This window comes from Gemmatimonadota bacterium, assembly GCA_026706345.1.
GTDB lineage: Bacteria > JAAXHH01 > JAAXHH01 > JAAXHH01 > JAAXHH01 > JAAXHH01.
The window spans coordinates 9,788-55,658 of sequence record JAPOYX010000041.1 but is presented as its reverse complement, the minus strand read 5'-3'; the positions used below and the strand labels follow the sequence as shown (position 1 = coordinate 55,658).

The window sequence follows — 45,871 nt, the reverse complement described above, 5'->3', positions numbered from 1 at the left end:
GGGTATTTGGTACAGAATCGACTGCGGGATCGAGTATGCAGGCAAAATCGACTTCAAAACACGTACATTCGCCGTGAGGGTCATTTTCGATTGCGATCCAGTAGTTTCGCGCAGCCGGTCCGAGGTGAATGACGCCAACGGGTTTCCGGTCGCGCTTTGACTTGATGACAAAAGTCCCCAGGCCCTCATCCCTGCCTGAAAAGCCTTCGCGTATCCTTGATCCGGTGGGACATTCATGGACGAGGAGCAGTTCACCGCATACCATTTCATATGTATGCATATGACCAAAGGTCCGAGCGGCATCCGGCGCATTCCGGACAATACGATCAATCGCCTCACAATCCTCCAATTCGAGGCCGCGGATATAGTACTGATTGGTTTCGAAGGGAGGCTCGATCAATTCCTTACGCTTTATAGGTAAAGTTGACCGACCGTGTAACGATTGCCGATCGCGTCCTGATGGATGCGATGTACCGGGGAAGGCTGGATTCTGCAGTACACCGGCGATGCCTTCATATTCCGGGTGTACGTTTCTTTGCATACGGAATCCCAGCCGCTTGAGCAGCTTCTGGGACGGTTCATTGTCCGCGTCGGCCGGTGTGACTATCCTGGGAATATGCAGCGTACGGAATGCGTAATCTATTACCGCCCGTGCGGCTTCTGAAGCATAGCCCCGTCCCCGGTAGGTTTTTGCAACCGCATAACCTATCTCCGTATCGAGCGGGACGAACGGGCTGTTCCGTTCCTCCTCCAGGACGGTGTAATAGGTCCGGTCAGGTCTGCCCAGGTTGATGCGTCCTATCAATCCGGCGTCCTCTTTGCGTAAGATCGCCCAGGAACCCCATCCCTGGGTTCCGCAATGCCGGTTCAACCATGCGCTGTGCATCACGATGTCGCGTGTTTCTTCGAGGGTCTGTACCTCGCCGGCGTAGAAGGAAGCCACGTCCGGATCAGCATAAATGACCCGGTGCAGTGCGTCGACATGATCCATGTTAATCGGTCGCAAGATCAGCCGGTTTGTCTGAAGCGAGGTGAGCGATGCCTGGGGTAGGTTTATACTGGAAACCATAATGTACTTTTTACCATAGACCCGTGAACAATCCCCATAAATACGAGACTATTCACATAATTTTGACAATAACAAGTGAATGATCTAATTTAACCATATGGCTACCACGCGCCCAATGAAAAACCGCATCCATTCGCTGAAACGTGAATACGACACCCTGCGAAAAGGCAGGGATTCGCTCCTGTCCATGATCGACGAGGTAGAGATAGCCGAGAGCGTATATAACTCGAACGCCATCGAGAATTCCACGCTGTCGCTTGAGGAAACAGAACGGATCCTTCTGGAACAGATGTTGTCCCGGAACGTATCCATCCGCGAAGTCTACGAGGCGAAGAACCTTGCCAGGGTCATGGAATACAAGCGTACCAGGGCGAAAGACAGCGAGTTGAGCGAGACCCTTATCCTGGAGTTTCATCGGATGCTGATGGGCGGCATCGATGATTCCATCGCCGGACGATTCCGAAAGAAGGGCGAATACGTTCGAGTGGGGACGCATATTGCGCCCGAGCGCGTGGAACGCATGATGGAAAACATCCTTATCGATTACGTCAGCGATCTGGATGCTTACTTCCTGGACAAGATCGCGCTGTTTCATCTGGATTTCGAGTACATACATCCCTTCTGTGACGGAAACGGCAGACTGGGACGGGTCATCATGAATTTCCAGCTTCTGCAACTCGGTCTGCCCCGTATCATCATACGCAATGCTGAGAAGGAAAGGTATTACCAGGCGTTCAGGGAATATGGGGATAACGCATCGACTAAGGCTATGGAAAATATCGTATTCCTTGGGCTTACGGAATCGCTGCACAAACGGCTGAGCTACTTGAAAGGCGCAGAAATCATCCGGCTTTCGGACTACATCAGGCAGAACGACCTGTCGCCGCCGGCCGTCACAAACGCCGCCCGGCGGCAGTCCATTCCCGCGTTTCGCGAAAAAGGCGTCTGGAAGATCGGGAGGGAATTCGATTACCGGGGTTAGGATCGGCCGCGAAGCACGCCCACGGATCGAAGATTGGGAAATACCGGGCAGTTATAGGCCGCGGCAGGCCGGAGAGGGTCAAGAAACAACTATTTACTGTCGACAGGTTATTTATCATGTTGGTATTTGTGAATACTCGGGATGTCGACACCTTCGATGACCATGCTGGAGAAGGGATGTATAACTATGTTAACATGGTATTTTACTAAAACCTCGTTGTCGATACGACGTTTCCGCGTCCTGTTCCCGCTGCTTGCGGCGTTGCTCTTCTGTACAACCGCCGCTCCGCGGGTTTTCGCTCAATCTTTCGCCCCGGCCAGTCCTGAGGATGCAGGTGTCTCTTCCGAACGGCTTGCGCGCATCGATGCGGTGCTTGAAAAGTATGTCGAGGAAGAACGGCTGCCGGGCGCCGCGCTCGTGATAGGGCGGCGCGGGCACGTGATCTACGCCAGGGCCTTCGGCTATCGGGACCGCGAGGCGGGGGAACCGCTCGAGATCACGGACCTGTTCCGCATCGCGTCGCAGACCAAGGCGGTCATATCGGTGGGCGTGATGATGCTGCAGGAGCAGGGGCGCCTGCTGATCGACCAGGACCTGGGTGATTTTATCCCCGAATTCGATAGCACGACCGTCGCGGTTAAAACCGAAGATGAGGGCTTTGAGGTCGTTCCCGCCAGCCGTAAAATCACCGTGCGCGACCTGCTCAGCCACACCGCCGGCATCGGGTACGGGTGGGGACCCGGCGCCGAGCGCTGGGAAGAGGCCGGCATCGTAGGCTGGTATTTCGCGGACCGCGACGAACCGATTGCCGACACCGTCGAGCGCATGGGCGAACTGCCCATGGACACCCACCCGGGCGAAGCGTTCGTATACGGCTACGCCACAGACATTCTTGGCGTGGTGATCGAGCGGGCTTCCGGCATGCCGCTGGACGAATTCCTCCGGGTCGAGATCCTCGAGCCGCTGGGCATGGTGGATACACACTTCTACGTGCCGCCGGACAAAGCGGACCGACTCACCGTCGTATACTCGGTGACGGAAGAAAAGGGGATGGAGCGCGCGGCCGATCCGGGGCACATGGTCGGACAGGGCATGTATCTCGAGGGACCGCGCAAGAGCTTCTCAGGAGGCGCGGGGCTCGTCTCCACGCCGATGGATTACGCCCGATTTCTTGAAGCGCTCCGGCGAGGGGGCATACTGGACGGGGCGCGCATCCTGTCGCCCAAGACCGTGCAGCTCATGACCGTCGATCATGTCCACGATGCGTGGCAGGGCGACGGCGGCGGGTTTGGCCTGGGGTTCGGTATTACGAAGGAGATCGGCTGGAGCGGATTGCCGGGTTCTCCGGGGGCATACGCCTGGGGAGGAGCTTATCACTCCACGTACTGGGTCGATCCGGCCGAAGAACTGGTGGTTTCGTATATGACGCAGGTCATCCCCGCCCAGGGCCTCGACGACCATCAGCGCATCCGGGCACTCGTCTATCAGGCGCTGGTGGACTGAAGCGGACGTGGAGGATGGTGCTGGAAGTGAGGCTTTTTGGCGCGGAATGTCACCAACGTCGCCGTAACTTAGCTACACCTCGAACACCTTCTCCAGCCGGGTCAGGTTGACACACCCGTTTTCCGTAACGACCACATTGTCCTCGATCCGCACGCCACCGCCGAGGTCGGGGTAGTACAGGCCCGGTTCCACGGTCACGACGTGACCGGCAACGAGGGTCTGCGACACCTTCGAAATGCGCGGCGGTTCGTGGATTTCCAGGCCGAAGCCGTGGCCCGTGCCGTGAAAGAAGCCCTGCATGCGTCCGTTCTTCGCGCCCGTCTCGTAGCCCCTGCTTTCGAACAGCCGTTCCACTTCTCCGTGGATCTCCCGGCCGTCGATCCCGGCATGTACCCGCGAGAGCGCGGTTTCCTGCCCTTCCAGCACCGTATCGTACAGCCGCCGGAACGTGTCGGAAACCGGACCCTTCGCCACGGTGCGGGTAATGTCGGCGAAGTATCCGGTCTTCGTAGACTTGGGGAACAGGTCGAATATGATCGGTTCGCCCGCGCGCAACGGACCGGAGCCCCCGTTGTGGGGGTCGCAGCCCTGGACGCCCCCGGCGATGATCGTGTGCTGGGCGATGCAGTCCCGTTCCAGCAGGTATACGTGGATCCGCTTCCGGATGTATTCAGAGGTCAGCGCTCCCTCCGGACCGTACAGAATCCCATCTTCAACGGTAGCCTCCGCGAGTATGCCGAAGGCCATGCGCAGGGCGTCTTCCGTATGGCGGGACACCGCCGAGATGGCGGCCACCTCGTCGTCGGTTTTAACCGGTCGCTGGTCCCAGAATGGATCCTCTTTCGGCACCACCTCGAATCCTCGCTCCCGAAGCCGGTCGGCGTAGCCCAGGGGAAAGCTGTTCGGTACGCTGATGCCCTGTACATCCCGCTCGCGGAGCAGTACGGACACGGCGTCAATGAGTCCCGGTTCCGCACTGCCATTCGCCTTCGCACGATCCGAATAATCTGTGAGTGACACCACCTCGTCGACCTTCGACTGGGCCCGTGCACGGTCGATTTCCAGGTCGCTCATCATGATGGTCGTCCGATCGTTCACCTGAAGGAAGGTGAAGGGGTCCGGCACGAACAGCCCTGCGGCGTACAGCATGTCGGCGTCGCGCTCGCTGTCCGCGATGAGCAGGACGGCCTTGTTACCGGGTGATGCGGTCATACGGGTGCCTCTCGTTTTGGATCGGTACTGTCGTATACTTTGTGTCATCGTGCTCACAATGCTGACACTTGCGACTGGATATTGTACAATTGTACATGTCGTGATCTGTTAAATCGGCATCTCACGCGTCAATCGTACGTGTAGAACCCCTGGCCGGCCTTACGTCCGTTCATCCCGGCGGCGACCATCTGGCGCAGCAGGGGCGGGGCGGCATACCGATCGGTGCGGAAGGCCTCGTGGAGCACCTCCACGATGTACAGCGTGGTGTCCAGCCCTATGAAATCGAGCAGCTTGAGGGGCCCGAGCGGATGACTGCACCCCAGGACCATGCCCGCGTCGATGTCCTCCTTCGTGGCCACACCCGATTCGACCAGGCGCACCGCGTCCAGCAGGTAGGGGATGAGGAGGTAGTTGACGATGAAACCGGGCGTGTCCTTGACCTGGATCACCTGCTTGCCCAGCGATTCGCCGAACTGCCGGGCGGCTTCCACGGTTTCCGCGCTGGTCTGCAGCCCGATGACCATCTCGATGAGCTTCATCACGGGCACGGGGTTGAAGAAATGAAGGCCCAGCACCTGCTCCGGCCGGTTCGTAGCCGAAGCCAACTCGGTAATGGATATAGATGAAGTGTTGCTGGCCAGGATGGCCCCAGGCGGCGCGATACCGTCCAATGTCCTGAAGACTTCCTGCTTGGTCTCGAGATTCTCGGTGACCGCCTCGATCACCAGGTCGCACGCGGAGAGATCATCGAAGTCCGTCGTTCCCGTGATGCGTCCGAGCACGGACGACTTCTCGTCTTCAGTCATCTTCCCTTTGGACACATTCCGCGACAGGAGGCCTTCGATACGGCCAATGCCTCCGCTAACCAACTCGTCGGACGCCTCGCGGACGATTGTCCGGTAACCTGCCTCGGCGCATACCTGCGTGATGCCCGATCCCATCAGCCCACATCCGATGACGCCAACGGTTTCAATGGCCATGCCTGGTCCTCCGGAATTCGTCAAGTCAGGTTGCCAGTACAAACAGTACGTAACGGTACTTCAATCGTGTCGTCCAGCAGGCGTCCCTGCCCTGCTACTTACGTTAGTTACGTGAGCGCCGCCACCTAATTCAGCGCGTCCACGGCTTCCTTGAATCGCTGACCGCGTTCCTCGAAATTGGTGAACATGTCGTAACTGGCGCAGCCGGGCGACAACACCACCACGTCTCCGGGCCGCGCCAACCTGGCGCTTTGCCGGACGGCATCATCGAGCGTGTCGGAACGGGCGACAACAGGCGCGGTCGTTGCCCCGTTTTTCCGTATCGCGCGATCTATCGCGTCCGCCGTGGCGCCGATCAAAACGGCAGCCCTGGCGCGCCGGACGAGTTCAAACGCCATGTCGTCGAAGGCCGTCCCCTTATCGTACCCGCCCGCGATCAGGACGACCGGTGCGTCGAAAGCGCGGAGCGCCGTGACCGTAGACGCCGGCGTGGTGCAGGCCGAATCGTTATAGTAGCCGACACCGTTGATAACAGCCACCTCTTCCAGCCGATGTTCCACGCCGCGGAATGCCTCGATCGCATACCGGATGACCGATGCCGGGATCCCGCCAAGACACGCGGCCGTCACGGCGGCGAGCAGGTTGGCCACGTTATGCGATCCCGGCAACCGAAGGGCGTCCACCGAACACACGGCACGTTCTCCTGGCGGGCCGGATTCGCCCACTAAATCGCGTTCGCCTGATGGGCCGCGTTCACCCGTCGAATCGCATTCTCCCGAGGCATCGCGAAATACCACCTGTCCGTCCCGCAGGCAACATCCAGTATCGACGGGTCCCTCCATGCTGAACCAGGCGACCCGTCCCGGACAGATAGCCGCCCAATCGCGCAGCCGCTCGTCATCGGCGTTCAGGACGACCGCGTCCTCCGGCGACTGGTAGTGCACGATGTGCCGCTTGGCCTGCTCGTAGGCATCAAAAGTCCCGTGCCAGTCCAGATGATTGGGAGACAGGTTCGTCACCACGGCCAGCCCGGGGCTTCGCCGGATCCAGGCCAGCCGGTGCAACTGGAAGCTGGACAACTCGAGGATCACGGGACTGCCGGCGGTCTGGACGGCCCCAGCTTCTTCGGTGCCGGGCGCTCCGCCAGGCTCACTGCCGGCCGCCCCACCAGGACCTGCGCCGCCGCCACAATCCGCGAGCTCGTTGAGCACGGCCCGGCCGATGTTCCCGCCCACCAGCGCCTCCGGGGCCACCGCCTGGTACAGCGCGCCGATAAGGCGGGTCGTGGTGGTCTTGCCGTTGCTGCCCGTGATGCCGATGATCGGCCGGCGGCAGGTCTCGAAGACCAGGTTCGTTTCAGTGGTCAGCGGGACGCCCCGTTCCCGGGCCAGCTGCAGGAACGGACTGTCGTCCCGGACACCGGGTCCGACGACCACGAGGTCCGCGCCGGAGATGTCCTCCTCGCGGTGCTCCCCGAGCACGTAGCGGACCGGCCAGCAGGCGAGGGCGTCGACAGACTTTCGAAGCGCTTCCTCCGGCAAAAGATCCGTGACGGTGACGTCCGCTCCCCGCGCGGCGAAATACCTCGCCGAAGCGACCCCGCCGGAGAACACGCCGAGACCCATCACAGTAACCCGTTTGCCGGTGAAATCCCTTGACACCCGAAGCCCGCCCGGTTTAATATACGGCGTTGATTCGCGGGTTCAATCCGCGAAGTCCAGTCGTTCGTCGAGCGCCGTCAGAAAGGCATTGGTTTCCGGCGCTTCCACGGTTTCGGGACCGCGCATCAACTGCAGCAGGTCTTCGATCGTATCGATGTCCAGCAGACGGTACTCGTCGAGCACCTCGTGGGTGATCCGACGCTGCCGAAGCAGGGCGACGGTCTCCTCGAGTTCCGATCCCGAACTCCAGCGCGATATATCGAATATCCTGTGCGGCCTGCGCATGCCGATAAGATTGTACGCGCCGTCCTGGGCCGGGACAAGCACAATATCGTGGGATGAGAGGGACGCGCGGACCCGCTCGATGACCGTTTCGTCCAGGCGCGGCAGGTCGCTGCCCGAGATCAGCACGTACGTGTATCGTCCGAGCAGATCCTCGAAGATCCCAAGCATCATCTCGCCCAGGCTGGCGCCGGATACGAAGTGATACCTGATATCCGGTCCGGTAATCGAACCAAAGGCCTCGGCATAGTCGGGCTGGGAGGTGGCCAGCCAGAGGTCGTAGTCCCGTCCCCGGTGCGCCGCGAACCGGTCCACCAGGAACGCGCGGTACATTCCGGCCGCCAGGCGGTAGGCTTCGTCCTGGCCGACAGCCCGGCCTGACCGGTCGCGGACGTCCTTGAGACCGGCGTGACCGTTCTCCTCCGTACCATGGACCAGCCGGGTCTTGACGCTGCCTGGTTCGGGGTACTTGGCCAGCAGGACGAGTGCTGTGGGCGGTTTCGGGGTCATTGGCCGGAAGGGCATGGCTTGGCGCGACGGGGATCGCGCAATGATGACGCCACTTTGGTCATGAACATTGACAAAGATAATGTAGCGGAGTACGTACACACAAGACAACTTTTGCCCCTGCCGCCTGACGGATCCTGCACGGTGGAAGGGCTGGGCGGCGGGTTTCTGAATACCGTGCTGCGGGTCTCCGCCGGCGAACGGTCGGTCGTGGTGAAACAGGCGCTGGACGCGTTGCGGCTTTTTCCGGACCTCAAGGTCACCACCGACCGGATCGTCTACGAGACGAAGGCCCTGCGGGTACTGGATGGCCTGTTCCCCGCGGGAACCGTCCCGTCCGTGCTCCATTTCGATGACGCACATCGCATCCTGGTCATGTCGGACCTGGGAAAGCGTCCGTCCCTGGAAACCGAATTGGAGCGGGGGCACATCGACCTGTCCGTGGCATGCAAACTCGGCCGGTTCCTCTCGATCCTGCACCATCGGACCTGGGACGACCCGGCGTTGCGCGAGCAGTTCGACAACGAGGCCATGCAGGGCCTCAGGTACGAGTATTGTTTCTATTTCGTCGAAGATCCGGAACTGAACCGCGTCGCCCGCCGGTTGGCCGGGACGTTCACGGGGACGAAACAGGCACTGCTCCACGGCGATTTCTGGACGGCCAGCGTCATCGCGGCAGAGGAGCGGATCCATACCTTCGACCTGGAATTCGTCAACTACGGACACCCGGCCCAGGACGCGGGCTTCATCATGGCCCACTACCTGCTGCACGCGTACAACGATCCAAGGATCGCGGCCGGGATCTTCGACGCCGTTGAACGGCTCTGGAGCACCTATGCCGACGGTATGGGCGATCTGTTGCAGGACGACACGGAGACGACGGCCCTGCGACAGGCGGGTCTCGAAATGCTCTTCCGCATCGACGGGATCAACCAGGTCAAGTACATCACCGACGACGGTGTCAAGGCCCGAATCCGGCAGGCCGCCCGTCCCATGATGCTGGACGACGGGATAGCCGTGCCCGGACTGAGGCAAGTCTAAGATGAAGACAAAATCGAAAAAGCACCGGGGCAAAGAGACCTTCGGCAGCGAAAAACACTGACGGAAACACTACGGCGATAAACACAAACGAAAAGCACTAAGGCGAAATCGATCAAAACAGGACCGATCCGGGGACAAAGGGGTTCTGTGATTCCGCGAAGCGTCCCCAACACAACGGGCAAGGAGCGATATTTTGAGTAGATTCCGATCATTGCTGTTCATCGTAGTAATCGCCGCGCTGGCCGCATGGATCCTGAGTGGATTCTGGGCCAGTATCTTCGTCGAAATGCTCTGGTTCGATCAACTGGGTTTCGACGACGTGTTCTGGACGACGATCGTCGCCAAGTTCGTCACGGGACTGGTCTTCGGCCTGATCGCGCTGGTCGGCCTCGGAGTGAACGTCTACCTGGCTCGGTACTTCTCCACGCGCCTTACCGAGCTGCACCTGTTCAACGAGGAAATGTCGGAACTCGAACAGCTTTTTTCCTCCTCGAAGCTGATCGAGGTGGTGACGATCATCGGCATCCTGGTCATATCCGCCATCATGGGGCTGATCGGCCTGGCCAACTGGGACGGCATGCTCCGGTATTTCAACCAGGAGGCCTTCGGGGCCGCGGACCCGATCTTCAATCTCGACATCGGATTCTTCGTCTTCTCGCTCCCGATCCTGCATTTCGTCCGGTTCTGGCTGCTGCTCCTGGTCGTGGCCTCGGCAATCGCCGTAACCCTGTACTACCTCTACCGCGGCGCCGTCACCATTGAGGAGCGCGGCATCCAGATTCGCTCCTATGCACGCAATCACATCTGCGTCCTGGGCGCCATCGTCTTCCTGCTCATGGCCTGGGGCTACCGGCTGGACATGTACCGCCTGCTGTACTCCGAATCGGGTTTCGCTTTCGGCGCGGGGTATACCGATCTGCACGCCCGGATGTATACCCTGTGGATCCTGCTTTTCGTGGCCGTTGCCTGCGCCGGGCTGTTCGTGATGACGCTACGCTCGCAGCGCCGCAACCTGCCGTTCATCGCCATCGGCGGCATGATCGCCTCGTCTCTGATCGTCGGATCGGTATATCCGGGGCTGGTCCAGTATTTCGTGGTGGCGCCCAACGAATACGACCGGGAGGCGCCGTATATCCAGCATAACATCGACTATACGCTGCAGGCTTACGGACTGGACGGCGTCGACGAGGTGCCGTTCCAGATCCAGGAGAATCTCGCGGCGGGGGACATCCAGAACAACATCACGACCATCAACAACCTGAAGATCCAGGACAAGCGTCCGCTGCGCCGGACCTACCAGCAGCTCCAGGAGATCAGGACGTATTACGATTTCTCCAACGTGGACGAGGACCGGTACCTGATCGACGGGCAGTACCGGCAGGTCATGCTGGCCGCCCGGGAGTTGTCCTACAACCAGATCCCGTCGCCGACCTGGCAGAATCGCCACCTGTTCTACACCCACGGCTACGGGCTGTGCCTGAGCCCGGTGAACACGGCCACGCCCGAAGGATTGCCGGACCTCTACGTCAAGGACATCCCGCCCGTTTCGATCAGCGACGACCTCACCATTCGCCGGCCGGAACTGTACTTCGGCGAGAACATGGACGCGTACGCGGTCGTTAAGACGACGCAGGAGGAGTTCGACTATCCGGAAGGCGACCAGAACAAGTTCAGCCGGTACCAGGACGACGGCGGGGTGGAACTCAACTCCTATTTCCGCCGCCTGGCCTTCGCCCGGTATTTCAGCGAGGTCAATTTCGTCATCAGCCCGCTGATCGTCGACGAGAGCCAGGTGATGTTCTACCGCCGCCTGCAGAGCCGGGTGGAGAACATCGCACCGTTCCTGGACTATGACCACGATCCGTACCTGGTCATCGCCGGCGGCAAGCTGTACTGGATGATCGACGCCTATACCACCACGGGGTCTTATCCCTACTCACAGCGTTTCAGCGGACTTCTGCAGATGCCGGACACGGGCGACCTGGGCACCGGGCCGCAGTCGGACATCCCCGGGCTGAACCAGCCGCCCCAGCGACGGTTCGTCCAGGACCAGCCCACGCTGCAGAACATCAACTACATCCGCAACTCGGTGAAGGTGGTCGTCGACGCCTACACGGGGGAGACCGATTTCTACCTGGTGGACGAGGAAGACCCGCTGGTGCGGACCTACCAGAAGATCTTCCCTACGCTGTTCAGGCCGCTGAGCGAGATGCCGCAGACGCTGAAAGACCACATCCGCTATCCGCGCGACCTGTTCGCCATCCAGGCTGCCATGTACCGCATCTATCACATGCGCAACCCCCAGGTGTTCTACAACAAGGAAGACATGTGGGCGGTGCCCCAGCAGGTCTACGCCGAGCAGGAACAGCAGGTGTACCCGTACTATGCCGTGATGAAGACGGCCCAGATGGACAAGGAAGAACTGCTCCTCCTGCTGCCCTTCACGCCGGCCGGCAAGGAGAACATGATCGGCTGGATGGCCGCCCACTGCGACGCGCCCCTCTACGGCCGCATCCAGGTATACAACTTCCCTAAGCAGGAACTGGTCTTCGGTCCCATGCAGATCGAGGCGAGGATCACCCAGGACGCCGACATCGCGAAGGAGCTCACCCTCTGGAACCAGGAGGGCTCCCAGGTGATCCGGGGCGACATCATCGTCGTGCCGATCCAGGAATCGCTGCTCTACATCGAGCCGCTGTACCTGCGGCAGCGGTCCACGCGGGGCGGCCTGCCCGAGCTCAAGCGGGTGATCGTCGCCTACGGCAACCGCATCGCCATGCAGGAGACCCTGGATCAGGCCCTGGCGTCCATTTTCGCGCTCGACGGCGCGACCCTGGCCCTGGAGACGACGGAAACGAGCGACGGTCAGATCGTGACGCAGCCGCGGCGGGTCACGTTGAACGACCTGGCCCGGCGGGCGGTGACCCATTTCGACGAGGCACAGGACCATCTCCAGGCAGGCGACTGGTCCGAATACGGGGCCTCGCTGCAGCAGCTGGAGAACGTCCTCAAGCGCCTTTCGGACGAGGCCGCCCAGCTGGAGTAGGAACGGGTCAACCGCGGACCGGGGACTGCCATGCCCGTTCAGACGCTCAGCTTTCCCAGCGACCACGGCGACCTGCTTGCCGCGCGGCTCAGCCTGCCGCCCGACGGGAGGCCGGTCGCCTACGCGCTCTTCGCCCACTGTTTCACCTGCAACCGGAACCTGAACGCCGTCCGGCGCATCAGCCAGGAGATGTCCGACCATGGCCTGGCCGTATTGCAGTTCGATTTCACCGGTCTGGGCGACAGCGAGGGAGACTTCTCCGAAACCGGCTTCGCGTCCAACGTGGACGACCTGGTCGCCGCGGCGAAGTATCTCGAGTCCCACCACGAAGCGCCCCAGGTCCTGATCGGGCATTCCCTGGGTGGCGCTGCGGTGCTCAAGGCGGCGGGCTCCATCCCTTCCTGTAACGCGGTCGTGACCATCGGCGCGCCGGCCGAGCCGAAGCACGTAGCCCACCTGATCGAGGACGCCCGGGAGACCATCGAGCAGACGGGCCAGGCGACCGTCACGCTCGCCGGCCGCTCCTTCCTGATCAAGAAACAGTTCCTCGACGACCTGGATGAGACGCGGATGGAGGACACGATCCGTAGACTGCGCCGCGCCCTGCTGGTGTGCCATTCGCCCGTCGACCAGACGGTCGGTATCGAGAACGCCGCCCGGATCTTCCAGGCCGCCATGCATCCCAAGAGCTTCCTCTCCCTCGACAAGGCGGATCACCTGCTGTCCAACGAGGCCGATGCCTTCTACGTCGGCCGCGCCGCGGCGGCGTGGGCGACGCGGTACCTGGACGCGCCCGCCGCGGAGGACGGCGGACCGGAAGCGGCGGGATGCCAGGTGGTGGTGCGCACGGGCCGCGAACACTACTATACCGAGGTCGTCGCGTCGGGCCATCGCCTGACCGTGGACGAACCCGAATCGGTCGGGGGCACGGACCGCGGCGGGACGCCCTACGACCTGTTGCTCGGCGCGCTGGGCTCCTGCACGTCCATCACCCTGCGGATGTACGCCGACCGGAAATCGTGGCTGCTGGAGGAGATCGTCGTCCGGCTCAGTCACGCGAAAGTCCACGCCAGCCAATGCGAGACCTGCGAAACCGCCGAGGGGAAGGTGGACCGCATCGAACGGGAGATCGAATTGATCGGCGATCTGTCCGATGAGCAGCGGGCGCGCCTGCTCGAAATCGCCGACCGGTGTCCCGTGCACCGGACCCTGCATTCGGAGATTCTGGTGGAGACCCGGCTCTACGACCCATAAGCTCACGACCTTACGACCGATCGGTCCATGGCTACACGGTCCATAAGTGCGCGGTTGTCCGACGCGTGAACGCACGACGCCACAACCCATGAACTACCTCGCCCATCTGTATTTCGCCGAAGACTCGCCCGAATCCCGCGTGGGGAACCTGATGGTGGATTTCGTGCAGGGTCCCGTGGACCGGCAGCCCTACAACGGCGCCGTCATGCGGGGCATGCTAAGCCACGTGGCGGTAGACCGGTTTACCGACAGCCACGACGTGGTACGCGAGAGCAAGGCGCTCATAAGCCGCCCCCGGCGCCGGTTCGCCGGGATCATCGTCGACATCTGCTACGACCATTACCTGGCCCGGCACTGGACCGACTTCTCGGATGTGCCGCTGTCCGTGTTCATCGAGCGGACCTATGGGTCCCTCTGCGCCTACCGCGGCGATATGCCGCCGGTCCTGTCGCGGGTAATCCGGCACATGGTGAAACACGACTGGCTGCGGGGCTACCGGGAACTCTCGGGTATCGGCCGGGCGCTGGACGGCCTGTCCACGCGCATCCGGCGTTCCAACACGCTGGCGGGATCGGTAGAGGAACTAAAGGGAAATTACGGGGAGATGGAAGAACAGTTCCTGCGATTCTTCCCGGACCTGGTCCGGCACATGAAGACTGGTCCTGCCCGGACCCATGAGGAGGCGGGGTTAAGACTGGCTGGCACCGTGCATGAGGAGGCGGCGGAACGATGAAGAACCACTACGACGTCATCGTGGTGGGCCTGGGCGCCATGGGCTCGGCCACCTGCTACCACCTGGCCTCCCGGGGAGCGAAGGTCCTCGGGCTAGAGCGCTTCGACCTGCCCCACGCCCAGGGCAGTTCCCATGGGTACTCCCGCCACACGAAGACGGTGGTATACGTGGATACGCCCTTCGAACCTTTCATCGGGCGGTCCTTCGAGCTCTGGCGGCTGCTCGAGGGCGAGACTAGCCAGCAGATCCTGGTGACGACGGGCTACCTGCTCATGGCGGACACCGGCTCGTGGGACCATTTACGGGGCAAGGTCCGGCACGAGGTCCTGTCCGCCGACGAACTGGCCTACCGGTATCCTCAGTTCACGCTCGAGTCCGACTACCACGGCCTGTACGATCCGGTCGGCGGACTCCTGCGTCCTGAACTGGGCATCGCGAGCCACCTCATCCAGGCGCTGCGGCGCGGCGCCGAAATCCACGGACGGGAAGCCGTGACCGGGTGGAAGGAGACGACCCATAGCGTGGAGGTCGAGACCGAGCACGACCGTTACAGCACGGACCAGGTAGTCTTCACTGGCGGTTCCTGGACCGACCGGCTGGTTGCGGACCTGGGCATCACCCTGACCGTCTCCCGGCAACCCCTGGCCTGGGTGTGGCCCGCGCGGAACGCGGCGTCCTTCGACGTCGGATCGCTGCCCATCTGGCAGATCCCCGCGCCGGAATACGACGGCGAGTACTATGGTTTCCCCATGATGCCGGACCATCCGGGGTTCAAGCTGGCCCTCCACACCTTTGGAGAGACGTCCGATCCGGACGAACTGGACCGCAACGCCCGTCCCGGGGACGAAGAGGAGGTACGGGCGTGCCTGCGCCGGTTCATTCCCGATGCCGACGGTCCGCTCACGGCCATGCGGATCTGCATGTATACCCGCACGGCGGACGAACTGCCCGTGCTCGACCGCCATCCGGCCTGTGACCGGGTGACCGTGGGCTGCGGCTTCAGCGGGAGCGGCTTCAAGTTCTCCTGCGCCTTCGGCGAATGGCTGGCCGAAACGGCCCTCGGGCAGCCCAACACGATCGTCAATGAATCCTTTCGATTCGATCGACTGCTCGCGTCCACGAACGCGACAGGTCCCGGACCTCATCCAGGTTCGGTACACCATCTGAAACGGAACGCGACCTGACACGGAATGCGGCCTGAAATGCGACACAACCTGACTCATATCCGCGACCCCTATCCCGACAAACAGGAGCGACCATCATGAATGCCCGGATCACAGAGGACCAGTGGGCGGTATTCGAACGGCAGGGCTACCTCCGTCTCGGCAGCGTGATGGCGCCGGGCGAACTCGAGCGGCTCCGGGAGCGCATCGACGACATCATGCTGGGCCGGGCCGACATCGACTACGGCCGGGTCATGATGCAGCTCGACCGCGACCCGGAGCGCGGGGGCGACAAGCCCGGTCCCCAGTCCAGAGGACACAAAGGGGCCACGCTATGCTACCGGAAGATCCAGGACCTGGAACTGGATCCCGTCTATCTCTCCTTCATGCGGAAACCAGTCTTCGAGGAGATATGCGAGCGGGTCTACGGCCCCGGTACGCCGGTGGCCTGCTATCGGGCGATGTTCATGAACAAGCCCAGCGGGGAAGGCACGCCGCTCGTATGGCACCAGGACCGGTGGACCGACCTCGACCGGGATCCCCTCGTCACGCTGTGGACGGCGCTGGACGACGCCGTCGAGGCGAATGGCTGTGTGAAGATCATTCCGGGTTCCCATCGCCGGCTCATCAACCCGAGCCACGGGTCCGGGTTCCTTACGGATGAACAGGCGGCGGACGTCGTGGCGGAAAACAAACCTGTCAACATGGAGATCGGGTGCGGCGAGACCGTGCTCATGCACAACTGGATGCTGCACAGCTCAGGCACGAACAGCACCGAAACGGCGCGGCGCGCCTTCAGCGTGTGTTTCATGGACGCGGCGACCCGATCCCAGGCCGGGCACACCTATCCCGTCATTTTCGGCGAGGGGGCGCTGAGCCCCGCGCTGTAGAGCAGTTGCGCGAAATCCTGTGTTTTCTGGTGATCTGAGCGTAAAGGCGGTGATTTTACACCACGGAACGAGAGAGGATTCCATACCATGGCTTTCAAGCGCAAGTACAAACTGGCCGCCGTCTTCATAACCGCCCTGATCGTTTCGGGCTGCGGATCCGCGTCGGAATCTTCCCGCCCAAGCCTGCTCGATCAGATCAAACAGCGGGGAACGATTCGCGTCGGCGTATCGACCTTCGTCCCCTGGGCCATGCGCAACAAGCAAGGGGAACTGGTGGGATTCGAAGTCGACGTGGCCAGCCGCCTGGCGGCCGACGCCGGCCTGGAAATCGAGTTCATTCCCACGGCATGGGACGGAATCATCCCCGGACTCCTGGCCGGCAAGTTCGACGTGATCATCGCCGGCATGTCCATCACCCCCGCGCGTAACCTGAGCGTCAACTTTACCCGGCCCTACTCTCATTCGGAGCTTTTGCTGGCCGCCAGCATAGAAAAGGCGGGAAACCTGGTCCAAAAGGAGGACTACGACAGCGCCGACGTGACCATCGCGGTGCGCCGCGGCTCGACCTCGGTCCAGGCGGCGCGGAAGAACTTCCCCAGCGCAACCATACAGCAGTTCGACGACGACATCCTCGCCTTCCAGGAAGTGCTGAACGGCAACGCCGAAGCCGTCATCGCTTCCTCGCCCAAACCGGAACACGAGGTGCTGCGCAACAGCGACCGGCTGTTCATCCCCTTCGACGATCCCTTGGACCGCGGCGCCGAGGCCATCGCGATCCGCCAGGGAGAAACGGACGCCCTGAATTTCTTCGACAACTGGATCCTGCTGCGGACCGAGGACGGATGGCTGAAGGAACGGCGGGATTACTGGTTCAAGACGCTGGACTGGGAGGAGAATGTGGCGCCGGACCAGTAGGTTTACCGCTTGACATCGACCGCCCTCCTGCGTATCTGGTACAAACTCGAATCGACCGTGTAGCGCGTTCCACCGGAGCTCTGTTTCATGCCCCTCGTCCTGTACGACACCTACACCCGCAGTCTGCGTGAATTCGAACCGCTGTCCCCGGAAGAAGTGGGTGTCTACGCCTGCGGCCCCACGGTCTACGATTTCCCCCACATCGGCAACATGCGCACCTACGTGTTCGGCGACCTGCTGCGTCGCGCACTGGTTTTCAACGGGTACAAGGTACGCCACGTGATGAACATTACGGACGTGGGTCACCTGACCTCCGACGCGGACACCGGCGAGGACAAGATGGAGGAAGGCGCGCGCCGCGCCGGGAAGACGGCCTGGGAGATCGCCGAGTTCTACACCGGGGTCTTCAAGGAAGACATGCGGCGGCTCAACGTCCTCGAGCCGGATACCTGGTGCCGGGCGACCGACCATATCGCCGAGCAGATCCGGGAGATCCAGTGCATCGAGCAGAAAGGGTTCACGTACCGCACTTCCGATGGGATCTACTTCGACACCTCGAAGCAGCCGGATTACGGGTACCTCGCCCGGCTGGACGTGGAGGGACTGGAGGCCGGCGCCCGGGTCGACATGGCGGAGAAGCGCAGCATCACCGACTTCGCGTTGTGGAAGTTCAGCCCGCCGGATGAGCAACGGCAGATGGAATGGGACAGCCCCTGGGGCGTCGGGTTCCCGGGATGGCACATCGAGTGCTCGGCCATGTCCGCCAAGTTCCTCGGGCCCTATTTCGATATCCACCTGGGCGGCGAAGACCACATCTCGGTGCACCACGCCAACGAGATCGCCCAGACCGAGGCCTGTCACGGCACGCGCCTGGCCAACTTCTGGATGCACGGCTACTTCCTGCAACTGGGAGACGCCAAGATGGCGAAATCCGCAGGCGGGTTCCTGCGGGTACAGACGCTGATCGACCGGGGATACGATCCCCTCGTCTACCGGTTGTTCTGCCTCAGCGCGAGTTACCGCTCCAAGCTCAACTTCAAGTGGGAGAGCATAGAAGGCGCCGCGCGGCAGCTGAACCGGCTTCGGCTGGCCGTGCACGCCTGGGGTGAGCCCGCCACTGAAGCGGACGAGGCCTACATGCAGCGCTTTACCGAAGTCGTGAACAACGACCTGAACATGCCCCGCGCCATGTCCGTCACCTGGGACCTGGTCCGCAGCGATCTGCCGGACGGCCTGAAGAAGGCCACGATCATGCGGTTCGACGAAATACTGGGGCTGAGCCTGGTCGAGTGGGAACCGGAAGAGACGGCCGTGCCGGATCACATCACGGACCTGGCCGAACAGCGGCGCCAGGCCCGCGCGGAAAAAAGGTACGCCGACGCCGACTCCCTTCGCGACCAGATCATCAGCGCCGGTTTCGATATCAAGGACACGCCGAAGGGACCGGAAATCACCCCCAGGGCCGTCGCGACCGAGGCGGCGAACTGACAAGACCTTCTGCCATGAACCTGCTGCTGGTCGGCGGTTCCGGTCTCGTCGGGACGGCCATCACGCCCTACCTCCAGCCACACCACAACCTGCGGGTGCTGGACCTCAACGCTCCCCAACACGATGACGTCGAGTACGTGGAAGGATCCATCGCCGATCCCGAAGCGGTGCGCCGCGCCCTGGACGGCATGGACGGATTCATCACCATGGCGATGAAAGGCGGCCAGGGCGGCCACGACCGGCACCACACCATCGAGCAGGTGATCGACAACTACACCGTCAATTGCCTGGGCCATCACGTGCTGCTGCTGACCGCCTTCGAAATGGGGATCACGCGGGGGATATACACCGGCACCATGAGCGTCCACAACCGGCACCGGACCTGGTACCCCTCCGAGGAGGAGGTGCCCCTGGACGGCCCCAACGTGTACGGCCTGACCAAGGGCTTGACGGAGGAGATCTGCCGGTACTTCGCCCGCGAGTACGACATGAGCCTGCTCGTCTACCGCATAACCGGACCCTGCAACCGGGCCATGTTCATCGACCGGATCAAAAACCCGCCCGGCGGGCCGAAGCTCTACTACACCGACGAGGAGGACATCGCCGAGGCCTACCTGGCCGGCTTGAGATTCCTCGACCAGTCCGGCAAAGGCCGCTGCGAGGTGTTCTTCATATCAGGGGATGAGCGGCAAGAGGAGATGAACATGGCCAAGGCCCGCGAACTTCTGGGGTGGGCGCCGTCCGCGCGGAAAAAGCTGGGGATTTGAGGGAAGGGCCGTGGCCTTACCCACGCGCGTTACGCACCCGAGGTCTTCGTACATGTAAGTGATGCCCTTCGGTGTTGGGATGATGCTTGCTGACCAGGCGGCCGAAGGAGTCATAGACGCTGGTGGTCGCCACACCCTTTTCATCGTCGACGGTCACATGGGACAGGCCCAGGCCGGACCCGGCGGCCCAGTTGCCGTAGCGGGCGTCCACGGCCGAGTTGTCGTCGTGGCCGGGCGGGACGACGCTGGAGACCCTCAGCAGCGGGTCGTCGTCGTAGCTGGTCGTCGTGACGCGGCCACCCGCGGCGGTCTCGGCCAGGGCGCGGTTGGCGTATGAGGGCGACTGATGCACGGGACCGAGCAAGTGTTCGGACTGTGACTGGTATCCACGAGTTGCGAACCATACAGGTAGCGCTTGTGGCAATCATTGCTTTAGTGTCAAATAAAGTCGTCCACAACCCGAGTATCTGCATGCCCAGTCAAAAAGAGTCTTTGATTAAATTCGATTGTCCCAACCCGGTCAAGGGTCAGCACTTTGTCTGATGGATACGACTGTAGTGTACAGAGAACCCTCAGCTTTTCGCGATTTTGTAAATACATCATACTACATGACCGGCACTATCGCATTTATAGGAAAGCTAGGAATCAAATACGCCGATTAGACGAAGTAAGCAAAACAAGTTCACAATACAAAGACCGAACATATAAGTAACGTCATAAAACTTAACACTTACAGAATGAGTTTGCCAGTTTTTAAAGTGTTTCCAAAACAAAACCGTGATTAGATTGGCGACGATGGCCAAGGTATAGAGAGGATCCAAGCCCAGATTCTCTATTAGTTCATACAGGTAGGATGGCCAATCACTACTCTCGTTCATAGAACTCTCCGTGATCTTCAGACGGTGAATTCAAGAAGATCTGAAAAGGCAACTCCATTCTAAATGTATATATCATTCTTTGGAACCCCCAGTGATACCTTTACGGTTGGATACCTGATAAGTCAATAGTGCGTATTTTCCCGACTTCTGTTGATACTTTCTTTCGAATGGTGCGACATCAACCGAGGCTTTGTCAATTGCACTATTCCGATTCGATGTAAGGTTGACGGATTGTTGCTTGCGATGCTAACGTCCTGTTTTTAGTACACCTGACTGGTTTGACAGTTTTTCAAAGCCACCCCTCACAACTCTACCTGTTATTAAATTCGTTAATGTATCACTAGACTGCTTAATTGCTGCGTCTTCTGAACCACCGAAAAACAAAGCGTCAACGGATAATGCAACTAATTTCGATACGTCTGCAACTGTGCCAATTCCCATTGAAAGTACTATTACGTCAAATGAGCCCTTAATCATCGGGGTGTTTAAAGACGCACCACCTAAAGCCATCCCGGCTATGCCGATTGCCGCAACGTTTTCAGCTACCTCCTTTGTTTCATCGCTAAATACAATTGTCTCCTCTACTGCTTTCTTAGTTATGTCTGCTGCATATTTAGCAACTTGTTTTGCTGTGTTATGAAGGTATACATCAGGATCAAACGATATTTCATGGTGTTCAGCCCCTGTTGGATCAACGAATCTTAAGGGGTTGTTTGAGACATAGGCATACGGACTGATCCCCGGGTAATGTTCCTGCATGGGATCGGGCCGCAGGAACCTGCCGACATCGTAAGCGTACGACCTTGCGAGCATGTAGTCAAGACCGGACTCGGCGTCCCTTTCGTGTCCGGTGAACCGGAAGTGCGTGAAGCCTGTGCCACTCGATGCGAGGACCTTCCCGTAGGGCCAGTAGTCGTAGGCAGCGGTGACGGCGCTTTCCCCGTCGACCAGGCTCCGGGTGCTGCCCAGGTGATCGGCCAGGTAGTAGCTTGCACCGCTTCCCGATATCCGGGCGATGCGCCTCGACCCGGCATAGACGTACCTTGCCGAAAGCGTCTGCCCCGAGTACTCGGCCAGGACGCTGCCGCCCGGTCCTCTCAGGTAGTAGGTGACGGCCGTCCCGACGGTCTTCTTCACGCGCCGTCTGTCGGGGTCCATGAGATACCGCGCAGTGCCGTAACCCGTGGTAAGCCCCCGGTAGTCGTAGGTCAGCGTGTTCGCGCCCTTGCGCGTCATCCAACCGTTCCGGTTGTAAACGTAGGTCTGCCCTCCGGTGCCCGTGGTGCTGTCCAGCCTGTTGGGGGTGGAGCCAGCCGAGTAGTTGTAGGTGAGCCGGCTGCTGCCGGTCACCATGGACGTCAGGTTGCCGTTCCTGTCGTAGGCGTAGTCCCGGCTTGTGCCGCCGGTCAGATCGAAGCCGGTAATTCGGTAGAGGGCGTCATATGCATAGTCCGCCGTCCTGGACGCGGCGGTGCCATGACTATACACCTGCCGGGTAACGTTGCCAGCGAGGTCGTAGGTGAGCTTGGAACTGAACTTGCCCGCATAGTCGATGTCCGTGACCCACTCGCGCGGATTGTAGGCGTAGGTTCCGGTCGCGATGTCGGCGCCCACGACATGCGTGCCTATGTTGCCCGCGGCGGTGTGAGTATACGCGGCGAGCGTGTTGCCATTCGCATCCCACACGCGACTGAGCCGCCCTGCGCTGTCATATGCGTAGCGCGCCTGCGCGCCGTCGGGGTAGGTGAGTCTCGTTACGCGCCCTGCCAGGTCGTGGGCATAGGTAGCCGTCTTCGCACCGGCGAGACTCTCGATTTCGACCTGCTTGACGCGCACATTGCCCAGGTGGTCGTAGGCGTACTCGTGGACGACCTCGGCGGCCACGTCGGCGTCGGTGTTCTCTTGGGCCCTGGTGAGGCGCCCCTGGGCGTAGTTGGGGCCACCAGAGGCGGCCCCGTTGCCGGCGACTGGGTCGCTGTCGGTAACGGCATCGCCGCCGTCGTAGGTCATGCGGCTGCGCCACGAAGTAGCGTCGCGCTCGAAGGCGTAGGACCGCTCCGGATCGAGACTTGCAAAGTTGGCGGCCGCCTCGCCCACGCGGGTCACGCGCCCGAAGTCGTCGTAGACGGTGTAGGTGATTTTCCTGTTGGCGCCCGTGCCGGCGGCGCGCTGCCGGGCGTCCTGCGAGAAGCGCATTCTGCCGAGGTCGTCGTACTTGTACAGCGTGGCGCCGTCGGCGTCGGGGTGATGCCGGCTGACCATGCGGCCCAGGGTGTCGTAGGCGTAGCGCGTGGTGCCGCCACCCGGCATGGTGGTCGAGACCAGGCGATCCAGGGCGTCATAGGAAAAAGACGTCGTGTTGTTCCGGGTGCCGGCACTGGTGCCCGCCGAGTCGGCAATGACGTGCTGCATGCGCCCATAGGGGTCATAGACCCTGGTGGTGGCCACGCCCTTTTCATCGTCTACGGTCACATAGGACCGGCCCGGACCGGACCCGGCGGCCCAGTTGCCGTAGCGGGTGTCGACAGCCGAGTTGTTGTCGTGACCGGGCGGGACGACGCTGGACACCCTCAGGAGCGGGTCGCTCTCGTAGGTGGTCTTCGTAACGCGGCCACCCGCGGCGGTCTCGGCCAGGGCGCTGTAGAACTGCGAGGGCGACCGGTATACGGGCCCGAGCAGTTTTTCGGGCTTGCCCGCCCGGTTGTACGTCGTCCGCGTGACGATGTCGTCGGCTTCGGCCCCTGCCCGCGTCTGTATCTGGCGCGCCAGGCCGTCGTAGTAGGTCGTTACGGTTTCCGCCTTGCCGATGTAGAGGTTGGCGAGGTAGCCGTCACCAGACTCGCCTGCCGCCTTGAACGCGGGCTTCCAGTTCGCCGGGACGGCGACCGAAGCGCTGGCGCTCCTGAACCGGGTGTCCTCGTGGCCATACATCCAGGCGTTCACCCTGCCTGCGGGCAGGAGTTCCATCTCCACGCGCGCCCAGGGCCAGTTTCGGTTGTAACCGGGCACCATGGCCGTGGATGCGGCGTTGCCGCCGATGCGGCTTTCCAGCTTTACGCGACCGTTCTCATACACCATGCGGACGTAGTCGCCCCCGTCTTCGAAGGCCAAGATGACGGTTTTGCCCGAGGTCGCCGAGCCTGGATGGAAGTCGGTCCTTGCAGTGACGCGGCCTTCGACCCTTCCCGTCTCCAGGACGGAGGAGGGCCCCAGCTTCACGGCCCGCTTCGCGGCTTTCCGCTGGTTGTAGGCGACAGCCCCGCTGCCGGTGACTCCATCGCCGCCCGCACGGGCGTCGATGCCGGCGCGGAAGTTCGATCCGGCCTTCGCGTGGAAGCCGGGGCCGAGGACGATGCGCACGCTGGCTTTCAGATCCACGGTCTCTCCGGCTTCGACGACGTAGGGCCCCGTGGTCTCCAGGCTGACGCCCTCTTCGAGGGTGATACCCTCCGTGAGGGCGGTGCCGCGCACCAGGGTCCGGTGCCCGTCCCTGGACAGATCCTTGTGGCCGTCCCTGGAAGGGTAGGCGATATCGGTCTGCCGGTTGGGTCTTGAGGTGTTATAGGCGCTGGTAGCGCTTATGCCGCGGGAGAAGCGGTGGTCCCGCTGGGCGGTGAGGCGTCCGGCGCCATCCGTGATCTGCACGACGCGGCGCAGTCCGTCCCTCAGGTACCGGACGGTATATCCGTTCGCGTCGGTGACGGCCATGGCGTCCAGGGTCACCGGGTCGAAGGTGGTCATAGCGGCCGGCTGGGCGCCTTCCGGCCATGCGCGCAGGTTATCGAAGGACGCGACGGCCGTCCGCGCGCCGTTGGCCAGCTTGACGGCGTCCACGACGCCTCTGCGGCCCCGCATGTTCCAGGCGCCGGTCTTCGGGTAGCGCGCGCCGTCCACGCGGGCCCACCACCGGCCGTCCTTCCAGGCGATGCGCAGATGATGCCAGCGGCCCGGCACTAAGCGCGCGCCCGTGTCCTTGAGGGTCCCGTTGTCTGCAGCCTTCACGCTGCCGTCCCGTTCGAAGACCCACCGGATGCGATTTTGCCCGAGGGTTACCTCGGTGCGTTCTCCGGTGGCCTGCACCCTGGCGTCGACCTCGAACACGCCGGCGGCCAGGGAGGGCAGGCTGCGTTCGGCCACGGCGTTGTCCAGGGTGAGCGCGCCGGCTTCCACGGTGACGGCGCCGGGCCTGGTGTCGGTTCTGCGCCACGGGGTAGCGGCGACGAGCGCGTCCCAGCCGGCGTGGTCGTCGAAGACCTCGGCGGTTCCTTTCGACGCATCGGCGCCGGTGAAGGCGGCCACGGGCCGCATCCGGCCATAGCCCATGATCGTGGACGTCACGGTGCCGTGGGCGTCCTTCGCCTGGGTCAGGTTGCCGTAGGCGTCGTAGGCGGCGGCCACCTGTCGGTGGATCCACTCGTTCGTATCCACCACGCCGTCACCGTCCTTATCCAGCCATGCCGAGGTGGTGTCCGGCATGATGATGGCGTTGTTACCGTGGACAAACCGGCCGTAGCGATGCCCGGTGGACTGTAACTTGTTACCTGAACCGTCTTTGACGGTGACCACGTGGGGGCGGTCCAGGATGTGGGCGCCCTCGAGGAACACGGCCTCGGGGTCGTCTGCACTCATCGCAGTGACCCGGATGTCCTTCGCGTACACCCTGATCTTGCGGTACACGGACTGCTGCGGCTTGTAGACGCCGGCGTACATCGTGAGGTTGACCCGGGCGCTGTCCGCGCTCGAAGGCACGGGCATGAGGACGTCGAAGGTTCTTTCCTGCGGATCGGGCAGCCCGCCGGCCAGGGGCACGACCTGCGTCAGCGACGCGGCCGGACGGCTGCCGGCGTTCTTCCAGGCGACGGTCACCGTGACGCCGGCGTACATGTTGTCGCCGCCCTGCAGCTGATCGGTCCCGAGGACGCCGCGGATGTGCAGCGCATCGCGACCGGACACGGAGAAGCGCCGGCCCTCGAAGTCATAGAACCCGGTGCTTTCGGAACCCGGTGCTTTCGGAACCCGAGTCCGCGTTAAGGAAGGCCTCCACCGAGGCCACAGCCGGATCGCCGGTGCCCAGGAAGGCGGCGTGTGTCCGGTTGGCGGTCGACAGGGAGGTGTCGAGGACGGGCGGTCCGAAGACCAGGGTCACCGGACTCCTCGTTACCCGGTCGGCGTGGTAACTGGTCTCGGTGACGCGCAGGGTGTGGCTGCCGGACTTGAGCGTCTCACTGGCAACCAGGCCGTTCTTCGCGTTGTGGGTCAGCTGCGTCGTGGTGGTCACACCGTCCCTGGTGGTCGCCTGCTCCTGCGCCCTGACCCAGTAGGCCTGCTGCGGGATGCCCGGGTGGTAGAAGGACTGCCAGTGGCCGGTCCAGGTGCCCTGGGCCGTGACCTGCCAGTTCGTCCGCTGCCGCTGGACCACGGTTCCGGAGGCGTCGTAGTGGATCGTCTGCTCCAGCAGGCCCCTGCGGATATCGCGTTCGGACTCCTGCTTCTTGTTCGTGGCCGAGAGCCCCAGGGCGTCCAGGTCGGCCTCGCCCACGAAGTCGCGCCGTATCTTGCCGTGGCCGCCGGGCAGGACCTCGTCGACGATGGGGAAGGTGATGCGGCGCACGCGCCGGTCGTCGATGATATCCATGACCGGCGCCGTCTGGATATAGGTGAACGTCGTTCTGTCCTGCGGGACGGGTCCTGCGCCGTCCGCGTCCCGGATCATGTAACGGATGCGGCGGGACCGGTCGAAATAGGCGTCATCGTATTTTAATGAGGTATCGGGACCTCCAACCTCCTCGTAGGCTACCTTCATCTCCCCGCCCGCGGGCGTGACGGTCTTCGTGATGCGGTAGCTGTCGGCCAGCGTGTTGGTGAAGCGCCAGGGCGGCAGCTGATCGGCGGTGCTGTTCCCCGTCCCCATGACGGCGATCTCCTCGAGCAGCAGCGTGCGCGCGTTATCGCCCGGCGCCACCGGCGGCCGCGGCTGAAGGCTTTTGTCGTCGGCATAGCGAAAGACGTACCGGGCAATCTGATTGCCGGCTGCATCGGTGACCTTAAGCGCGTCGAGGCGGTGGGCGCTCGAGATGCCGTCGTACATCCGGTAGTTCTGGTTGTTGCGCACCAGGTGGTAGCCGTAGGTGAGGTTCTGCCCCGTCGGCGTGTCGAAATAGTTGTCGTAGGTAATCGCGACGCCGCCGTGCCGGGCGACGTGGAGATCCTCGCGCTCGCTCGTTTCAGTCGTGATCTTGCGCACGACCTTGCCGTCCGCTCCGGCGAAAATAACCTTCGACAGGTGCGCCGTGTTGAAGGTCTTGACCACGGTCAGGTTGTAGATGTTCCCATCTTCAGAAATGCCGTTGGGGAAGCGCGGGTCCAGGTCCGCGAAATCGAGCAGGTTGCGAAAGGATCGCGTGGCTTCGGCCCGTTCCTTCGCCCAGTCCCGGACCGTGGTGACCGGACCGTCGGAAGCGTACCTGAACCGGATCGTGTTGCCGGCCTGGTCCCGTATCTCGGCCAGGTTCCACTGGTACACCATCTCGGGCATGAGCTCGTCGAAGCGCCCGTTCTGCACCGTGCCGCCCTTGACGGTCTGGTTCATACCGTAATCCCGCTCGCCAATCGTGACCGCGCCGAAGGTGTAGGTCAGGCCCGAAACGGTCCTGGCCGTCCACGTGGAGGCCAGCGGCGCGTTCCGGTCGAAGTTCCACCGGACGTCCATGAAGCGCCGGTTCTCGGCGAAGTAGACGTTGGTGGCGGGAAGCGCGGCACTCGTATCCGAGGAGCGCTGCGAGTCGTCGAGCTGGCGTACCAGGCGGTGCGATCCATCGGGAAGCACCATGGACAGGTTGAAGGAGAAGGGGTGGTTGATCGGGCTGGTCGTATCCTTGAGCTCGTAGCCGCCGGTCACCCGGATCGCTCCGAACTCCAGGTTCCACCCCAGGCCCACCCACGTGGCGTTGTTGAGCGTGACCGTGCCCTTGCTGAGCGTACTGATCTGCTGCGCCGTGCCCAGCTTGATCAGCCGGTCCGTACCCGTCACCGCGCTGCTGTAGCGCATGGCCAGGGGCAGGGACAGGCCGCCCGCGCCTTCTACCTTGCCCAGCGGCAGCGCGTAGGACCAGTTGCCCGAGAAGTAGTCCACCTGGTCCGCGTCGATGACACCGGAGAGGCTGTCGAAGTCATAGGCGCCTTTGGCGGCATCGGTGATCGTCGTCTGGCTGTGAGCGGTCAGCGCCGACATGGAAAGGATGAGGAGGCTGAGGAACGTCCTCAGGGCGAATTGGTACAGGCGGTGTCCAGGCATGATGAGGTCCTTTACAATGGTCATTAGGAACGAGTGGTTGCGCGGAACACGCGACGTTAACGCATGAATGAAACGGATGATCACCGACATGATGGATGAACTCCTTGTCTTGAAGATGGACGGCTGCACGGTGCGCGGCCGTCCGGATGCGAACGATCGATTCGGGATGGACTGTGTGCCGGATGTCGGGCGATCAACAGATCGGGTGCGAACTGCCGGGTGTGCCGGGCCTACGTCTCGCAACGTTTGATCCGGATGTGAGGCTGAGGAGAAAAAGGGCATGAAAAATCCCCGTGCCATGGGTGAATCAGAAGTAGCACGGGGACGCTTGAAGGTCCGCGGGGTGCGGGTCCGCTAAGGGACGCGAGGGTATCCTGATGCGGTTGTCGTTACGCCCGTTAAATGGGCATGATGATTATACTATACATTTGTTTTGTAGATATGTCAAGTGGGTTATGTAAAAAAGTTCGTTCAAGTTTCCAGCTATTGGCATCGCTGCTAAATACAACCCCAATGATGCTTGTCATGCGCCTGCGACGCCGGAGCGCTCCGGGGATGTTGGAAATACCTGCTACACCCGCCTTGCCGACAAACACGCCATCTTTCCGTGTTGCAGTCCACACCTGAAATCTACAAATCCCAGGCTGGAAAGCAGGTTCTCGTGCGTTTCGATGGGCAACCGACGTGGATGATCGGGGTCGTCTTTTTCGAAGGGAAACACGAAATCCGAGTTGACTAGGATCCCGCCGGGAGCCAGGAGTCCGTGGGCTTGCCGGTAGACGGCTTCGAGGGCGTCGACGCCGCCGAGATCGTGTAGGGTCTGGAGGGTAAATACTGCGTCGAAGGGCCCGAGCCCGTTGGTCCAGGCGTCGCCCCTAAGGTCTGCGCGGATCAAGCTTGCGTTCTGGTGGCCGGCCGCTGCGAGCAACTTCCGCCCTTGTTGTACGAGCGCCGGCTCGATTTCGATCCCCGTGTACTCTACGGCACTTGTCCTTCCCGACTCCGACCCATCGAATAACGCACTTAACACGGCCTGGGCGAGTCCACCTGCTCCGACACCGAGTTCCAGCAAGCGGATCGTTGCGAGATCTTCGCTGGTGGGCGATTCCCCCTGGTGACGTTCGCGTTCGCGCCGTTCACCCCGCCATTCGACAAGCGTCTGCACGACGTAACCCGCCATCGCCGCGCGCTCGGGCCATCTCTGATCCAGGTCCTCCGTCCACGCATTGATGTAGTCCGGCCCCGTGAAATCCGAAAGCGCCATACCGGTGGTCCCTTAACGTTTCGTGCGGACAGGTCGGTTCGCATCAATCCAGAGCGTCCGAACACGCGACTGCTGGCAGGTCTGCGTCTACCTGCCCCGCGCCGCGCTGTGCCTGGTCGGTCTGCGTCGACTACCTGACCTGCCCGGCGCCGCTCCACGCTGCGTCTAATCCGTCCGTGTCGGCTTGCGCCCGTGACTGAAGGAATCAAGCCTCGGCGTATCGGGCGGCCAGTACACCGCGTCGTTGGACTCCTGCCAGGGGTTGCCGCAGAAATTGGTGAGGATGTGCCACTCGGCCGCGCCGATATCGGGGTCGGGATGGAAGAGGAACCGCTTCAGCCCGGCTTCCCTGGAGGCGTTCAGGATACCGGCCAGGTCCCGTGCCGGCATGGCGTCGCCCGCGTGCGGCGCGCGCCCCGTGGAGACCCAGCAGATGCACTTGTCCGTATCTCCGATGGCCTCCAGGGCGCGGCGGGTCTCCCCGTACACGATAGTGGAGAAGAACTCCTCGGGAAACCCCATTTCCATGTCCATGAGGGTGCGCACGCCCGGCAGGTCGATGCCGAAGAGCAGTTTCACCACGTCGAAGGCGTCCTCCTCGGTAAGCGACGGGTTCCACTTCCGCAGCCGCTGGACCCAGCGGGAGACCGTCCCGTACATGCCGTCGAACCCCCGGTGCCAGTAGTAGTGCTTGGGGAAGATGAAGTCGAACCAGGAGGCCATGGCGTGGTAGTCCTGGCAGGTCAGTGAGGAGAAGGCCGCCGTGCGCGGGATGCCGCCGAGTTCCACTTTCCGGTTGAGCTTGCCGACCTGTTCGGCCGTGGCGGCCATGAAGCCGAGGGCCACTTCGCGGCGGGCGCGAAGCCAGTAGAGGGCGTCCTCGTTAATGTCAAAGAGCTGCATCCCGGCGAGCATGCCGCCCGGTGCGCGGTACCGCACCTCGGCCGGGGTGAGCTGGTGGAACCGGTCCCACAGGTGTTCGATCCCCCGCTGGAGGCGGTCCATGTCGTACCCCAGGGCGGCGAAGCGCTCGTCCTCGCCGGGGCGGATCTCGAAAAGCTCTCCCCCGTGGTGGAAGGCGAGTTCGTAGTGCTGCTCACCCGGCCCGTCGATGAGGAAGCCATGGGCCTGGGGCAGGGCGTTCATGGCATCCTGGACCGTCGCGGCGTGGCTGATCGCTCCGTATGGATCTTCCTCTACGGGAAGGCGTCCCCCGCCGAGGCCCGCACCGAAGGTGATGATGTGCCAGCCCCTTTCCCTGGCGTCGTCGAGCATGGCCGCGAAGAGACGTTCCTTCTCGGGATCGCGGGGCGTATCGCCAGGCGGATCGACGCCGAAGGACCGGTATACGGCGGGATCGCTGCCAAAAACCGGCATCCTCGTGCCGTCGTCCCGTTCGAAGTGGAGATAGCCCACCACGATGCCGGTGACGCCCCCGTCCTGCCACGCGTCGAAGATCCGCTTGTAGTCGGAAATGTACCGTTCGAGGGGGTTGTGGACGAAGATCCAGGCTTCCATTTCGGTCTCCTTTTACGAGGTCAAAATTCGGCACAGGTGGGGGATGAACAGCCGATTGTCGGCCGCGACGTAGATCAGCTCGCCCCCCATGCGGCTGAAACTCTTGCCCATGCGGTTGTAGTAGGCCGGGTCGTCCATTGGCGGCTCCCCGGCGTTCCAGTCCCAGTCCTCCTCCGTGAGGTCGTTCACCGCGATGAAGGGGCGCACGGGACCGAGCCCGTCCTGCCTCCGCAGGTTGTTGGCGATCGAGACGGACTTTTCGAAGACCTGGGGCGCCATGATCGAGGAGCCGACAGACAGGAACACGCCGCCGTCGATGCGCGATACGCCCTCGGCGAAAACCTGGAAATCGATCATCCCCCCTCGCCCATAGGCGCCGCCGCCGGCCAGGGGATGGGTATAGACGATGTCGTACCCGATACCGGGATGCACGGTGAGCGGCACGCCCAGGCGACAGGCATTCCCGGTCAGTGAATGTTGCTTGTGGGGATGTTCGACGGCGTGGCGGCCCGGTGCGATTCCGTGGCGCACGATCGTCTGCAGGAGGTCGGCGCGGGCGGGCATGGCCTCGTCGTCCGCGGGATCGGCGGACCAGTCCACGAGCGCCTGCCGAAGTGCGGCCGGGTCGGGAATATGGTACCCGTCCTCGACGATCATCCGGCCCACCGACTCCCCGTAACCCAGGCCGTCCGCCGTGCCGGCCAGTACGGCCAGCGCCGTATGCCGGCCGGTCTCGTCCCACGTGCCGAAACGCCCCCGGGCGACATGGTCGCGTACGTCCTCCTCGGATCTTCCGTGGAAGGCGTATTCCCAGTCGTGGATAACGCCCGCGCCGTTGGTGGCCAGGTGGGTGACCCAGCCGTCTTCCATCATGCGCGTGACCACGGGGGCGAGCCCGTTCTTCACGAGGTGCGCGCCGTAGGCCAGCATGACGGACGCACCCCTGGAACGGGCATCGCGCATGCGGTCCGCTATCGTCCCGATCTGGCTGGTCTGGCGGGATGTAGCCGGGGGCAGCTGACCATCGGGATCGACGCGAATGTCGTCGATATGATGCTTGCTTGCCCGGTCCGCCAGCGATTCAACCTGCACCCTTCGGCCATCGATGCGCGGGTAGCCCATGGGCATCCGTTCCGGAGAAATGATGCATGGAGGAGAGGATCGATCGCCTGCCTGAAGGCTAATATACGTTTTTCAGATACCGATCTCGACGTTCTTGACCGACACGCCCCGGCGGGTGATTTCGAGATCGACCCGGCACGCTTCCGTGTCGATGAGGAGCCGGTAGGCGCCCGGCGTACCCGGGGCGAAGGAAACGGTGTCGATGACCTGGCCCTTCAGGGAGGCCAGGGCTTCGTTGGTCTCCGCGACGGCCTGCTTGACGGCCGTTCCCCGGGGCGTGCCGTTGAACAGCCGGAGGAGCCGCTTCTCGGCCACGGCGCTCTGGCGTCGTCGCACGCGGCCGGACTGCAGGGTGAGTTCGAGGATGTTCTCGAGGCTGGGGACGTTTTCCGGGGAAACCTGCCCTGTTTCGATGTCCCGCCGCAGGGCGAGATAGGGGATCCTGGCATCCTCGTCCGGCAGGGACGCGGTAAATCCGTCCAGCTCTTCCAGCAGCAGTTCCCGGTCCTGTTCGTCGAACCGCGGGACGCCGCCGTCACGACCCGGCACGGTTGTCCCTTTCGACCGCTCCGCCGCACACCACGGGCGGCGTGCGCTGTTTGTCGTGTCCCACGGGTCGTGGTGACGCCAAGGTGTCGCTTGCGGAAAACCCCGCGGCCAGGAAGGATTCCTCGGCCCCGCCGAGCCGGCAGGCGGATTCACGGACGATCCTGCGCAACAGGCGCAGGTAGAGGATAGCCGCGTTGCTCATTTTTCCACCTCCTCCGCCACCAGCGCTTCCATCTCGTGCTCGAAACCGCCGGTCTCCACCGGGCAGTGCATGCCGCATTCCTTGGGCGCGTTCTTTTCCCACCACCAGCGTCCCGCGCGCGAATCTTCACCGGGCTTCGTGACCCGCGTGCACGGCATGCAGCCGATGCTGGTATAGCCCTGTTCGTAGAGGGGATGCTTCGGGACGTCATAGAGCTCGATGTAGTCCCAGACCTCTTCCTGGGTCCAGTCCGCCAGGGGGCTGATCTTCGCCAGTCCGCCGTGGTCGTGGTCGATCTCGATCTTGCGGATGTTCGCCCGGCTCGCCCACTGGTCGCGCCGAAGCCCGGTGAACCACCCGTCCAGTCCCTCCAGGGCCCGCCGGATCGGTTCCACCTTGCGCACGTTGCAGCACTTGAACCGCGATTCCACCGACTTGTAGAACAGGTTCACGCCGTGGGCGCCCACCATGTTTTCCACCTGGAGCAGGTCGGGGAAATACACCTGTATATCGATGTCGTAGTGGTCGCGGACCTTGTCAATGAAATCGTAGGTCTCCTGGTGCAGCCGCCCCGTGTCCACCGTAAAGACGTGGATGTTCGGATCGATCTGCCAGGCCATGTCGAGCAGGACCATCCCCTCCGCCTGGAAACTCGTACACAGTCCGGCGCGCCGGCCCCAGCGGTCCAGGGCCCATTCGATCACGGCTTCGGGGGATTCCCCGTCGAACTCGATGGCCAATTGTCCGGCTTCGAACTCATCCAGGAAGTCGCGGCCGGGATGGTCCGGGCGGTCCGGGTGAGCCGAGTGGTTCAGGCGGTCCGGGTGTTCCAGGCGGTCCATGGTGCTCATTCCTCTCCTGTTGCTAATGCAACGACTTCGTTTCCCGTGGCAATCGCGGTCAACTCGTCATCGCTGTGGCGGTGAAAGAATCGCTGTATGGTCTCGTCGTCCGTTTTCTGATCAAGGTAAGCGCCGAACAGCCGTTCGGTATAGAGATGGACGGACTCCGCTGGCACGCGCCGGAGCACGGGCTGGCCGATGCCGGCCTGTCCGCTCAGGCCGCCGCGGAGGAACAGGTCGTATCCCCGCAGCCGCTCGCCGCCCTCGCCCCGTTCGCGGAGCGTCGTGGCCTGGAACCCTATATCGCCGATCCAATGGTGGGCGCAGGCGTGGGGACAACCGTCGAGGTTCAGCCGCAGCCCCCTCGCCTGGTCGCCGAAGACCCGCTCCATGTGTTCCACGATCTCCGCCATCTTGGTCTTGGTCTCCCCGACCGAATAGTTGCAGAAAGGCTCGCCGGTGCAGGCGATGCTGGTGCCGCGCAGATCGTTGACCTCCATGGGAAAACTGATGTCGGCCACCGCAGTGGTGACCGATTCGAGCTTGTCTTCGGGGATGTCCGTGAGAATGACGTTCTGGCGGCGGGTCAAGCGGAATTCGCCCCCGTAGCCCTCGGCCAGGTCGGCCAGCTGGATCATCTGCGTGCCGGTGCACAGTCCCAGGAACACCGGAAAGCCGGCGTAGTACAATCCTTTCTGCACCTGTTCGTGTATGCCCGTGTGGTCGTGCTCCACCTCGGGCGGCGCGGGTGCCTCGCCATCGTCCAGCCGGTATCCCAGGCGGGTTTCCACGCGCTCGCGGTAGGCTTCGACGCCCAGGTCGGCGACCATGAACTTCAGCCGGGCCTTCACGCGGGACATGCGGTACTTGAGGTCTTCCTTCCACACGTCGATGATGGCGCGCAGTACCGGGATCACGTCGTCCACGGGCACGAAGACGCCCAGGTCGCTCGAAAGCCGCGGCCAGGTGGACAGTCCGCCGCCGATGCGTACGGCGAATCCGGGGTTGTCTGCTTGCTTGATCCCTATCAGGCTGATGCAGTTGATCTCGGGCGCGTTGCACTGGAGGGGGCAGCAGGAGATGGTGATCTTGTGCTTGCGCGGCAGGTCGCAGTAATCGGGGTTCCCGTAGAAGAAATCGGCGACTGCCTCGATGACCGGTCGGGCGTTGAAGAGTTCGTCGGCGGCCAGACCAGCCACGGGGCAGCCCGTGATGTTCCGCACGGTGTCGCCGCATCCCCCGCTCGTGGACAGCCCCGCGTCGTTCAGCGTTTCGAAGATCCGGGGCAGGTCGTTCAGTTTCATGCCGTGAAGCTGGATGTTCTGGCGCGTGGTCAGCTCGCCGTAGTCGCCGCCGAAGTCCTGGGAGACCCGGCCGATGGTGCGCAGTTTGTGGGGCGTGAGCCGTCCGCCCGGCAGCTTGACCCGCATCATGAAATGGCCCACCTTGGGCTTGTCATGATACAGCCCGTACCACTGCAGGCGTACCACGTCCTCCTCCGATATCTCCTCGTAGCCCCGGTCGATCAGCTCCGGCAGGTCGTTAATGACCTCCATGGGCGCCTTCTCGTGCTTGAGCCGTTCCACGTAGTTGCGCTTCCGGACCAGGTCCCAGGTGGGTTCCGGTTGTTCGCGCCGGGGTCTACGGACCGCTTTTGCCATTTTGTTCCCGTTCGAGGTGCGTCTGGCAGGTAAGTCTGACCATGATTTATTGAAAACGAACTTCCAGTATACCGGGGCCGGAAAGGGGCGTCAATAGAAAAATTACAATCTTGATCATTTTAGTAAATATTACCTGTTGGACATGGCGCAAGTATTTGGTTTACGAGATTCGGGCCGTCGATCACACTAATTCGAATAGAGGGTCAAAACTGTGCCGGAGCGCGGCGGGATTCATCCTGCGCTGAAGGATCTTGAATAGGGCACTCAGGAAGAAAGGCGGGGACATCCATGTCGGAATCTTTGAACCATGAAGGCAGGATAAGCCGACTCGAGGGGATAGTCGAGCAAATCGACAGGAGATTGGGAACAATAGAAAGGGTGGGCTTTACCTTGCTCGCGGTCCTGTTGGCCGGCGTTGCTTCGATTCTGGCCGGCGTAGTTTCGATTCTTGTTAAAATATGGTCTCAGTGAGTGATGAACGGGAAGGTTGCCGGGACCGGAATCAACTGTCTTCACCCGATTCCTCATGCGATCCTTCATCCGATCCTTCACCGGACTCCTCGTTCCGCTTGTTCCGCATCCACAGCCAATACGCCGGGATGCCCAACGAGGTGATGGTCAGCCCGATCAGGGTATTTCCGGGATCGCTGATGACGATGGACACGAAGAAGATCACGCCGATGAGCACGAAGATCGCGGGCGTGACGGGATACCCGAGGGTGCGGTAGGGCCGGGGCACGTCGGGACGGGTGCGCCGGAAGATGAACACGCTGAAGGTGGTCGTGATGTAGAATAGCCACAGGGAGCCGGTCCGCGCCGCGATGATGGCGCCCCAGTCGCCCAGAAAGATGATATTGAGGATGCCCACGACGGCCAGGAACACGACGGCGTTGGCAGGCGTTCGGTAGCGCGGGTGCACGCGCGCTACCCAAGAGAAGAACATCTTCTCGCGGGCCATGGCGAAGAAGACGCGCGGTCCGGTCAGCATGCCGGCGTTCACGGTGCCGAAGGTGGAGATCATGGCGGTTGCGGCGATGAAAGCTGCTCCGATCGGTCCGACGAGCAATTGCATGGTCTCGGATGCGACGCGTTCGCTCTGGGCGACGCCCGTGTTGGAAAGCACCAGCAGGTAGGCGCTATTCACGAGCAGGTAGACGACGGTGGTGATGGCGAGACCCAGTATGATGGACAGGGGCACCCATCGTCTCGGATTCTTGATCTCCTCCGCCACGTAGGTCGACCCGTCCCACCCGTCGTAGGCGCCGAAGGATGCCATCATGCCGAGGCTGACCATGCTGAGGAACCCGATCGTGAGGGTGGAATCGGAAGGCCAGACCGGTTGGAAATTACTCGTGTCGGGCGTGATCCCGAAGGCAAGGGCGACCATGAGAAGCAACCCGCCCACCTTGAGGAAGGAGGACAGGTTCTGAACGAGTCCCCCGAACCGCACGCCCAGGTAATTGATGAAGGCCAGGATGATCAGGGCGATAATTGCCACGCCCCGCATGGCCCAGTCCGGGTATGGACTGTACTGGCTGACGAAATAACCCAGGTAGGTGGAAAATACGATGGAGATGGCCGCCAGGTCGCAGGGACGTATGACCAGGAGCGAGGTCCACCCGAAGAGAAACCCCCACAGCCGCCCGTAGGCTTCCTTCAGAAATACGTACAGGCCGCCCGAACGCGGCATCATGCCGCCCAGTTCGGCGAAAGTCAACGCGCCGCAGAAGGCCATGAAGGCGCAGATGACCCAGACCAGGAGGTTCCAGCCGGAAGTACCCACGTATCCGGCCACGATGGCGGGACCCGCGAAGATGCCGGAACCGACGATCCCACCGATAATTACGGTCGTCGCCGTGACCGGTCCCAGGTCCCGCTTGAGTTCGGTCTCTTCCCCGAAGGAATCGGATCGGGCGTCCCTCTGAGCATCGCTCATGGCTGCCTCGAATGAGTTTTCCGGATGGATTGTTAAACGGAGATGTGCTTAATGTGGTCTTTATGCCGGTGCGTGTAAATGATTAATCGCGCGATCCGGTAATCAGGCCATTACGGCACGCCGCCCCAGGGCACCCATCTCGGCGCTGTCCGAGGGCACCCATCTCGCTCCGGTGATCATTCGGCCATAGCGTCCGCGGTTCAGTCCCCGTTCGCGATGCCTAGTCCAAGGATCCGGTCGGCGTTGCGCCAGAGGATCTTCTCGCACACCTCGGGAGCGATGTGCCCCTCGTCCCGCCGGGCGCGAAGCCATTCGATATGCTGGAAATCGAGCTCGGCGTCCGTGTGATCGAGTCCGAGCAACAGGCGGTCCTGGAACTCGTCCAGGAACTCGAAGGTGAAGGCCGGGTCGCGGGTCAGGGCATTGAAACCGGAGCCCGCCGACAGATCGCCGCACAGGTTGGGATAGGTCCTGAACAGCCGGTGCAAGGTTCCGCCGGGCGCCACGGGCGTCCTGGGATAGCCTTCCTTCCGGTCGGCCGTCAGGTCGCCGCTGATCTCGCTCCAGAAGGAGGCGCTGTGGCCGAAGAAGCGCAGGTTCGGAAACCGCTGAAGGGCCTTTTCGAACCGTGGAAAGCCCAGTTCGTCGATCAGTCCGTAGGTAATCACTTCAGGAGGAGAAGTGTGAAAGGTCACGGGCAGACCCAGGTCCTCGCAGGCGGCGAAGAGATTCCAGAGCCGGGGATCGTCCCAGTACACCCGGCAGGTCAGTTCCCCCACGCCCCTGACCCCGCGGGCCACGTACTGATCCAGCACATCGCGGAACGCGTCCACGCTGTCCAGGTCGCACCTGCGCACGTCGAAATCGCAGAAAGGGATGAACCGCCCGGGGTAGAGCCGGCAGATGTCGAAGACCTCGCCCATGCTCTGGGGTTCCCCGATCACCTCGGCGGACGTGAGCGGCAGGATCACCGCCTTGTCGATCCCCTTCTCGTCCATGCGCCGGACCTGCTCTTCGGCCGACATCATGGGCAGGCCGTTGTTGCGTTTCTTCAGCACCGGCCAGCGGAATACGTGGGCGTGAATGTCGATGACCATGATGATCCTTTTCCTTACGCTACGGTCTTCAGTCGTACGGCGGGAAGCCGTTTCAACTGCTGGTTCAGCGGGTCTACCTCGATACCGACGGATTCCAGCGCGGTAACGCCCAGAAGCGGCTCCGCACCAGGCTCACCGAATAGCACGGTCCCGCCTACGTGTTCACCCATGAATCCTATGTCCGCCGTGGTGACGTCCATGACCAGATCGCTGCCATCGGCCAACTGGTACGTCCGTTGGCCTTTGGGCCGGAGACCTATGGCTTCCAGATGTGGTCTTGGGACGAGTGTATCGGTCGCCCCGGTGTCGACCAGAAAAAGCCCCTCCCAGTGCCGTTCCGGATCTCCGGGATTGGTGATTCTTACCGTAACATAGGTTGCGCCCATTTCGTGTCTCCTTCCGGGAAAGCCCGACGTGTTTCGTACAACTAGTTCCCGGGAATGGCTGGCTGTGGTTAGTCGATCCGGAACAGGCCAGCGATACCCAGTTTATCACAATGTTAATCGAAATAGTCGAAACCCGGCCCATCCGTATCGAGCTTTAGTTCAAGAAGTTCGTCTAGAGGTACGAGATCTAGCCTTTCTTCGGGTAGGAAACCGGAAAAACGCCTAACCGGGAGATCAGAATGGCGGCGCGAAACCACCCTTGCCCTCGCCGAGATTGGGAAGTCGATCCTGAAGGACATCCTTTACCGTTCGGTAATGTTCGAGATATGCCTTACCGAACTGTGCTCTATCTGTATCGAGTTTTTCCGCCATGAGGTCGAACGCTTGATCTCTCGTAGCAGCAACGAACTTCCCTTTTTGAAAGTGAAAAGGTTGTATGATGAACCTTTTGACACCTGTATCTAGAAGCTGTTCCGCGAAGTTATCCGCCTCTTTCACAAGCAAGAGCGGTGTCATTGTTATGCATGTATCAACACCCGAACTCTGAACTTCAGAGATCGCTCGTAGTCGAACCGTGTTTGACGGACAGAACGGCTCGAACGTACGCCGAACATCCTCGTCATCTGTCGTAACCGTCATGTTCACCCGGACGCGACCTCCGTTGTCTTCGATTTTCTGGAACAGGTCGCAGTCTCGAACTACGTCGGGGCTTCGGGTTTGTACAACCAATTTGGGTTTGGGGTCTGTTTTATGCTGTGGTCCATCCTGTATCAGAAACAACTGACCGTCAGCCTCATGGGATGAAAGACCAGCCATAATCTTAAGTAAACCACGAGTTAGTTCGATTTTTCGCTCGATTGGTTGATATGGATCGGTCACGCTGCTCATGTAGATCACTTTATCATCAATAAATCCAGGTTTATTCTTAAGTTTATCCGATAGTAATTCGACAGCGTTGGATTTGATTTTAACCCATTTACCCCAGCTATCCCGCTCGTCTGCTTTCCTACTAAAAAAAGCAGCGTAGCAGTATGTACAACCGAATGAGCACCCGCTGTATGGATTCAGTGTAAAGTCGTAGGCATCCATGAATCCAGAGGCACGAGTTAGGATATCTTTTGCAGGTGTGTAGAAAATCAAAGCCTGACCTAGCTGTATTATTCGAGTCAAAACTAGAGATATTGGGTTGCTTGAGATTAATACATCGTCTTTAAACACAACTTCTGTGATTTGAGGCACAGATGATTGTCGATGAAGTTATTTGGATTACAATATGGTCATTCAATCAGTGTATATTTTTCCGTAAGTAAACGTGAAAAGTATAACCTTTAGGAGATGTCCACTTTACAGACCAAGAACTAAGGTAATCACGTATAAAACCCCCGTCGACTCCCGATTTGGTTAGCCAATCGTGTGGCTTCAATAAGTGCTTCGAAAGCTCTTTTCTCAATTTTGTAGTTTCTGGCAGATTGCCCCTAAAGAACGGATCTACTCGACCAATTGTTAGTAATGGATCATAGTCTTTGTTATCGATCCCAAGGGAAAGTTCATCTAAGACTTCTTCCTTTTTCTTATGAGTCGTAAGGAAAACAGCCACAGGTTTAAATCGATCCAAAATAACCGACATATCGTGTGCGACGTCTGCTACGTTATCTGAATAGGCGCAATGTATCGCAGATACAAAGCACGGTACCAAAGTAGGTGAGTCTTGGAGAGAGTTTATATGGTTGTGAAGATGCAACTCTATTGAACTGAAAATGTTACACATCGGATGATCTGGATGTCTAGTTTTTAAACTGTCGACGAACCGATACCAGGCTTTCTGCCCTATGCGGACCATGGCCGGGCTCTTATCTACGCAGTCGACAGTGATGGACGTTACTTTAGAACCTTTAGACAGCGCATTCGCAGCGACGACAGCTAAAGCGAATACCATAGCAAGAGCACCACAGCCGAAATCAACTATACGGAGTTTTCCGTCGCATAGTCCAAACAGATTCCCATTCCATCCACAACCCTGTTCGTCCTCATATGACAGGTTATTCTCTAATCCGCTTAGCACCTCATATGCAATGTTGATCTGATTTGGTTGAAACCAGGTCAGGTAAAACAAAGCATCCCAGTCGTTGTAATCTGGAATACCATCTAATCGTAGTCGTCTTAGTGAATCTAAGGCCTTCTCTACAGAAAAAAGTGCATAGAAACGGTCATCCGTATCCCGCACGATCCCTGCTAATCGTTTCCATTGTTCAATCGCAATACTCGCTATTGCAATATCAATGATATCTTGAACGTGTTGTTTTTCCTCATAATCCATCAAATCGGTATTCCTATTTAGAACGTAAAACATTCGTTCTCTTTGGGGAAATCACCCCAACCCCCACACCTCCTCCGCCGTACCCCCCAGCAACCGGTCTTTCTGGTCGTCGGTCAGAAAGTCGTACCCCTCCCGGACCAGCCGAAGCTCGTCGGCCAGCGACAGCCAGTTGTGCTTCACCCGGTGATGACCCGGGTACCCTGTGCCCCACATGGCCCGTTTCACCCCGAAGGCGTTCAGGAGTGCGCGGACAAAAGGGTGCATGTCAAGGAAGGGGAAGGGTTCCCGCGACCGCCCCTTCACGTCCGAGATCTTCACGAACATCCGCTCGTGCCGGGCGAGGTCGAGAATCGGCTGGAAAACCTCCATCCCGGTTTCCGGATCGGGATATCCCATGTGGTCGATGATCAGCGTCATGGCCGGATGGCGCCGGGCAATCTCGTCGATCTGGGGCGAATTCCATGGCTTCATGTGGAACTGGACCACCGCGTCGCGCACGGCGAGTTCCTCCCACATGGCCCGGTTGCCTTCAGCCACGAGTATTTGCTCGTCCGGATAGTAGAATGGGTGGAAACGGAAACCGACCAGCCCTCGATCCTCCATCCAATGCCGGACCTGCTCCGCGTTCCCTTCGGTATCCTGCGGGTCGATCAGGCCGTGCCCCACGAACCGGTCCGGAAACCGGGCCACGGAATCGGACATGTACCCGTTGTCCCACGTCGACCACGACGTCTGCACCAGCACGCTCGCGTCCACGCCGTTGGCGTCCATGTCCTCGATCAACTCGTCGGCCGTACCGGGCTCGTCCGGCTCCGCCGTCCATGTCGGCGCGGTGGGCCCCACCGGGTACCGGGGCGGGTCGATCTCCCAGACGTGTACGTGGGTATCGACAATCATGGAGCGCTTCCTTTTCTATGAATTTGATTTACGATTTGATAGTTGATTAGTTTTGATATCCGGCAAAGTGCGAGTTTTTCTTGGTAACTCACGACTAATGCTTTTATGCGGGAGAAACTAACCCACGTGAATGAATCATACAGTCGAAAAGAGGTGATCAAATTGACTGCAATGCCTGCTATGCTCGTATCAGAACAGATTCTTTTCGAAAGGTCTGCGATTAACATACCAACCGATCCTATGCAGGTACTCAAACTCGTGTACCTTTCTCATGGTTGGGTGTTAGGAATTCACAGCGAGCCGTTGATCGGTGAACCGGTGGAAGCATGGACTTACGGGCCGGTTGTGCCAAGTGTGTATTTCACGTATAAGCGCTTCGGCAGAAACCCCATAACAGACGATACACAGGATGTGAGTTTCGGTTTTTCGGATGAACAACTGGATATCATTCGAGCGGTGCTAGACATATACAAGGATACTCCCGGTGCGACCTTGTCGGCCATTACACATAAAAAGGGTAGTCCTTGGGATATTACATATCATAAGTACGGAACCGGCTCGATTATTCCAAATGACCTTATCAAGAACTACTACATATCCCTGATCGAGAAAGCCAACGATGAGCATTAGACCAAAGAAAGAGACGGTAGATTCGGTACCCGCCGATCAAAATCAAGAATCGAGAACCCTATTCGATGATGCGGAGATGCTTTCATATCGAGAGAAACAGGAAGCCATCAACAGAGATTTTGAAAGTAGGATAAGCAGGTTAACGGGGTATTCGGATTTCTTTTTCAAATTACTCGGACCAACTGTCGCGATTATAACAGCCATCATCAGTTTGGTTTTGCACTTCATTCCAACAAGGTAATTCAGTCACGAGTCAACCAGAACGTCGTTCACACATTGCACGTGTCATAGGCCGCCTGCATCGCCGCCAGCGGGTCGCCCAGGGGCACGAACTCGTGGCCCACGAAGCCCGTGTACCCGGACTCGGCGATGGCGCGCATGACGGGCGGGTAGTAGATCTCCTGGGTCTCGTCGAGATCGTTCCGGCCGGGGTTGCCCGCCGTGTGGAAGTGGCCGATGTGCGCGATGTTGTCCCGGATGGTCCGGATCAGGTCGCCTTCCATGATCTGCATGTGGTAGATGTCATAGAGCAGCTTGACCCGCGGCGAGCCGACGCCCTCGCAGACCGATACGCCCCAGTCCGTGTAATCACACTGGTAGTCCGGGTGGTTCACCTTGCTGTTGAGCAGTTCCATGCACAGGGTAACGCCTTTCTCCTCGGCGGCCTTCGACACCCGTAGCAGGCCCTCGATGCAGTTGTCGCGTCCTTCGTCGTCCGACTTGCCCTCCCGGTTGCCCGAGAAGCAGATCAGGCTCGGAATGTCGTACGCTACGGCCTGGTCCATGTTGGCCAGCAGTTCGTCCTCGATACGGTCGTGGTTCTCCCGTTTGTTCAACCCGTCGGGCAGGGAAGCATGGCCCACGACGATGGCGATGTCCATGCCCGCGTCGCGCACCTGGTCCCAGTGCTCCTCCGGCAGCATCTCGACGGACGCGTAGCCCATACGCGCCGCTGCCCGGATAAGCGATTCCGGGGTTAGGCCGCCCCGGTTGAAACAGCCGAAACAGATGGACTGCCTGATGGTGCTCATTGAAGTCTCCTGTCAGATGTGGCGCGCCGTCACCCGTACGCGCCGTGTTCCAGGAACCCGAACAGGCGTTTCTGGCGGGGATCGGCGTCACGGTACACGTGCTCGGGCATGGTGTAGTTGATGAAGGGGTAGTACTTGTGGCCGATTACGCGCCTGGCGTAGGTGATCTGGGTGATGTACCGCGTACGGCCGCTCCGGTTCGGCCCGCCCCGGTGCCAGACCTGGTTGTTGAACATGACCACGCTACCCGCCGGACCGAGATTGTAATGGATCCGGTCCTCCCACTCGGTGCCCTCGAGCGAATCGGGACAGGGGCGTCCGAAGAGGTGGGAACCCGGGATGACTTCCGTGCCGCCGTGTTCGGGTTCGGTGACGTCGGTGAGGTAGTAGTTGCAGGTGAAGAAGAGGACCGGGAGCTGGATATTCGCGGGCGTCTCGCCGTCCGTTACCAGGAAATGGGGCGCGTCGTCCTGGTGCCACCGGAAGGATCCGCCGGTCCGGGTGACGAAGGAGTTGTTGTGGATGACGTGGCAGTTCTCGGCCACCAGCACCTCGGCGAAACCGACGATGGGCTCCAGGTCGAAGAGGCGGCGGTTCGTCTCGCTGAACTCGAACATGCGGTGGCACAGCGCCATGTGCTCGCTGACCGAATTCAGCCCGTTCGGGTTCTCCCGCAGGCCGTAGTCCAGGTCCCCGCGCAGGGCTTCGCACCAGTCGGGCGGCAGCACGTTCTCCAGGAAGAGAAAACCCTGGCGGTTGAATGTATCTACCCATTCCTGGATCTGCGCCTGGTCCGCGGCGTGGCCGCCCAGGGGGATTGTATCGGTGGTCATTACGTATTCCGAATGTGAGGTATAAAATCACGTACAAGGCGCGCATGTTCCGAATGTACGTAGCATCGAATTAAACCCCGCAGAATGGACAAGGCAAGGGATAAGTCCGATCGAATCGGGATGGACGCCGCCCGTCTTTCTGCGCAGGTTTTTACGATTTTATCTTGACTTTCTTGTTATAACTAGTTATCTGACTAGTTAGATAACGCACGCTCTGATCCAGCGAGAAACCTTAATCTCCAGTCAGGAGGCTTCATGGACAGGGAATGGCAGGTCCAGGAAGCGAAGGCGAAGTTCAGCGAACTGCTCGAAACCAGCCGGTCCGCGGGCCCGCAGGTCGTGACCAAGCGGGGCGTGAAAACGGCCGTCCTGGTTTCCATCGAAGAGTGGGAAAGGATGAAGCATTCGGCCAGGTCCGGCCTGAAAGATCTGCTGCTGTCGCCGGAAGCGCGCACCGACGCCCTGACGCCACTGCGTGAAAAGCGCCGAACGAGCGGTGCGGCGGGCGTGGAATAACCCATGTATCTCCTGGATACCGACGTCGTATCGGAACTTCGCAGAAATCAGCCCCCCCGCGGTGCGCTGGCGTGGTTTGCAGACGTGGCCCCGGACCAGGTGTACCTTTCCGCCGTGACCGTCGGCGAAATCCAGACGGGTATCGAGTTCACCCGCGCAAAGGATGCCACCGGGGCGGCGGAGCTGGAATCCTGGCTGGGCAAGTTGGTGGATACCCACCGTATCCTCCCCATGGACCCGGCCGTCTTCCGCGTGTGGGGAAGGCTCCTTTACCGCCGATGGGACATCCGCATGACAGACGCCATGATCGCGGCTACGGCCGTGGTTCACCGGTTGACCGTGGTGACCCGGCATACCGGCGATTTCGGCCGGCTCGGCGTGCAAACGCTCAATCCATTCGAGAAGGGACCGGTCTCGTGAAAAGGAGAGCCCGCCATGTATGACGTAGACGCCATCGCCGCCTTCGACCGGGAGAACGTGGCGGACATCAAGGCCCGCCAGGGCCGGATCAACGAGGACGGACGCGCGGCCGGGCTGAAGATCACGGACGTGCGCACCTACCGCGTGCTGATGCCGTGGCGGGGCACGAAGCGCTGGGACGGGTCCGCTGAGGGGTTCTCATTCGCCGAATTCGAAACAGACCAGGGCCTGGTGGGCGTAGCCGAAGGTTTGTCCAGCGAGGCCGACGAGCTGCGTTCCCGGGTCCTGGGTAAAAACCCCTTCGATCCGGAAATCCGCGGATTGATGGGCCTGGCCTACTGGGACCTTGCCGGCAAGATCGCCGGCAAGCCCCTCTACCGGTACCTGCGCGAAATATTCGAACTGGACACGCCCGTGGCCACGAAGATCCCGATCGCGGCGTATACCTGGTACCGCTTCCCCGACGTGAACGGTGAGAACGAGGTGACCTTCGACACCTATCCGCACCACGTGAAGTCGCTCATGGAGGACGAGACTTTCAGGATCATCAAGCTGTCCATGTGCGATTTCGAGCCCCATCGATACATCGAGCTCGTCCACAACATCCGCGACGAGGCCGGCTTCGACGTGGATATCCGCGTCGATCCCCACGCGTCGTGGAGCGAGAGCGAAGCCCTGCGGTTCATGCAGGGGGTGGAGGACTGCCGGATCGAATGGATCGAGGAACCCGTCGGCGGCCGGTTCGAGAACATCTTCCGCGCCGGCCACCGCCTGCGGCTCATGAGCAGTATTCCCATTTCCTCCCATGCCTGGCTGCCGCCGCTTCGGCGTGACGCGGCGCCCCGTCCCTACGGCGCTTATGTTTCCGGCCGTTACGGCGACGAGACGCTGGACCAGCCTCTGGACCTGGGCGTCATGCGCCGCCACGTGGCCGCCGACGTGTCCGCGCCGGACGCCTACGCGGGGCCGCTGGCCCTCAAGCGGT

General features: G+C 61.1%; 38 protein-coding genes. 15 read left to right on the top strand and 23 right to left on the bottom strand.

What is annotated here, in order from left to right; translation table 11 throughout:
- Window positions 1-991, bottom strand: a 991-nt coding sequence (locus OXG98_04405) for a GNAT family N-acetyltransferase (GenBank protein ID MCY3771246.1), incomplete at its 3' end; no start/stop codon positions are given.
- A 193-nt stretch (window positions 992-1,184) separates the two neighbouring features.
- Here OXG98_04405 and OXG98_04400 point away from each other — a divergent pair.
- Together OXG98_04400 and OXG98_04395 are read left to right on the top strand one after the other, a co-directional pair.
- Window positions 1,185-2,051: a Fic family protein gene (locus tag OXG98_04400; GenBank protein ID MCY3771245.1), complete on the top strand. Its 867-nt coding sequence runs from the start codon at window positions 1,185-1,187 to the stop codon at window positions 2,049-2,051.
- 186 nt (window positions 2,052-2,237) lie between these two features.
- A complete protein-coding gene (locus OXG98_04395) occupies window positions 2,238-3,554 on the top strand; it encodes a serine hydrolase (protein ID MCY3771244.1) in 1,317 nt (438 codons plus the stop codon).
- Window positions 3,555-3,626: 72 nt separating this feature from the next.
- Here the strand turns inward: OXG98_04395 and OXG98_04390 are convergent, their stop codons facing one another.
- The 4 genes from OXG98_04390 to OXG98_04375 form a co-directional block, all read right to left on the bottom strand.
- Complete coding sequence (locus OXG98_04390; GenBank protein ID MCY3771243.1) at window positions 3,627-4,766, bottom strand: Xaa-Pro peptidase family protein; 1,140 nt, start codon at window positions 4,764-4,766, stop codon at window positions 3,627-3,629.
- A 128-nt stretch (window positions 4,767-4,894) separates the two neighbouring features.
- Window positions 4,895-5,746, bottom strand: coding sequence for a 3-hydroxybutyryl-CoA dehydrogenase (locus OXG98_04385; GenBank protein MCY3771242.1), 852 nt, complete (start codon window positions 5,744-5,746; stop codon window positions 4,895-4,897).
- 125 nt (window positions 5,747-5,871) lie between these two features.
- Window positions 5,872-7,371 (bottom strand): UDP-N-acetylmuramoyl-L-alanine--D-glutamate ligase, encoded by a 1,500-nt coding sequence (murD, locus tag OXG98_04380; protein MCY3771241.1) that lies wholly within the window; start codon window positions 7,369-7,371, stop codon window positions 5,872-5,874.
- A gap of 78 nt (window positions 7,372-7,449) precedes the next feature.
- Window positions 7,450-8,199 carry a DUF2064 domain-containing protein gene (locus tag OXG98_04375; protein MCY3771240.1) on the bottom strand — a complete coding sequence of 250 codons (750 nt, stop codon included), beginning with the start codon at window positions 8,197-8,199 and terminating at the stop codon, window positions 7,450-7,452.
- Between the two features lie 60 nt (window positions 8,200-8,259).
- Here OXG98_04375 and OXG98_04370 point away from each other — a divergent pair, with 60 nt between their 5' ends.
- The 9 genes from OXG98_04370 to OXG98_04330 all read left to right on the top strand — a co-directional run bounded on the left by OXG98_04370 (window position 8,260) and on the right by OXG98_04330 (window position 19,493).
- Window positions 8,260-9,237 (top strand): phosphotransferase, encoded by a 978-nt coding sequence (locus OXG98_04370; GenBank protein ID MCY3771239.1) that lies wholly within the window; start codon window positions 8,260-8,262, stop codon window positions 9,235-9,237.
- 193 nt (window positions 9,238-9,430) lie between these two features.
- Window positions 9,431-12,283, top strand: a complete 2,853-nt coding sequence (locus tag OXG98_04365) for a UPF0182 family protein (protein MCY3771238.1) — start codon at window positions 9,431-9,433, stop codon at window positions 12,281-12,283.
- A 30-nt stretch (window positions 12,284-12,313) separates the two neighbouring features.
- A complete protein-coding gene (locus OXG98_04360) occupies window positions 12,314-13,537 on the top strand; it encodes an alpha/beta fold hydrolase (GenBank protein ID MCY3771237.1) in 1,224 nt (407 codons plus the stop codon).
- A gap of 88 nt (window positions 13,538-13,625) precedes the next feature.
- Window positions 13,626-14,270: an ACP phosphodiesterase gene (locus OXG98_04355; GenBank protein MCY3771236.1), complete on the top strand. Its 645-nt coding sequence runs from the start codon at window positions 13,626-13,628 to the stop codon at window positions 14,268-14,270.
- Window positions 14,267-15,454, top strand: a complete 1,188-nt coding sequence (solA, locus tag OXG98_04350; GenBank protein MCY3771235.1) for an N-methyl-L-tryptophan oxidase — start codon at window positions 14,267-14,269, stop codon at window positions 15,452-15,454. The genes OXG98_04355 and solA overlap by 4 nt, the downstream gene beginning before the upstream one ends.
- A 77-nt stretch (window positions 15,455-15,531) precedes the next feature.
- Window positions 15,532-16,323, top strand: coding sequence for a phytanoyl-CoA dioxygenase family protein (locus OXG98_04345; protein MCY3771234.1), 792 nt, complete (start codon window positions 15,532-15,534; stop codon window positions 16,321-16,323).
- Between the two features lie 87 nt (window positions 16,324-16,410).
- The gene (locus OXG98_04340; protein MCY3771233.1) at window positions 16,411-17,238 is read left to right on the top strand and encodes a transporter substrate-binding domain-containing protein; all 828 of its coding nucleotides are present in this window, start codon (window positions 16,411-16,413) and stop codon (window positions 17,236-17,238) included.
- 87 nt (window positions 17,239-17,325) lie between these two features.
- On the top strand, window positions 17,326-18,726 hold the full coding sequence (gene cysS, locus OXG98_04335) for a cysteine--tRNA ligase (protein MCY3771232.1): 1,401 nt from the start codon (window positions 17,326-17,328) through the stop codon (window positions 18,724-18,726).
- A gap of 14 nt (window positions 18,727-18,740) precedes the next feature.
- On the top strand, window positions 18,741-19,493 hold the full coding sequence (locus OXG98_04330; protein ID MCY3771231.1) for an NAD(P)-dependent oxidoreductase: 753 nt from the start codon (window positions 18,741-18,743) through the stop codon (window positions 19,491-19,493).
- Window positions 19,494-19,509: 16 nt separating this feature from the next.
- Here the strand turns inward: OXG98_04330 and OXG98_04325 are convergent, their stop codons facing one another.
- The 16 genes from OXG98_04325 to OXG98_04250 form a co-directional block, all read right to left on the bottom strand.
- Window positions 19,510-19,857, bottom strand: coding sequence for a hypothetical protein (locus tag OXG98_04325; protein MCY3771230.1), 348 nt, complete (start codon window positions 19,855-19,857; stop codon window positions 19,510-19,512).
- Between the two features lie 760 nt (window positions 19,858-20,617).
- The gene (locus tag OXG98_04320) at window positions 20,618-25,324 is read right to left on the bottom strand and encodes a DUF6443 domain-containing protein (GenBank protein ID MCY3771229.1); all 4,707 of its coding nucleotides are present in this window, start codon (window positions 25,322-25,324) and stop codon (window positions 20,618-20,620) included.
- A gap of 22 nt (window positions 25,325-25,346) precedes the next feature.
- Complete coding sequence (locus tag OXG98_04315) at window positions 25,347-27,665, bottom strand: hypothetical protein (protein ID MCY3771228.1); 2,319 nt, start codon at window positions 27,663-27,665, stop codon at window positions 25,347-25,349.
- Window positions 27,666-28,236: 571 nt separating this feature from the next.
- Window positions 28,237-28,929, bottom strand: coding sequence for a class I SAM-dependent methyltransferase (locus tag OXG98_04310; protein MCY3771227.1), 693 nt, complete (start codon window positions 28,927-28,929; stop codon window positions 28,237-28,239).
- 165 nt (window positions 28,930-29,094) lie between these two features.
- Window positions 29,095-30,447 carry a hypothetical protein gene (locus OXG98_04305; protein MCY3771226.1) on the bottom strand — a complete coding sequence of 451 codons (1,353 nt, stop codon included), beginning with the start codon at window positions 30,445-30,447 and terminating at the stop codon, window positions 29,095-29,097.
- 12 nt (window positions 30,448-30,459) lie between these two features.
- Entirely contained in the window at window positions 30,460-31,569 is a 1,110-nt protein-coding gene (locus tag OXG98_04300) for a hypothetical protein (GenBank protein MCY3771225.1), read from the bottom strand.
- 72 nt (window positions 31,570-31,641) lie between these two features.
- Window positions 31,642-32,118: a hypothetical protein gene (locus OXG98_04295; GenBank protein ID MCY3771224.1), complete on the bottom strand. Its 477-nt coding sequence runs from the start codon at window positions 32,116-32,118 to the stop codon at window positions 31,642-31,644.
- Window positions 32,105-32,320 (bottom strand): hypothetical protein, encoded by a 216-nt coding sequence (locus tag OXG98_04290; GenBank protein ID MCY3771223.1) that lies wholly within the window; start codon window positions 32,318-32,320, stop codon window positions 32,105-32,107. Before OXG98_04290 ends, OXG98_04295 begins: the two co-directional genes overlap by 14 nt.
- On the bottom strand, window positions 32,317-33,171 hold the full coding sequence (locus tag OXG98_04285) for a phosphoadenylyl-sulfate reductase (protein MCY3771222.1): 855 nt from the start codon (window positions 33,169-33,171) through the stop codon (window positions 32,317-32,319). Before OXG98_04285 ends, OXG98_04290 begins: the two co-directional genes overlap by 4 nt.
- Entirely contained in the window at window positions 33,168-34,823 is a 1,656-nt protein-coding gene (locus OXG98_04280; GenBank protein MCY3771221.1) for a nitrite/sulfite reductase, read from the bottom strand. The genes OXG98_04285 and OXG98_04280 overlap by 4 nt, the downstream gene beginning before the upstream one ends.
- Window positions 34,824-35,325: 502 nt before the next feature.
- The gene (locus OXG98_04275; GenBank protein ID MCY3771220.1) at window positions 35,326-36,759 is read right to left on the bottom strand and encodes an amino acid permease; all 1,434 of its coding nucleotides are present in this window, start codon (window positions 36,757-36,759) and stop codon (window positions 35,326-35,328) included.
- A 200-nt stretch (window positions 36,760-36,959) separates the two neighbouring features.
- Window positions 36,960-37,856, bottom strand: coding sequence for an amidohydrolase family protein (locus OXG98_04270; protein ID MCY3771219.1), 897 nt, complete (start codon window positions 37,854-37,856; stop codon window positions 36,960-36,962).
- A gap of 14 nt (window positions 37,857-37,870) precedes the next feature.
- The gene (locus OXG98_04265) at window positions 37,871-38,242 is read right to left on the bottom strand and encodes a clan AA aspartic protease (GenBank protein MCY3771218.1); all 372 of its coding nucleotides are present in this window, start codon (window positions 38,240-38,242) and stop codon (window positions 37,871-37,873) included.
- Window positions 38,243-38,476: 234 nt separating this feature from the next.
- A complete protein-coding gene (locus OXG98_04260; GenBank protein MCY3771217.1) occupies window positions 38,477-39,331 on the bottom strand; it encodes a radical SAM protein in 855 nt (284 codons plus the stop codon).
- Between the two features lie 196 nt (window positions 39,332-39,527).
- Complete coding sequence (locus OXG98_04255) at window positions 39,528-40,559, bottom strand: hypothetical protein (GenBank protein ID MCY3771216.1); 1,032 nt, start codon at window positions 40,557-40,559, stop codon at window positions 39,528-39,530.
- Between the two features lie 51 nt (window positions 40,560-40,610).
- Complete coding sequence (locus OXG98_04250; GenBank protein ID MCY3771215.1) at window positions 40,611-41,456, bottom strand: amidohydrolase family protein; 846 nt, start codon at window positions 41,454-41,456, stop codon at window positions 40,611-40,613.
- Between the two features lie 126 nt (window positions 41,457-41,582).
- On the opposite strand from OXG98_04250, the gene OXG98_04245 reads away from it, so the two are divergent.
- Window positions 41,583-42,086: a DUF4065 domain-containing protein gene (locus OXG98_04245; protein MCY3771214.1), complete on the top strand. Its 504-nt coding sequence runs from the start codon at window positions 41,583-41,585 to the stop codon at window positions 42,084-42,086.
- A gap of 269 nt (window positions 42,087-42,355) precedes the next feature.
- Here OXG98_04245 and OXG98_04240 read toward each other — a convergent pair whose 3' ends face one another.
- Entirely contained in the window at window positions 42,356-43,117 is a 762-nt protein-coding gene (locus OXG98_04240; protein MCY3771213.1) for a TIM barrel protein, read from the bottom strand.
- A 29-nt stretch (window positions 43,118-43,146) separates the two neighbouring features.
- Window positions 43,147-43,950 carry a phytanoyl-CoA dioxygenase family protein gene (locus tag OXG98_04235; GenBank protein MCY3771212.1) on the bottom strand — a complete coding sequence of 268 codons (804 nt, stop codon included), beginning with the start codon at window positions 43,948-43,950 and terminating at the stop codon, window positions 43,147-43,149.
- A 255-nt stretch (window positions 43,951-44,205) separates the two neighbouring features.
- On the opposite strand from OXG98_04235, the gene OXG98_04230 reads away from it, so the two are divergent.
- From OXG98_04230 to OXG98_04220, 3 genes are all read left to right on the top strand, one after another.
- Entirely contained in the window at window positions 44,206-44,466 is a 261-nt protein-coding gene (locus OXG98_04230) for a type II toxin-antitoxin system Phd/YefM family antitoxin (GenBank protein MCY3771211.1), read from the top strand.
- Between the two features lie 3 nt (window positions 44,467-44,469).
- Entirely contained in the window at window positions 44,470-44,886 is a 417-nt protein-coding gene (locus OXG98_04225) for a type II toxin-antitoxin system VapC family toxin (protein ID MCY3771210.1), read from the top strand.
- Window positions 44,887-44,901: 15 nt separating this feature from the next.
- On the top strand, window positions 44,902-45,871 hold a 970-nt coding region (locus OXG98_04220; protein ID MCY3771209.1), incomplete at its 3' end, for a hypothetical protein.

What these genes read in the sequence shown, in the direction of transcription:
- OXG98_04400 (MCY3771245.1), top strand. Translation starts at nt 1,185, where the DNA reads ATGAAAAACCGCATCCATTCGCTGAAACGTGAATACGACACCCTGCGA.
- OXG98_04395 (MCY3771244.1), top strand. Translation starts at nt 2,238, where the DNA reads ATGTTAACATGGTATTTTACTAAAACCTCGTTGTCGATACGACGTTTC.
- OXG98_04390 (MCY3771243.1), bottom strand. Translation starts at nt 4,766, where the DNA reads ATGACCGCATCACCCGGTAACAAGGCCGTCCTGCTCATCGCGGACAGC.
- OXG98_04385 (MCY3771242.1), bottom strand. Translation starts at nt 5,746, where the DNA reads ATGGCCATTGAAACCGTTGGCGTCATCGGATGTGGGCTGATGGGATCG.
- murD (MCY3771241.1), bottom strand. Translation starts at nt 7,371, where the DNA reads ATGGGTCTCGGCGTGTTCTCCGGCGGGGTCGCTTCGGCGAGGTATTTC.
- OXG98_04375 (MCY3771240.1), bottom strand. Translation starts at nt 8,199, where the DNA reads ATGACCCCGAAACCGCCCACAGCACTCGTCCTGCTGGCCAAGTACCCC.
- OXG98_04370 (MCY3771239.1), top strand. Translation starts at nt 8,260, where the DNA reads ATGAACATTGACAAAGATAATGTAGCGGAGTACGTACACACAAGACAA.
- OXG98_04360 (MCY3771237.1), top strand. Translation starts at nt 12,314, where the DNA reads ATGCCCGTTCAGACGCTCAGCTTTCCCAGCGACCACGGCGACCTGCTT.
- OXG98_04355 (MCY3771236.1), top strand. Translation starts at nt 13,626, where the DNA reads ATGAACTACCTCGCCCATCTGTATTTCGCCGAAGACTCGCCCGAATCC.
- solA (MCY3771235.1), top strand. Translation starts at nt 14,267, where the DNA reads ATGAAGAACCACTACGACGTCATCGTGGTGGGCCTGGGCGCCATGGGC.
- OXG98_04345 (MCY3771234.1), top strand. Translation starts at nt 15,532, where the DNA reads ATGAATGCCCGGATCACAGAGGACCAGTGGGCGGTATTCGAACGGCAG.
- OXG98_04340 (MCY3771233.1), top strand. Translation starts at nt 16,411, where the DNA reads ATGGCTTTCAAGCGCAAGTACAAACTGGCCGCCGTCTTCATAACCGCC.
- cysS (MCY3771232.1), top strand. Translation starts at nt 17,326, where the DNA reads ATGCCCCTCGTCCTGTACGACACCTACACCCGCAGTCTGCGTGAATTC.
- OXG98_04330 (MCY3771231.1), top strand. Translation starts at nt 18,741, where the DNA reads ATGAACCTGCTGCTGGTCGGCGGTTCCGGTCTCGTCGGGACGGCCATC.
- OXG98_04315 (MCY3771228.1), bottom strand. Translation starts at nt 27,665, where the DNA reads ATGCCTGGACACCGCCTGTACCAATTCGCCCTGAGGACGTTCCTCAGC.
- OXG98_04310 (MCY3771227.1), bottom strand. Translation starts at nt 28,929, where the DNA reads ATGGCGCTTTCGGATTTCACGGGGCCGGACTACATCAATGCGTGGACG.
- OXG98_04305 (MCY3771226.1), bottom strand. Translation starts at nt 30,447, where the DNA reads ATGGAAGCCTGGATCTTCGTCCACAACCCCCTCGAACGGTACATTTCC.
- OXG98_04300 (MCY3771225.1), bottom strand. Translation starts at nt 31,569, where the DNA reads ATGGGCTACCCGCGCATCGATGGCCGAAGGGTGCAGGTTGAATCGCTG.
- OXG98_04290 (MCY3771223.1), bottom strand. Translation starts at nt 32,320, where the DNA reads ATGAGCAACGCGGCTATCCTCTACCTGCGCCTGTTGCGCAGGATCGTC.
- OXG98_04285 (MCY3771222.1), bottom strand. Translation starts at nt 33,171, where the DNA reads ATGAGCACCATGGACCGCCTGGAACACCCGGACCGCCTGAACCACTCG.
- OXG98_04280 (MCY3771221.1), bottom strand. Translation starts at nt 34,823, where the DNA reads ATGGCAAAAGCGGTCCGTAGACCCCGGCGCGAACAACCGGAACCCACC.
- OXG98_04275 (MCY3771220.1), bottom strand. Translation starts at nt 36,759, where the DNA reads ATGAGCGATGCTCAGAGGGACGCCCGATCCGATTCCTTCGGGGAAGAG.
- OXG98_04270 (MCY3771219.1), bottom strand. Translation starts at nt 37,856, where the DNA reads ATGGTCATCGACATTCACGCCCACGTATTCCGCTGGCCGGTGCTGAAG.
- OXG98_04265 (MCY3771218.1), bottom strand. Translation starts at nt 38,242, where the DNA reads ATGGGCGCAACCTATGTTACGGTAAGAATCACCAATCCCGGAGATCCG.
- OXG98_04260 (MCY3771217.1), bottom strand. Translation starts at nt 39,331, where the DNA reads ATGGATGCCTACGACTTTACACTGAATCCATACAGCGGGTGCTCATTC.
- OXG98_04255 (MCY3771216.1), bottom strand. Translation starts at nt 40,559, where the DNA reads ATGGATTATGAGGAAAAACAACACGTTCAAGATATCATTGATATTGCA.
- OXG98_04250 (MCY3771215.1), bottom strand. Translation starts at nt 41,456, where the DNA reads ATGATTGTCGATACCCACGTACACGTCTGGGAGATCGACCCGCCCCGG.
- OXG98_04240 (MCY3771213.1), bottom strand. Translation starts at nt 43,117, where the DNA reads ATGAGCACCATCAGGCAGTCCATCTGTTTCGGCTGTTTCAACCGGGGC.
- OXG98_04235 (MCY3771212.1), bottom strand. Translation starts at nt 43,950, where the DNA reads ATGACCACCGATACAATCCCCCTGGGCGGCCACGCCGCGGACCAGGCG.
- OXG98_04230 (MCY3771211.1), top strand. Translation starts at nt 44,206, where the DNA reads ATGGACAGGGAATGGCAGGTCCAGGAAGCGAAGGCGAAGTTCAGCGAA.
- OXG98_04225 (MCY3771210.1), top strand. Translation starts at nt 44,470, where the DNA reads ATGTATCTCCTGGATACCGACGTCGTATCGGAACTTCGCAGAAATCAG.